A 57,671-nucleotide genomic window follows, 5' to 3' on the forward strand; every position below is an offset into this window, starting at 1 on the left:
CATTTAGCGTAGTGGGACTAAGGGAGAGAACCAAAAATATCGATGAATTTAATCCTCAAACAGCAAGATTACCTGCGCTTTGGGAGAGATTTCATACGTCACAAATAGCGACGCAAAAGCCTAATTCACTGATTTATGGAGTTTATTCTGATTATGAATCAGATGATAAGGGCTTTTATACTGTGACTTCCGGGATAGAGGTTAATGATTCGAAAACAATAAGTTATGGTGATAGCGTCAATATAAAAAAAGGGAATTATCTTATTTTTAAAAATACAGGTCCAATGCCCAAAACAATCATCGAAACCTGGCAAGCAATTTGGCATTTTTTTGATACGCAAACCAATATCTCCAGAGCATATGAGACAGATTTTGAAGTGTATATGGGGCAAGAACAGTGTGCTATTTATATCGGTGTCAATATGTCTTAACAGTAAAGTTTATTGTGTTCATTTTTCAATTGCGATAAATCATTTTGTCTTAAAAATTGGCGGAGTAATTATAATTGTTGCAGTATTTTCTTTAGGGCAAATTATTTCTTCAAAGCTGGATGTATTAAAAGTCAGGGTTTCAAGATTGGTTTAAAACACAGAAAAAGAAGACCTTTCAGGCGAGATTATTTGGAAATGGATGGCTGACAATTTGGGCGCCTTTAAGAGTAGGAGAAATAACACTCAAGCAATTTTGTGATAAGTTCAATGAACATTTTCATGTGAATATGACATTTAGTGAATTTAGTAAAATTTTTAATTCTATGTGTACTTTGGATAAAGCATCGCTTAGAGCGAGTAGCCAAGTTTAAAGGATTATTAGATGAGCAGGAAGAGGATATAAAATTTGTGCTGGTGGCTGGTGTCGCACACAAATTATGCTCACTTATATTCTTCAAAAGTTAATTCCGGAAACTGCGGTTATTAGTGATGATAAGTGGTCTGAGAGTGAAAAAATTTTATTTGCTCCCTCAATGTCTTCAAAATGTACAGAACATCTTGATACATTTAAGTATGCATTGAAAAAACTTAAAATAGGTGAAGAGGATCATGTTATTTCCTTCTTAAATACCATCAAGGTATATGACCATCCTCATTTCCTCTATATTGATCCGGGTAAAGACTGGAAAAAGTTGCTGAAGCTTTAAAAAATCAAGAATCAAAAAAACTGTTGTTTATGAGGTATAAATAACTCATTATTAAAACAAAATCAGTTAAAAAAAGGATCTCTGCTCCAGCTTTAGTTCACGAAAGGATAAAAAAATGTTGCTTCATGTTTGTTATAAAACATGTTGGTAAGAAAAGAATTAGATATTTTTTGAAATTGCTTTAATGTAGTCAACTCAATTTTACCTTGTAATTTTATAGTAAAAATCATTTGTTTTGCCTTCTCAGACTCTATCCATTTCATAATAAGTGCATAAGCACGATCAGGATAGCATGCTACATCAGATAAAACCCAATCATAGCTTTGTTCCAATTGAACCGGATCTAGAGCAAAAGCACTTTGTTGCAAGGAAGTAACACGCGGTAATTGCTCAATTTTAGGATCTAATAACGCTTTATCCACAGCAGTTACTGATGCGCCTAATGAGTGCATGACATAAGTCCATCCTCCTGGCGAAGCACCTAAATCTAGAGCCTTATCACCTGGTTTGGGATATTTCCCCAAAAGAGTGAGTGCTTCCCAAAGTTTTAAGTAGGCTCTGTTGGGGGGATTTATTTTATCTTCAATAAAATAGCATATTCCTTGAGGCCATTTTTTATGGCGTTTCGCGCTATAAATCAACGTAGTATTATCTAACAGGCTAAAAGCACCTATTGATGGAATTTCAGACTCAAGGGGAAAATGACGTAGGAGCGGAGGAAGCTTTCGCAATTGCTCTTCGATTAATCGTGAACGTCTTATATGAGAAATAGGATGTAAGTACCAGAATTTCCCTGCTTGGCGCAAAATTCTTACTGCTTCCGAAATGGATTGAAATGTTACTATTTGCGGTTCCAACCAAATATCCTGGGCAAAACATACATCCAGTTTTTTATGAGAGGAAAAAACCAAATCATCTGCAACGCATGAAACTTCACCTAACTCTTCAGACAGAACAGAAAGAAACTCGGGTTTAGCGACATAAACAGCAGCAATTTTTTTTTCCATAAGTCGAATGCCTAAAATTTGGTTAAAAAAATGCGATCTTACCACCATGAACTTATAGGAACGAGTCCTATGCAGTTAAAAATACCTAACAAATGGAAAAATATTTAGAATACAATAATATGCTGGTAAAGGATATTTAAGGTTTATTTGTACTATACTGAACTTCGATGCCTAATTTAAGGGAATTAAAAATGGAAAAGAAAACTGTTCTTATTACTGGGGCTCTAGCTGGAATTGGCAAAGCAACGGCTTTTGCTTTTGCTCATGAAGGTGCAAATATTGTAATTTCTGGACGTAAGCAAGAAGTAGGAGAGTCTTTAGCAAAAGACCTTCGAGCCTTTGGGGTAGATGTATTATTCATTCGAGCTGATGTACGTTATGATGATGAAGTAAAGGCGCTTATAGACAGTGCTGTGAAACGTTTTGGCCATTTGGATGTGGCAGTCAATAATGCAGGAACAGAAGGAGTGGCAGCGCCATTTATAGAGCAAACCGTAGAGAGTTATCATTCCACTTTTGAAACGAATGTGCTTGGTGTCTTTCTATGCATTAAGCACGAACTCAAAATCATGATCGAGCAAGAATCTGGATGTATTATTAATCTTTCCTCAATTGCTGGTCAAAGAGGAGTGCCGGGGGCATCAATTTATTGTGCATCAAAACACGCGGTTGAAGGATTTACAAAGGTTGCTGCACTTGAAGCCGCTGCTGCCAATGTTCGTGTCAACGCAGTTGCCCCTGGTCCGATTAGTACGGATATGTTCGAGCGTTTTACTGGCACTGAAGAGAATAAAGCAGCTTTTCTCGAAATGGTGCCTTTAAAACGTGTGGGGCTTCCTGAGGAGGTGGCCCAAACCATTGTTTTTTTGGCTTCAGATAAGGCGTCTTATATTACAGGAAAAGTGGTAGGAGTAGATGGTGGTATGCTTTGTTAAGCAACACTATAAAACTCCTTTAGGATACGTGCTGCAGATAATGCAGTAATGTGTGTATTATCCAGCGTTGGAATCATTTCACTTATATCCATTCCAATAAAAGTGAAATGATGATGCAGTATATGCAGTAAGCAAATGATTTGAGGGCCTCCTGGGTAAGGACTTTCTACTGCTGGTGCACATGTAGGGTTTAATCCATGTCAATAATACAGAAAGTATTGCGCAATTATTTATTAATGAATTTGGTTATGGTGTCCTATCCAAGGAGTTTGCTGCTCCTTATATTGAGTCAGGAGAACTATCCGTTTTTAATGAGAATAAATCGTATCTTAACCCCATCTTGTTAGTATGTCGTCAAATATTTATATGGACAGATTATTTTTCTACCATAGTGCATGCAATAAATTAACTAATTCTCTGTTCATTTTAATTATTTATTATCAACATCCTCTATATAATGGGGCATAGCCTTAAGACCTAAAGCCGCACCAAGTTTCTGTGCAGCAGAAATGAAACTGCGAAAAGCGATTAATTCTGCAATTTCTGCTTCAGAAAAAAAATTTTTTAATCGTGTTATCTCGTTTTTATCGGCCGACTCATGCGTTATTGAAAATAGATTAGCAAATCTTAATGCTTCAATGAGACGTTCATCTTGCGGATCTTGCTCAGGTGGCCCCGCCTTTGGCATACAATAATGACATTGATTATTAAAAGCTAAAGCACGTCTTACTTGCTCTAAAAAATCAGCCTCCAATTTCCCCCATTGATTGAGTATTTCAGGAGTGTGTCCCAAAAGACGCTCAAAAGGAGTTGTCCCATGGCTTGATAATTGGATGAATGACATATTAATTTTACCTTATTAGTTATCTGATATGAAAAGTATATCGATACAGGTAGGACTTTAAAATTCAAATATTATTTAAAATTTAGATAGGATGAACTAAAGCTCTATAAGATATGATGCTGATGAAAAAGACAATGAGTCTTTTTCATCAAACGTTATTTATTCTACATATACAGTACTGGCGGCTGGGCCATCATTACTTTTTGCTTCAACAAAAGAAACCCTTTTTCCAACCTCTAATTTATTAAAATCATAGTCGATGACACTTTTACTGGTAAAACGAAGTCTTCTACCATCAATTGTTTCAATAAAACCATAGTCAGCAATAGGAGCGATTTCGCGAATAAATCCCTCGGGAGGTTGTTCGTGATGTTTTACTTCTCCCCGTTGTTTATGAACGTACTTTTTAAGTTTTCGAGTCATAGCAAGAAATTTATCTCTTATTGCAACATAAACGTCTTCATGAGCATGATTTTCAGCAAGATCTCGATTGACTACCAACTCTGCATTGGGAACCATAAGATCAATACGTACATGAAAAATTTTCCCTTTATTATGATGCCGATGGGTTTCAATGCTTACATTACAATTTATAATTCCATCAAAATACTTCGCTAATTTTTCAGCATGTTTGCGTGCATTATCCTCAATAGCTTGAGAGTGTCTTAGATTATTAAATACTATTTGTATAGGAAAATGTACTGAATTCTTCATTGTTTGCTCCTTATATCATATACATCAATATCATTTTTAAAGCTATGTTCTTTGTCTTGCTTCTTTTTTTTGTTGAAGCTTAACTACATCAACTACATTGACCATTGTTTCAGCCAGAATTTCAATAAAATCATCTAGAGTAATTATGCCTATAAGAGCATTCTCATTATTAACAACTGGCAAACGACGGATTTTTTTTGAATGCATCATTTCAAGCGCGTCAAAAAGGCTGTCATTTTCAAAAATACAGGTAAATGGTTCTGTGAGAATATCTTTGACTAACAACGAGTCAGGCTTAATTCCTGCTGCCATGACTTCAATAACCAAATCACGATCGGTGACTATGCCTATAGGCACCTTTTTATTCTGTTGTTCCTCAAGTAAAATCAAGTCACCAACATGATAGGAGCGCATGAGTTCTGCAGCATTTTTTACTGATTCATTGCCGTTAATTACAACTACATTCCGGTTACAGTATTCGCCAACTCTCATAAAGGTCTCCCAAAATAATAGTTGTATTAGTTTTGCTTCGTAAACAAAGTACTTTACTAAACAGAAAAGCACTTCACATTCACTACGTCGAACTACGAATTGACCGCAGGGAAAACGAAAAATTAAATAATTTATTATCTGTTTTTAGTATAGTATATAAAACCCGAACCCGGGTTGATTCAATTGAATTAGTCTTTGTTTATGCTGATATAGAAGATGCATGCGGTTGATTTTTGAGAATTTTATAATGAAACAAGTAAAGATTAACCAGTAAAAATAATAGTGTTAAGCCCAAAGAAAAAAGCACATTAACTCCTAATAGAATAAGAATTGATAAGGCTAAAACGGATCGTATCAACTCAGGAATTAAGATTTTCTGTTTGCCATTGGCGATTGAGCCAAGTATGTAAAGGGTAAATAGGATAAATACTCCTAAAAACCAAGAACTTGGTGTGCTCGATGTGAATGTAAACGAGAGATAAGCATATAAGGTGATTGCAAGTCCTATGTTTAATAGCATATATAATTTAGGAGATGTACGATTTTTAGAGGTAATAATTCTTTTTGAGATGTTTTGATTTTGGTTTTGTAAATGATAAATTATCCATTCTGGAGGCATAAAAAAAGCTTTAATTATATCCAGTTTATTTTTTAGATTTTTTCCATAATACAATACATCTTTAATCACTTTAATATTGGCATAAAAAGGATTCCATGAATCTAAAGGCTCGGTTACCCCGTATTCTACAGGAGCATTTTCTGGCTCGAAAGTTCCAAAGAGCTTATCCCAAATAATTAAACTTCCTGCATAGTTTTTATCTATATATTGCGGGTTTTTTCCATGATGGACTCTATGATGAGAAGGCGTGTTAAATATTTTTTCAAACCATCCCATGCGGTTAATTGATTCAGTATGGATCCAAAATTGATAAATAGTATTTAACGAGGAAACTATGACAAACATCCAAGTCGGAAAACCGATTAAGGCTAAAGGCAGATAAAAAACCCAGGACGTTAAGGTTTGCCAATACCCCTGTCTTAATGCGACCGATAGATTAAAACATTCACTTTGATGATGAACAGAATGCCCTATCCAAAAAAAAGTACACCGGTGGCTTGCCCGATGATACCAGTAGTAGCAAAAATCAGCGCCAAGCCACAACATAAGCCAAGAGCTAATCGAATGTGGGTCAATAGAAAAAAAAGCAAAGTGCTCGTATAAATAATAATAACCGAATATTATGAGTCCTCTTACAGGCAGAGCGGCAATTTCCTCAAAGATACCGGTAGTAAAATTATTTATAGAATCATTGAATTGATATACATTTGATTTTTTATAATAGGCAATGCTCCATTCAATACCTATTAAAATCAAAAAAATAGGCGCAGCAAATACTATTAAACTAATATCCATATCAATCCTTTAGCTCAGGCTAAATTAAAATAATTTTATTTTTTTCACGTATATTTAGATTGTAAATGCTGGAATTAATATTTACCAACTTTTTAAAGTTTAAACTTGGGCTTAGTATTTTTAGGCGTTTCCTTTGTTCTATATTTTAATTGTTCCATTTTTTAACTCTAACTTGTTACTCTATGTGATTACTTACCCCGTCACACTCGTATGAATTTAAAAAATTGATGTATTCAATTTCATAGCCTATGCAAGCAGGCAAATGAGCAACAGAGCTAATAGTATATTTAATAGGGATTTCTGAGGATACATTATTTAATGCTTGAGGATTAACAAAGCAGTAATCAATCCCAAAATCTCTTGCTCCATAACCGTCATTAATAATGGAATCACCCACCATCAATATCGAATGCTTCTCAATAGAGTGTTTGCGCCTGTTCGTAATTTCCTGCACAGCAATATTAAAAACTTCTATATTGGGTTTAGCTACACCAACATCATCAGAAACAATATAACAATCAAACCAATCATTTAATTGCAGTCGTCGCTGTTTTTTTCCCTGAACTTCGACAAAACCATTAGTAATAATGCCTAAAATATGTCCTTTTTGATGTAAAAACTCAATGGCAGTTTTCACATTAGGTATCCAATGAGCATGGATGCAAAGATTGCTATCATACTCATTTGCAACCTCTTCTGCGGATACAGAGCAAGAAAGCTTTTGATTTAATTGCACAAATCGTAGCAATCTCACCTCACTTGGCATAAGTGTGTTTTCTTTGGCTCCAACTTGATTCCATAGAAGGGTGTTGATTTCCTTATAACTCTGCTCAAAGACAGCATATTGAATTGCGGAGTAAAATTTTTTATAAATATTTTTTAAACCCATTCGCTGGGAATAAGCAAAATCGATTAGCGTATCATCGAGATCAAATAAAATAACTTGATAGGGCATTCATGAATCCTGTCATTCATTTTATATCCAAAAATGTAAATACCAATTCACTATACTATGGCCCCAAAATAAAGAAATTAGTCCACTTATGCATAAAAAAGGACCGAAGGGAATTGTAGTATCTTTGGATTTATTTTGTAAACGTAAATACAATAGGCCAATAATTGTACCACTAATTGAAGCAAGAAGTAGAATTAACGGTAAAAATATCCAACCAAACCAAGCACCAAATGCAGCAAACAATTTAAAATCGCCATTGCCCATACCAATTTTGCCAGTGAATAAATAAAATATTTTAATAAATATCCATAATCCTATATAAGCTCCTGCAGCACTAAGCACTGCTTGAGGTAAGGGAGTAAACAAATATTCAGTATTCGCAATAAGCCCTATCCATAATAAACTTAAGGTTAAGCTGTCAGGTAAAATCTGATGGTCTAAGTCAATGAAAATTAAACAAATTAAAATCCAAATCGCAATCAATGCAAAAATCAATTGTACCGTGAAACCAAAATGCCAAGCCGCATATAATGAGAGAAGCATTGTGACTAATTCAATTAAAGGATAGCGAATGGAAATGGGCGCGTTGCATTGGTAACAGCGTCCACGTAAAAACAAATAACTTAAAATTGGAATATTTTGCCAGGCCTTAACCGTTGTTTTACACGAAGGGCAAAAAGATCGTGGAAAAAATAAATTAATTGATTGTTGATCGTCTTTCTTGATTCCGATCAAATCATTGTATTGTTGCCTCCATTCTATTTCCAACATTATGGGCAAGCGGTAAATAATAACGTTAAGTAAACTGCCCACTGCGAGCGAGAATAGGGCGATCGCAGTATACATAAACCAAATATGATTGGTAATGAGGTCATATATCATTGAATGATCCTGCTGAAAAATGTAGGTATTTATATTGCAGATCCTAGTTTAAAGATAGGTAGATACATTGCAACTACAAGTCCGCCTACCAAGACACCTAAAACAGTCATAATAACAGGCTCTAATAAACTGCTGAGCGAGTCGACAGTATTATCAACATCTTCTTCATAAAAGTCAGCAACCTTACTTAACATTCTCTCTAATGCACCTGACTCCTCACCAATGGCAACCATCTGAACCACCATATTTGGAAATAGTTGGGTATTCTCCATGGCCTTATTTATTTGTTGACCAGTAGATACCTCTTCTCTAATTGTGTCAGTGGCTTTAGCGAAAATAATATTTCCTGTAGCACCTGCTACAGATTTAAGTGCTTCAACAAGAGGCAAGCCAGCTGCAAAAGTAATTGATAGCGTCCTTGAAAAACGAGCAATTGCAGCTTTCTCAACAATGGGACCTATTACAGGTAGTTTCAACACAGTTCTATCTACATTTTGCGCAAACTGAGACGAGTGTTTTAGTGCATAAATAAACGCATAAATACTACTAGCCAAAGCTCCAAAAATTAAATACCAATAGGATTGAAAAAATTTAGACATACTCACAACTGCTTGGGTCATAGCAGGCAAGTCTGCACCAAAACCCTTAAATAAAGCGTCAAATTGAGGGACAACGAAAATAAGTAAGCCAGTCGTGACAAGAAAAGTAACAACCAATACAGCCATAGGATAGGTTAAAGCTTTTTTAATTTTCTTTTTTATCGTTTCTATTTTTTCTTTATAAGTAGCGATTTTATCTAACATGATATCAAGAGAGCCTGATTTTTCGCCAGCTTCCACCAAATTGCAGAATAATTCGTTAAAATGGGCAGGATTTTTCTTCAGTGCCTCAGAAAGTGTTAATCCTGTTTCAACATCACCTTTTATATTTTCAATTAATTCTTTAAGCCGTTTATTGGATTGCCCTTTTGCAACGATATCAAAGGATTGCACTAAAGGTATTCCTGATTCAATCATTGTCGCTAATTGACGACTAAATACCGTAATATCCCCAGACTTTATTTTTTTGCTTTTTAGACTGAAAAGAGGTACGCGTTTCTTGGCAATTTTGTTAACGATAATTCCTTGTCTGCGCAGCTCTACTTTGGCTAACGCAAGACTCCTGGCCTCAATATCTCCATTTATTTTCTGAGCCGCTTTATTAACGCCTGTGTAATGAAAGGCTAAGGTGGTATTGGCATTTTTTTTCATTTTTTCGCGGTTAATCAACGGTTACCCGATTGACTTCCTCTATAGTGGTAATGCCTTGTTTTACTTTTTCAAGTCCCGATTGATAAATAGTAATCATGCCTTCTTCCTGGGCGATTCTTAATATATCCAAAGAATTTCCTCCCGACATGATGATTTGGCCAAGTTTTTTAGTCATAGGCAATACTTCAAACAATCCTATTCTCCCGCGGTATCCATTGGTACACTTGGCGCATCCTCCTGCTTTATATAATTTAATTCCCTCTAAATCAGTTTCTGCAAAGCCTAATTCTAACAAGCCCGGCTTGTTGATGTCATCTCTTAAGACTTTACAATGTTCACATAATTTTCGGGCTAAGCGTTGAGCAATAATAAGCGTTACTGAACTGGCTACATTAAATGTTGCAATTCCCATGTTGACTAAACGGTTTAATGTTTCAGCAGCGCTGTTTGTATGTAACGTTGAGAGTACCAAATGTCCTGTTTGTGCTGCTTTAACTGCTATTTCAGCTGTTTCCAAATCACGTATTTCCCCAACCATTATGATGTCAGGGTCTTGCCGTAAAAATGCCCGTAAAGCGCTGGAAAAAGTCAATCCTGCTTTGGGATTGATATTAACTTGATTGATTCCTGGTACTTTAATTTCAACTGGGTCTTCAGCAGTGGAAATATTTACTTCTTTAGTATTGAGTATATTCAATGCAGTGTACAAGGTTACGGTTTTACCACTTCCTGTTGGTCCAGTGACCAGGATCATGCCTTGGGGACGTTTAATTGCATGTATAAAATGTTCTTTTTGAATAGAACTGAACCCTAAAGCTTCAATACCTAATTTTGCTGAACCAGGATCTAATATCCGCATCACAACCTTTTCGCCTGAGGTAGTAGGGCAGGTGCTGACGCGAAAATCGATGGATCTGGTTTTGGATATTTTCATCTTAAATCCACCATCTTGTGGAATTCGTCTTTCTGAAATATCCAAACTGGACATGATTTTTATTCGAGCCGTAATACGCATAGCTAAACTTCCAGGAGGCGTTGCGATTTCATGTAAAATACCATCTTGTCGATAGCGTATACGGTATTCTTGTTCATAAGGCTCAAAATGAATGTCTGAAGCTCCTTGTTTAATCGCATCAAGAAGTATTTTATTGACGAATTTAACTATAGGGGCATCCTCTGTTATCGAGGTAGCAATACTTGTTTCATGTTCTTCTTCGTTAATAATAATCCCATCAAACTCAGTAACATCTCCAACAAATTCGGATAAACCCTGAGTTTCTTGTACCGTCAGTAAATGATCAATTAATGTGCTGAGTTTATCTGCCTCAACTATAATTGCATGCGTATTAAGCCCTGTATGAAATTGGATTTCTTTTAAAGAAGCGTGTTTGCTTGGGTCTTCTGTTGCAAGATATAAATTGTTTCCACGATAAAATAGAGGAACCATTGAGTGGCGACGAATTAGCTTTTCATTGACCAAACTCATAGGAATGGAGTCGATATCAATACAGTCCAAATCAAGCATGGGAACGCCGAAATTATGAGCTGCTGTAAATGCAATTTGTGTCGCTGATAAAATGTTATTTTTGACAAGGTATTGAACTAAGGATATTTTTTCTGCAGAAGCATTCTTACAGAACTCAGCCGCCTGTGGTTTATCCAAAAGCTTTTCAAGAACAAACAACTGTCCTATTCCATGTAATTTAAATTCGTTGCTTCCTAACATAAGTTCTATCGGCTTTGATTATGATAGTAACTATAGTTAATCTCTTTCATAAAATCACCTGTTTTATGCACCTCGGTGTTCTATCTTGCCCTTTAGCAGAGGAAATTTATGTAGGACAATAGCCTCAAGTTCTTTTATTTAAATTTCCAAGCTATTTAAACTCAAAAAATGGATTGTATGTATATGAAACTCGTTGTATTGTAGTTTAATTCAGGATTAACTATCTAAGGTATTATTTTGTTGATTGAACGGCAATTAAAACAATATCGTGCCCTGAATAAATGGTTTCAATCGCCCTTGGGGCTTTTTGCTGCCCATGAATTTTTAGTTAACCTTGAGCCTGAAAGCGAGTATTTACATGGTGAAACACTGCTGCAATTAGGCAATTGTGGTGATAATATCTGGCTAAAAAAATTTAATTACATCCATAAATGGATTGCATCTCCTTTTTCTTTAGCCAATAAAATTCAAATTAAATGTGCTTTAAACCAGCTTCCACTGGATCGTAACAGTGTGGATTGTATTATAGCGCCCCTCACGCTGGAGCCTTTTTCTAACAGCCTTAGTTTGATTGATGAGATCGATCGCGTTCTTAACCCTATGGGTTTTGTTATTTTATTAAGCATTAATCCTTGGAGCCTTTGGGGCGGAGCGATGAAAATCGGGCTGTTGCATTGTTATAGTGATCAAAAGGTTAAAATGCGTTCTCCATTCAATTTAAATCGAATTTTTTTACAAAGAGGTTATAGACAATATTCTCTAAGTAGTTTTTGTTATATACCTCCGGTAAATAATGCATCATTAATTAAAAAATTTACTTTTCTGGATGAAATAGGCAAGATGCTTTGGCCTTTTCCTTCTGGTTTTTACTGTTATATTGCTCAAAAGTATCAAGTTATAAAACCTAAACTGCAAATTACCCCTGATGAGTCAATAAAAGATTATGAAGTTCCATTACAGCCGGTTATTTTTCAAAGCCATGAGCTGTATTCGTCCGATAAAATAAAAAATGATAGATATTAGGAGTTTCATTATTTTGACCAAGAGAGTAGGATTGTAGACAAGCCCTAAGTCTCTTTGGGTTTTGGTGTCATATCAAATGGATTGAGGCTTTTTATTTCTGTTAATGAGGGAGACTCTATTTCCATAGTAGCTGATGATTGAGTTCGCTCAGTAACTGCTTTATCAAATGTTGCCAAGCTATCCATCAATGCTTTTTGGCTTGAGCTGCCAAATTGTTGTTGAGCAACATCGTTTTTTATTGTGTTGCCTATCGTTTCTTGGCTTCCTTCATAAAGTTGGCCACTCCCAGGAGAAAATACATAGTGGTCTGTAGGTGTAAAAGCAATGTCATTTACAAATGAAGCGCTAATAGGCGTCATTCCACCACAACAAAATTGTTTGCAGTTTATTGCTTCATTTTCATAAAATTGATCTTTCTGTTTCTTACTTATAAAAGAAAGAATAGGAGGGAATTCCATGAGTAAGGCTTCACGTTGTCTTTTAAGCGATTCATTATTTTCTGTATCAAGGCATTTTAACCTAAAATGATCAATTAATGGAGATTTTTGTAGTCCGGGAACCAGATTTTGAAAAAAAATCATGTTACCTAATTGAATAGGATCTTGTTCCTGTTTATTTTGTGACATGATATATTTCCTCATTAACTTAATATACACAGGGTATGAATGTTAGTAACCCCTAATAGTTTAAAGATTAGCAGTTATGGCATAAAATGCGAGTTACAAGGCGATTCACGCCAATTTTAATTTGAATAGATGCCCTTTGTTTTTGTATACTTTGTTCCGCCATAAGAACAGGTTAATTTTATGAATAAAAAAACGATATTCAGAATCACTTTTGCCAATCAAGAAGCAATTTATGAAGTTTATGCACGTTCTGTTAAAGAAAGTGATATGTTTGGATTTCTCGAAGTTGAAGAGCTGGTGTTTGGTGAACAAACTGCCTTGGTTGTCGATCCCTCAGAAGAGCGATTAAAAATTGAGTTTAATGGGGTAAAGCGGACTTTTATTCCAATGCATTCAATTTATCGTATTGATGAAGTTACAAAACAAGGAACAGCTAAAGTAAAAGATAATCCGGGCTATGGAGGTAAAGTTAGTCCTTTTCCTGGAACAGGAAAAATAAAAGATTAAATGAATGCTTTCCAATAACCCACTCCTTTGTCCCAAGGATTTATAATGACGATTCCAAATAAAATTAAAGAAGTTTACGAAAAATCAACTTGCTTGTTTACTACTAACGAAGTTGAAGCCGCTCTTGATCGAATGGCGATTAATATACATAAGGAATTGCAAGATCAAAATCCAGTGCTTGTCTGTGTTATGGTAGGGGGCTTAGTCCTTCTAGGTAATTTACTACCACGCTTGGATTTTCCACTAGAAGTCGACTATGTCCACGCAACGCGTTATCGAGGTGATATAACGGGTGGAGAGATTGCCTGGAAAGTGAAGCCATCAGCTAATTTGAAAGGAAGGACAGTTCTTGTTGTGGATGATATTCTGGATGGCGGTGTTACATTGGCAGCAATTATTGATGCTCTAAAAACTTTAGGAGCAGAAAAGGTATACAGTGCTGTTTTAGTGGATAAATATCGAAAACGTGTTCCTAACGGCTTGCAAAAAGCTGATTTTGTAGGTTTACAAGTAGAAGATCATTATATATTTGGTTATGGAATGGATTACAACGAATATCTAAGAAATGCACCAGGTATTTTTGTAGTGCATCCTGAACACGAATAGTAATTGCTAGAGCCTCAAGCGTAATTAATTGTAGAAATCACTATTAGCCGGGCGAGCCCGACTTTCTCCATGAAATGAATTTGATTTTGAATATCTCTTGATGCATCGGCAATTGGAAAAAAATAGATAATTACAACATCCAAGAAAATAGGAAGTTTAACCGTCATTTGATTTTGATGTGTAAGCAAAGGAGAGCTAAAAATGCGATCTGTAGTTGTTACGGGTGTTTCATCAGGAATAGGATATGCCATAGCAAAGGAATTGCTTACTCATGGTATTCAAGTTTTTGGCAGTGTGCGCAATCAAAAAGATGCGCTGCGTGTTACTTATGAACTCGGTACACTTTTTTCTCCTCTAATTTTTGATATAACCGATCAAGTTGCAGTGAGAAATGCAGCACAAGAAGTAGGTGAAAAATTACAGGGCGAAACGCTATGGGGATTAATCAATAATGCAGGGATTGCTGTTGTTGGTCCACTAATAGATACACCAATTGATGAATTTCGCCGTCAATTTGAGGTGAATGTTATTGGACAAATTCAGGTAACTCAAGCTTTCGTGTCTTTACTTGGCGCAGATAAGAGCCTGAAAGGCTCGCCGGGAAAGATCATCAATATAGGTTCTGTATCGGGTAAAATCTGTAGGCCTTTTTTTGGCCCCTATTCGATTTCAAAACATGGCTTAGAAGCATTTTCAGACACGTTACGAATTGAGTTGATGATTTATGGTATTGATGTAGTGCTTATTGGACCGGGAATGGTTAATACCGAGATTTGGCATAAGAATGAGGATCAATTGAGTGAGGATGAACTGTACAAATCAGTTTATACGAAGTCTCTACTTAAATTTAAAAGTTATATTTATCATAAAGTTGCTCAATCTGCTTTACCAACAAAAAAAGTGGGCGAACTTGCATATCAAATTTTATCTAATCCTCATCCTAAAACACGTTATGTGTTAGTTCCTAACCTTTTCTCCGACTGGATACTACCGAGATTATTGCCTAAACATTTTTTAAATAAGAAAATAGCGAAAGCACTTGGTTTTGACAAAAAATCAAAATAGTTAACCCTTTAATATATTTATCAACCAGTTGATAAATATGATCTAAAAACGCGAATTTATATTTTATTTTTAGTCAAAAATAAAGTATTTCGAAGAGATAAAAATTAGCGTATTGGGTTAAATAATTATATAGTCAGTATTATAGTATTCGTTGCATTTTGTTGAAAAAAACCGACGGACTTTTTGTTTTATTTTTGGTATTATTGCTCACTTAATAATTTAATTTTGGATGTATTTCATGAAGTTGGCTTTTTTTATTAGTAGCGCCGGCGATACGGATTTAGCATTAAGTTCGATTAAAGCGATAGAAACTCATGGTAAACATGAGGTCCTTCTTATCCCGTTAACTAAAACAGCCCAAGACCGTATAGCGAATTTTAATTCGACATTAAAGACTACTAAGATCACATTGCCAGAGCTACTTACCACTGAAAATAAAACTTTTCCGGATGGTTCTTGTAGTAAAGAGCAGCTCGATAAGCTAATGAACTATTTGCAAAAGGAGAGGGTTGAGCAGGTTTATTGCGGCATCCCATCGATCAGCAGTAACATTCCATTTCAAATTGCGGCAGCACTAGAAGATATTCCAGTACTCATGGCTTATGAATTTATGTACAAGCCAGATGTTCATCAATTATGGGAGCATTTATCTACCTTAAAAAACAGATCTAATGTACGATGGGCATTGCCATTAAACCACGCAGTAATTGATTTTGGAGTTGTGGACAAAAGTAAATTGCACATTATTGGGCATCTGAGTATTGATAATGCTTTTGCAGCAAAACCACCAACAGCTGCAAGTGATGAAGAATTGGCAAAAATCTTAAAAGCAAAACAAGATAGGACAGATAAAACAAAAAAAAGCTTGCAAATAACTGAAGGGAAATCTTTTGCTTTTGTAAGCAGTACTACTCAGCCTGTTGCTATTGATAGTACTTTTTTAAATTGTCTACTCGACGTGCTTCCCAAACATCCCAATATTAATGTTCGTCTTGGCCTTCATCCCGGTATTGAAAATCTTGATGTTTATTTAACTGAACTGCTCGCAGTTTATAAAAAACATCATAATGAATGTAAAAGTCAATTTAAAATTATTTTAACAGATAGTTTATTCTCAAAGCTTAAAAAACCAGAGTTAACAGTCAATAATCCTGAGTTTGAACAAGTATTTATATGCGCCAATGTGAGTGGTAATGAGGCCGCTGAGGCTGCTGATCGTGTCGCACAGGCTGTACCAGGTGCGTTATTAAACCAAGGAGTATTGGAAGGAAAACCCTCTTATACTCATTTTGGCAAACCTTATCTCCCAGAAAAATATTTTTCGAGCACTATAGCCTCTTTTTTTGCAGAGAAGCGTCAGAAAGCTCGCAGTAAAGAGGAGCTGGGTTTGGATAAGAGGACGGCACCAGAGCGTTGCGCAGAAGTTCTTTTAAGGGGAAAATAATTGCTTTTGCCCCTTTGTTAAATTGTATCTCAAAAAGTTGATCCATTAATGATGGTCTTAATTAAAGGTTGATCCTCTTCCTAGTTGCCACTAAATAACCTGCCAATATGAAAAAAACTTGATAATCAGCTTGGATTACCTTTGCTCAAGAGTGTCTTGGTTAGGTTATTAATGATAGGAATAAGTTTTTTCTTCATCCTTATTCAAATTTGTTGCATCTGTTGGAGAAGCAAAGAACATTTGTTGCATGAGAAGAGGTAGATCAAGCGTCCTCTTCTCTAACCCCTTTTTTGCCATGCTTCTCACATCGGCAGATGCAGCATGTGTACTAATAAATTCCAATTGGCTTAACATTAGTTTTTGCCTTTTCTCATCGTATTTATCCCAGTTATTGAATTTTTCTGTCAAATTGGCAGCTAAAGTAGGATTAATTTTTTCTAATTTCAGAATTGCATCGACGATTAATTGATAACCTTTTCCTGATATAGAATGGAATCCGTAAGGATTTTTAATGAATGTTCCCAATAAAGCATTCACTTTATTGGGATTAGACAAATCAAAGGCAGGATGTAGCATTAATTGTTTTACCAAGTTCACTACATGTTCTGAATGGGCTGCTGCCTGAACATTAAACCAATAATTAATAGCACTTGGATCGTTTTGCCAGAGGTCATAAAAGGATGCTAATAGTTTGTCCGATTGACTGCAGTTATTACTTAGCAGTAGGTTGAGTGCTGAGATACAATCAGTCATATTTTTACCTAATGAATTATTGAATTGCTCAATCAATTGTTGTTCTGTTTTTTCGGACTGTACCGCAGCCAAATAAGCATGGCAAACTTGTCTTAAACGTCGTGCTCCCGCAGATAAGATATCAAACGATTTAAAAGGCGAATGCTGAGATACAGGTATGATATCCAGATTTTTTTGCATACGGACTATATCTTCTTTTAATTCTTTTGCTAGCTGACTTTGAATCAATTGACGTGCTTCTGCTATTTTTTCAAAATCCTGATTTTGCATGCTGGAAAATAAGACTTCTTCAGAAGGTATGGCCATGAGTTCGGCAAGTAACCAATAGTTTAAAGAACTATTTTTCTCATTGATTATGCTTCGGTAAGCGTTAAAAAACTCAGGAGTAAATAGAATGGTCTTACCAGAACAATAATTTTTGACCATTTGGGAGATCAGTTTATTTGCTGCTTCGCAACGATTATATATATTACTATCGTGTTGCATAAGCAGCAATAACTGTTCTGTACTGTATGTAAACTCAAGATGTACAGGAGCAGAAAAGCTACGTAATAAAGAAGGGGTTGGGCGTGAATCAATATTATCAAAATGAAACTCCGTATCAGATTGCTCAACCATTATCATGGTATCGCCTTGCATCTCCTTCCCTTTATTATTGAGTAACCCCACAACAATTGGTATTGGTCTTCCTTTTCCATCTTTAGTGTTAAATTTTAGAGTATAGCGTTTTGCTTCTGCATCATATTCGTCAGTAACTGTTATTTGTGGAATACCTGATTCAGTAAACCAATGTAGAAAGGAGCTCATATCTTTCTTTGTTGATTTACTTAATGATGCCAATACATCTTCTAGTGTTATTGCGCCGCCATCATTATCTTTTAGAAATTGGTTCATTCCTCTATAGAAAGTTTCTTCACCAAGGAAAAGCATCATCATACGAAAAATATCAGCACTTTTCTCATAAGCCGCAGGTGTATAAAGGCTTCTAACATTGGCATAGGTATCTTGTCGTGGAGCACGTTCATCCAGGTTTTTACCATCCAATATCCGAATTAAATCAGTGCCAAATAAACGTTCACGAAACATTGCAGCTCTAAATGTGGTTAATCCTTCTTTAAAGGGTAAGTTAAACCAATCACGAATCGTGACACGATCACCTGACCAATAATGAAAGTATTCATGGGCAACAACTTCTAAAACTCGTAAAAAGTCCGTATCAGTCCGGGTTTCATGAGTAGCAAATAAGTTTGCGGTGTTGAATAAATTTAAGCCTGTCGGCTCAGAAGCGCCCGAGGCATACTTATCAACTCCGGCTACCATATGCTGTGGTAACTCACATTCTAAGTCAAAAATTTCCTCCTCCCAACGCATTGCTTCTTTTAAAACTTCTTTAGCGAAATCACATTTTGTTGTAGCTGCAGGAGGGACATAAAATTCAATTGGTAATTCACGTTCTGAACGTGTTTTGAAATAAGTTACTGATTTTTGTAGTTTTCCTGCAACTAATGCAAATAGATAACTGGGCTTAGGCACTTTATCTACCCAGATTACAGAATGAAGTCCTTCCTCTAGATCGTTATGCTCAATAAGTGAACCATTGGAAAGTAATACAGGGTAATCTTCTTTTTTAGCAATAATTGTTGTTTTGTAGGTCGCTAAACTATCGGGACGATCATGGCAGTAGAGAACGCGGCGAAGTCCTTCGGTTTCAGCTTTCACCAGAATAGTTCCTTCTGTTTCATATAAACCAAATAAATCGGTATTTTCACCCAAACGTGTTGTTGTTTCGAGAGTAAATGCTCGATCCTGAGGAACATTTTTGATAATTAAAGAATCTTTTGTCAGTTCATATTCTTCGTGGGTTAGCTTTTTTCCATCAAGTAAAACGGCTTCTAAGATCATATTTTCACCATCCAATTCCAAATCAGTGGAATAAGACTTGGAGTTTGGATTGGGTTTGATAGTTAATAAAGCTTTTGATTGAACGGGTTTTTTAGAAAGATCTATTTCCAAATCAATGTGCTTTACCTGATAATCGAGAATCTTATAATCACTTAACCTAAATATTCCTGAATGGTTTTTCATGAAAACTCCCTAATTCATGTATGATTAAGAAGCAACAATATAAGATCAAAATGTTTATTTCAACTGAAATAATGATCTAAATGGTAAGCATCGTCTCGTGATCATGTTCTTCTTGGAGTTCATCCATATCTTTTTTATCGCCTTTGATGACGCTTGGATAGTGATGTGGCGACTTAGATTGAATAAACGGATTATTTTCTGCATCCCAAGAGGGAAAAGCCATCATGTCATTAAAATAGCAAAGCGCGTATTCTGCAATTTCCAGTGGAAATTCTATTTTTTCAATAACTTTATTGATTTCTTTGGCAATTTCTGCGTGTAATTGTTCAGAAATTTCTTTGGAGATTGCTCTATTGAAACGTGAATAAGCTAATGTAATATGGAAAACTTTAGGTATTGTTTCTTCGATATTTAAAGATGTGGCTATTTTCTTAATTTGTGCTTCTTGTTCTTTGGGCAAAGATAAAGAGAGAGAAATGGTTCTACCAATGCTGACTTCCATTTTTTCAATTGAAGGATAAAGAGCGTTTTTCTGTAGCGTTTGCTTGATCCTTTTATAGTGAGGCAAGTTATTAATAATAAATTGATTCCATGAACTTCCTATTTGTTGTTCTGTTTCCAAGCTCATTGTAGTCATATGATAACTTTGGGCGGGAAGTGGTAAAAAATAATGTAGGATAAGTGGGTTACTGACTAAGAACTTATAAATGGTTTCACAAAATTCCTTTTGCTTAGGATAGCAGGCCGATACTACTGTCACTCCTGGAAATGGCGCGTATTCACCATGTTCATTAACTTTGCTTAATTGTCTATGGCGCGTCTTTTCATTTCTTAATGTAAACATTTTTATAAGCCAAGAGCAGAAATGAAACAGAGAATATCATATGAATTAATCATGATGCAAAAAGAAAGATTATATTTAATCTATAATGACTATATGTAATGAAAATTAGGCTATTTGTCTTTCGCTAATTCAAGATGCCCAAGAGAAGAGAGTTATTATGAAAGAGAAAAAAACAGAACCTTTTGAAGAATTAGAGAAGAAAAGACTTGATGCACTTCAAGCATTAAAAATTATGGATACGCTTCCTGAAGAGAGTTACGAACGCTTGGTACGCCTTGCGATTGATTTATTTAATATTCCAATTTGTTATATCGCCTTTCTTGATGAAGAAAGACAATGGTTTAAAGCGCGGTATGGTTTAAAAGCAAAGCAGACACCTAGATGTATTTCTTTTTGTAATGTGACAATAAAAAAAAGTGAACCACTAATTGTTAACGATGCGCTTAACGATGAACGATTTGCAAATAGTCCTCTAGTAAAACAGGATCCATTTATTCGATTTTATGCCGGCATTCCTTTGACTGATCCCTTGGGTTATAACGTAGGTACCTTTTGTTTGGCGGATACCTCTCCAAAAGAGTTTGATTCAAAACAACTAAACCTCTTATTAAATCTAGCTCACATTGCCAAAGATGAGTTAACTTTACGCAAGACGAATCTTTTATTGCAAAAGATAAAAAAACAACTCGAGGTACGTAATAAGTTAATTCGCAAAGTATTTAGTTTTTATATGTCTGATGAAGTAGTGAATACAATTCTTGAATCACCTCATCATCAAAAACTGGGTGGGCATAAAAATAAAATTACCATTCTGTTTAGTGACTTAAGAAACTTTACCCCCTTATCTGAATCGATTCCTGGTGAAACTCTTGTTTCGCTTTTAAACAGCTATTTTAGTAAAATGGTTCCTGTTATCGAAAAGCATCACGGTATTGTTGATGCATATATTGGCGATGCAATTATGGTTATTTTTGGTGCACCATACTCCTCTGGAGATGATTCACTCCGTGCTGTCGCTTGTGCTTTAGAAATGCAACGGGTGCTAAAAAAACTGAATCAAACCAATAGCAAGATTAATTTACCACATATAGAGATGGGGGTAGGAATTAATACAGGCTTTGCTGTGGTTGGAAATATTGGCTCCAAAAAGCGCATGCAGTATAGTGCTATAGGTTCGTCAGTTAATTTATCATCGCGAATTCAAGATTTAAGTCTTGGTGGACAGATACTGATTTCTGAATCCACTTATAAGGAAGTTGCAAAAGACATCGAGATTAATGGGCATCTTCGGGTAAAGGTTAAAGGAGTTCAGTCACCAATTACTATTTATGATGTGGCACGATTAAAGTCGAACAATAAAAAGGAGCTTTAATAAGTTTTTTCCAGATAAAACGCTGAATGACTCTTCAATTTAGATCTGGATGCCGTGGCAAGTCGCGGCATCTAGGCTGGTGAATTAAATTTTAGGCCCGTTACTGTTTATTTCATCCGATAAGCCATTCGGAGTAATGCCCCAGGGCTTTGTTTTTGAACAGTTGACAGGCAATCCACCCTTATTCAAAGTTTCACTAACAAATGAAGTGCAATTATGTACTTCATGATTATCTGTTTTTTTCTCAGCTACCCTTCGATGCAGTTCAACATCAATGGGGTCTTGAGTGATAAATGCAGGACTGTCTTTAAAGAGTCCAACGAGATTCACATTTGGAAATAGCTGATAACCCATTTTACCTGTTTTTACTTTTTTATGAGCTTGCTCAATATGCTTACTCATTTCGGAAGTGCCCAGATTTTTATAGTGATAAATATGATCGGGCGGTAAGGGGCTTGCATCTTTAAGTTTTATCTTTATTGGTTCACCTAGCTCAGTAACAGAAGCATGCTCTGAAGCACCTAATGTTTCCATATCTTCAGATAAATTTGTAGCAATGTGTGTGGGTAAAGGTAATACTGATGTTAATCCTGTGGATGGAATTTTATCAGGATGAATACTTGCATACTCTCCTGGATCTTCGTTTTTCATTTTTGGTTTGGATCCACCTACTTGTATTGCCGCGTGCCCCACTTTATCTGCAGTCATATCCCAAATAAATACCCAAGTATCTTTTGCAGTTTCAGTGGATTTTTTTTCTTGTGAATCAGAGGGATCAATGCTAGGAGTTGAATTTGGCGAGGTAGGAGTAATTCCGTTATTTTTTTTAGATTTTAAAAATGAAAACATAACAATCCTTTTTTAGACTTAGAGAAATTGCTTATATAGCGTATAGATTATAACAAGCTATTAAATTTTTAATCAAATAGTGAGGGTTGTGTACGTCATATTTATTTAAGCTATTAAATACAACGTACACCCGTGTGATTATTATAATTTAATCTCAAATTTCTTCGCAAAGTCCACTTTTTCTACTTTTTTGAAACCATGTTTTTCTAGCTCTGAAGTAAAAAATGTTGGTATATTGGGATTTTTAAAATCAACAAAACCGCTTTTTTGCACTACATGTGTCACTGAACTTGCGCAGTTATCTACACGTACTTTTTTTTCAATTTTTGGATGATCATCATCAAATACATGGATACCACAAAAATCTTCAGGTGGAAGCGATCCACTTGTTTGTAAATGTTTTTCTGTAACTAACTGTGCGCCCTTACATCCATTAGCCAAGCTATTTAGGCCTTTTGCTATCGGATTTGATTTGCCAAAAACAGAGTAGGCACGTTGGCCGCTCTCTACTTGCTGATGAAATTCTTTTTGTCCTTTTTTTGCATTTTTAAACTGTTCTTTAGATACAGAAGCAACTAAAACATGGTCCGCTTCTTGTATATCTTGTATATGATCTGGTGCTAATTGTCCTTTAACCGGTATAGAGCCCAAAGTTAATCCATTGACAACACTTCCAAGCGGACCAGGAAAAAAACTTGTGTGAGAAATTGTAGTTGAATCGCCTTTTTTCTTAATCAGTAGGGTTGATACATGTCCAGGACCATTTTCTTGACCCGTATCTTTTACACAAACACCAATTTGATATTCCACTTCTTTTTTAGACTGCATCTTATAACCTCATATTTTTAGACAACATACGAGGTATCCATACCTTGTTTATCAAAGTCACTTTGATACATATTATAAAGATCAAATATTAACAAAATATTAATCTAGTATAAAATTTAAACAAAATCAGGTGTGGATTGAATTCTAATGTCCATCGATTTTGGTATGATTAACTAATTATTTAAAAACTTGAATTAGGAGGAATAAATGTATTCTGAAACACTATCAAATAAAGAAATCACTAAAGCCAGTTATGAAGCAACAGCGGAAGTGTTTGCGCATAATGTAGCGGAGCTTGCTCCTCTTGCATCCATAGAAAAATTTATTGAATTACTGCCACCACATCCACACATTATTGATATAGGCTGTGGCTCTGGAAGAGACGCGGTTCTTTTTACCAGTAAAGGAGCACGTGTTTTGGGAATTGATTTTTGCGAGGGCTTACTTGAGATTGCCAAGCGTACTGCACCTGGTGCAGAGTTCCATTTAATGGATATTGAATCAATTACCTTACCCGCACTTTCTTTTGATGGGGCATGGGCAGCGTGCTCATTAGGATTTTAAGAAATTTTTATCACTCTATGAGGAAGATGAATTAAAAAAAGTACTCAGTGATGCAGGTTTTAATATACTTGAATTTACACCTGTTTTGAAAAAGCATGCATATCAGTCACATGATGCCTTTAGAATCTTTTGTCAAAAAGTTTAATCTTTTAATCCATATTGTCCTTTTTTAAGGTATAATAAGAGTGGTTACAATTATAGGAACATTAAGGGTAATTATGGGAAAATTATCCTGATGCTCGACATAAGAGTAGCGTTTAATTCATCCTACTTTTATCTAAATAAAGTTTTTTGTAGATGGTTCTCCTTTCATTTTTGCTTTTGCATCCATGCTGCTTAAAACTTTAATGTGTCTTACTTTGTTCAAGCATTTTATTAGTAAATGCAATTGCCAAAGCTGAAATGAGTAAGGTCAAATGAATAAGTACTTGCCACATCACGGAGAAGTTACTGAGTTTATTTGGATCAATAAACGTTCTTAGCAGATGAATTGATGAGATACCAATTAATGAAAGAGCAAGCTTTACTTTCATAGCGCCAGCGTCAAGATGATCAAGCCATTCAGGTTGATCTGGGTGCGAGTCCAGGGCCAGCGGGGAAATAAAGGTTTCATATCCGCCCATAACTACCATAATCAGAAGATTTGCAATCATAACCACATCAATCAGATCGAGTACACCTAACATGATGAGTGTATCATTGATTCTGTTGAGATGAATCACTAAATCATACAGCTCATGAATAAAACGATAAACATAAACAGCCAGTATTAAAATAAGACCAAAATAAAGAGGAAGCTGTAGCCATCTTCCCATAAAAATTAATCTGCTAATGCCTTTTTTTACATTATTCATGAAATACACCATTTAAATATTAAAAATTCTTGTGCTAAATCTAAAACAGATCTATTTATAAATGCAATTAAATCCGCTGTATTTTTTGTTGCTTTTGTCAACTTTTGAGCATTTATTCCGATTTTTATGGCAATAGGAGCTGGATCTCGAGATAAAAGGAGTTTTTATAATAGGGATGTGCAATGAACCCCTGGTTGCGAGCAACCAGGCATTCTTAACTGATACTAAAAAGTATTATGGTGTTTCAGTGACTGTAATTTCCGAAGAAACACCTTGTGCTTTCGTATTTGGATTGTACATAGCTTCTGCATAAGCAGGTGGAACAATGTATTTTCCTATGTTGACCGCTTTGATTTTATAAACTATTTCTTTGGCAGCAGATTCAACTCCACCAAAGAAATTGACTCTATCTTCGCGAACATCGACAAAATCCATTGTATTGTTTTTTACAGAGTCGTTTACTACTTCAAAACCACCAGGTAAAAGATCTTCAATCGCAATATTGGATAAATAATCTCTACCTAATGCACGAATTTGAATATGCACTTCAATTTCACTGCCTAAGGTTGTTGAATTAATCACATTTCCTTTTGCATCCTTATATTCTCGGAAGATTTCTAGACCTTGCTTTAATGGAGCTTTTGCAATAGTTCGATTAAAACCTGATTGCATGAGCTGATAGAAAAATGTCTTTTTATCAGGATTGTTAAAGCGTATTTTTTGGACATCAGGATTAATATCAATTTTTTGATAGTTTGGATTAGTAGAAGAGACATTGACTTCCTTACTATTGGCCATGATTTTTGTCATTGACAAAGCTGATGCGGATTCATTGGACAGATTCGAATGGTATGCTCCTAAAGCCAAGCTGGTAAATCCAGATAAAACGGTGTTGATCTCATTATCATTGATTGCCTGAATTAAGCGCTTGAGCAGTTCATCACCTACTTGTGGTAACAAGTTAGGAAAATGCTTGGCTACAAGGTATAAGTATTGTGCATCAGCAATCGCACTACTATAAAAATCAGTAACATAAGCCTGATTATTTTGCGGTTTGTACAAACCAATTAATTGATTTGCTTCATCATGACTTTGCAGTAATTGATAGGAAGCAGCGATATAAGCTGTGGTAATGTCTGTTTGCCAGGCTTTTGTTTTATCTTTTTCCAGATACAATTGTAGGTTAGCCAGATAATTGGTTGTCACTACTTCATTGCGGGTTAAAATATAAATGGCATAAGCTTGAATTCTTGCTGCATCCATATCGGTTACATTTTGACCAGCTAAGGTTTTAAGATAGTTAATACCATTAAAGAAGAGATCGCTAGGAACATTAAATCCTTGGTTTTTCGCTTCGGTCAGGAAATGCATTGCATAAACCGAGGCAAAATCATTCCCTTGATTATCACTTAGTCCTGGCCAATAACTAAATCCTCCATTAGACATCTGGCGTTGGCTTAGCATTTGAATTGCAGCATTTACTTTTTCATTAACTTGTTTTGTTTCTTCACCAAAACCAGCTTGATTGTTCATTGCCAGCAAGGGGAGGGCTTTACTTGTTAATTGTTCGGTACAACCATAAGGATAGTTATCCAGATAACGCTGTAAGCCAAATACGAGGATCATCGGGCTAGTAGAAACAGTTGCATTCACTTTACGATATTCTGGATAAAATGTTTGCATAATATCTAAAGTTTTTTGAGCTTCTGCTGATTTGCCGCTATTGATGTAGGTACTTAGCGGTGTAGCGGGTCTGACACTGAGTGTTGCACTCATTGTGCTGGCTTTATCACCTAAACTGGCTTTAAAGTTTAACTGGGCTGCTCCTAAAAGTGATTTAGCCCTTAATTTAAAATGAACGGTTTGTTCGTGGCCTTCGGCAATTTCCAGAGTTTGAGTTGGTGAGCCGATGATTTCAATTTCAGGAGAAGCTGTCAAATGTACATTAATCAGTGCATCCTCCCCAGAGTCTTTAATGTTATTGGCAACAGATGCAGATATTTCAAATTCATCTCCCGGTGCAACAAATGTTGGAACATTAGGATTAATAATGAAATCGCCGCGAATTTTAGCAGAGGTTTCATGCGAACCTACTGAATCAGGTGATACCGCTACCGCCATGACACGTAATGTTCCATTAAAGTAATCAGGAACTTGATATACTAATTGACGATTGTTTGAGTCTGTATCAATAATCCCAGACCAATAAGCGACAGGTAATTCAGTTTTTCGTTTAAAAGGATTAAGACGGCTTGCCATGCCTTCCTCGCCGTTATCTCCTCCAACTGCAGAAAGTTCCCGGTCTTGAATAAATTTCGGCATAATTTGATCTACAGTTTGCTGGGTCAAAACTTCAAGAGCATGCTTTTGGAAGAAGAACGATAAAGGATCTGGAGTCTCATAGCGCGCAACTTGTAGAATCCCTTCATCAACTGCAAAGACAATAATTTTACCTGGCTTATCCGTATGATAATCTATAGTGAACGGTTCGCCAGGACGTGAAACTGCTGCAGTTTGCAGATCAATTTTTATGTTATGGTTCTCATGGTTGACGGTAAATGGGACAACACTATAACTGAGAGGACTGATGAAGATTTCCGGAGAGTTCCAATCGCGAATAAAGGCAACATTGATGTATCCATCCCCTTGAAAATCAGCTGGTATATGAATGGCTTGCACCGAATTAGCTGTGTCTGTTTTAAACCATTGCGCAGCATACACTTTATCACGTTCTATTGTAATTAAGCCTGAGCCTGTATAGGGTGCAGTAATTTGTATTTCGATATCCTCGTTAGCTTGGTATTCAGTTTTATTGAGTTTAACCGATAATTCAGCATTCTTAGCTAAAGGTTGTTGGCTTGCACCTACGACACTGAATTTTAACTGATTCAGTATTGTATTATCTTTTCCAAGGATGCTTAATGAAAAATCACCAATTTGATCTGTGGGTAAAGCGTAATCAGTTCCTTGTTCTGAAATACTCAATGGGGTGGTACTGACTATTGTAGATTGAATAACGGATTGATATTGATAAGTCCCATCAGCTTTTTTAACTAAAGTTGTGACTGGATGTAATGAAACCAGCTGGATCTTTAAATCATTTATTTTTTCTTTATTCAATTCAGGATTAATAGCAATGTAATTAACACTTCTGGCACTGTTTTGTTTAATAAAGGATAAATCACCATCGGGTTTGTATCCTACAAAATAGGGTAGAGGGCTAATCAAGGTTTTGGTTTGAGTTGTTACACTACGACCGCCTTCAGATTCAAAGCCTTCAGCAAAAAATGTTAATTGATAAGTTGCCTTTTCAAAACGGTCAAGATTTAAATCAAATTCTGCTTCACCTTTATCATTCGTTTTAGCATCATTTAGGGTTTCAGTGAACACTTTAGGTGGTTTTTTGGGATCCAACAAAGGATCAGCAAAAACATAGTCAGGATATTTATCAAATTCAACTTTTTGAGGTACTAACAGGATCTTAGCACTAACTTTTCGCTCGGCAGCAGGAGCTCCATATAAATTCCAAAGATTTACCTCACCTTTTAATCCTGTAGGTGAAGTCCAGCCAGCAGATGGCTTTGGAGACAAACTACTCGTGATTCGCATTCTATCTGGTAAAAACTCCGAAACGCGAATGGTCGTAGAGCCTAGTAGGTTTTGAGGGTATCCATCTTTTACTAAATACAAATTAATCATGTACTGGCCAGTAGGTGAGTTGGCGCTCGTTGAGAAATCAAGATCCATATAGCCTAGATCATTGAGGGTAATTTTTTCGTCTTTAATTGTTGTCCCTCTTGAATCAACCACAGTCACTTGTAGTGGTAATCCTCCTGGTTGCGGCTGAGCATAAGCTTGTTTGACTATCATACCGACATGAACGGCATCGCCTGGCCTGTAAATCCCTCTATCGGAGAAAAGATATGCGCTTAAGCTATGTAATTCTTGATTAGTAGTATAAAGACCCCCGATATCAAACTTAGAGAAATTTAACTGGCGATTAACATTATTGAAAGGAATAAATGATACGTCATTATTCAATTGGGCCAAATACACCGTAGGCTCTCTATCATCAACAAAGTCTTTTAAAGGTGGGAAACTAACACGCCCTTGAGCATCACTGGTACGTGATAAAATTGGCAATCCATTTTTACCTAAAACAGTTACTGTTGCATTGGCAACTGGAGCTCCTTGAGTTATAGAGTTAACAAATACGTCATGGCTGCCGTCTTGATTATCTTTTACTAACAAAGCTAGATCAGTAATCAATATCATACGGCTTGCTTTTACATCCAAGGCAGTTTTATTCGTGACATCCCAACCAGTCGCTTGTAATAAAAATAACCCTTGCGGACCTAGAGTATTCGTATTCATCGTCAGATACTTGCTAAAATCAAGCGCAGTATATTGTTGCTTTGCCAAATCCGAAATATCAAACTCTTGAATCTCTGAAGATATTTGGCTGATATTTTGTTGATTAAATGTAGGGTTAATAAAATAAGGATTATTAAAATCGCCCTGGGTTTGGGTTATTAATTGGTTGATGTTTTCAGGTAACACACGCGCGAAATCGAACTTCACTGCCGGAACGCCTCGAACTAGTACAGAAAGTTTTTTCTCTCCACTTAAAGCAAGCAGTGAGCCTTTATGTAAGAAACTGATCTCTCTAGGTATCACAGGAACAGGAATCACCGCGGCAAATTCATTTCCCAAAGTAAAATTGCCAAAGCCTTGCATTCCCTTATCAATTTTAATGTATATATATCGAGGAGTATCTGCTTTAAATTTAAAGCTGTGCAACATGGAATAATTTTGTTCGGTGGGAATTACCTCTTTGGTCAAAGGTGTGGCTAAAGAAAGGACTGCTTGTGTCACTTCTCCTGGATTTTGCCATTGATAATTTTCTTTGGCAGCTTCAGCAACAGTTGCTGGACGATCTTTAGGCAGTAAATAAACATGTACTGACTTGTTAAATTCATTCTCATTTATCCCCAGTGAGGTTTCGACTGTAAGGACTTGCTCAGGTCTATCTTTATCATTGCGAACAATGGATGCCGAAGCAGAAATCACTTTAAGAAAATCCTGAGCACTAGGGATCAATAGGTTTTGTGATAATTCATGTTGTAAACAGCTAGAATCAGTAGATGAAGTGGTGTTTTTTTCCAAGGTTAAACGCAGATAACGGGCTACATCACTTATTTTTATTGTTTCAGAATGCAGGTAAGCGACGCGTTTATTTTTATCGTAAGTAAAAGTAATGGGAAGTTTTTCACCTGCAGAACCCGATTTTGTTTGATATGTTAACGATGTGTTTTTTTCCAAGCTTTTAGGATTAACTGGATAATTAAACTCTATTGTGGCTACGGCGTTTCTTATTTCAGCATGGAGTGGATCTTGATACAATTTAAATTCAGTGATCTTGCCAATGAAGGGATGAGTAGAAAAAGAATAGATATTGCTTTCCATATTTGCATTAGAAGCAAAGAAATCAGGAGCAAAATGAATTGTAAATTTTTGTCCCGCAGGCCAATCTTCTGAAGGGGTAAAGACTAATTGACTGTCGGAATTCCACATCCATGTCCCAGGCATTTTAGGGGTCATTTCTATGCCTTCAGTTACGGTTTTTCCCACTTGATTCAATGGTGCAACTGATTGATTGATAAAGCCGTTATTTTTTATCCCAAAATCAATAATTAAATTGTTAGGAACTAATTGCTCTTCAGTATTCGGTGTGACATCTGGAACTGTAATTTGAGCAGTGGTATAAATTGGTTTTGGTAAGTTTTTATACCAATAGAAAGAATAGCCTGCTGCAATTAAAATGAGAACAATGACAAGACCACTTCCCCAAAACATTTTAGGAGATGATTTTGATTTAGTGCATAAGTAATTCACCCATGGCGGACTACGCCAATTTAATTTGCCAAATACAGATGAAAATGCATTGAGTAATAGAGAGAGCGGATTTTTATTCATCATTTATCTCAAGTGGTGAATGGGGGGAAATTTTTTGCATATATTTTATTCTATTTAGTGCATAATAGCGACTATGAATAAAATATTTAAAAAATTAAGCATAATCCTTATTACGCTCCTTGTCAGCGCTTATTTTATATTATTTTTTTTACCCAAACCTATATTATTAGAGGGCACAAGCTTTTCTAAAGCGGTTTACGATGAGCATCACAAACTATTAAGATTAACGTTAAGCAAGGACGAGAAATATCGACTATTTACTCCTCTATCGCAGATATCTAATCAGCTTATCGAAGCAACTTTATTACAAGAAGATCAATATTTTTATTGGCATTATGGCATCAATCCTTGGGCAACACTAAAAGCCGTATGGCAAACTTATGGTGCACAATCACGTAGAATAGGTGCCTCAACAATCACCATGCAAGTTGCCCGGATGCGCTATGGTATGAATTCAAAAACAATATCAGGCAAATTATTGCAAATTATTCGAGCCATACAAATTGAAATGCACTACAGCAAAAAAGAGATTTTGGAGGCCTATTTAAATTTGGCCCCTTATGGCGGTAACGTTGAAGGAGTAGGGGCTGCAAGTTTGGTTTATTTTGGCACACCTGTAAATAAAATTACTCTGCCCCAATCCCTGACGTTAAGCATTATTCCGCAAAATCCAGGTAAAAGAACGCCTAATAATAAGGAATTAAAAAAAATTAGGGAGCACTTATTAGGACGGTGGTTAGATAAACATCCAGAAGACTTTAATAAAAAGGGTATGTTTGCTTTACCTTTAGTCATGCAAAATACGCATATGCTCCCTTTTAAGGCACCTCATTTTACAAATGAAATTTTGTATGATTCAAAAACGAAACAGCAAAGCATTGATACGACGCTGGATTATCGTACCCAAATGATCATCGAACGGATTACGCATCATTATCTCGCCAGAAAAAAAGGCATAGGAGTGAATAATGCAGCTGTTTTACTCATAGATACTCGAGATATGGGTATTAAAGGAATGTTGGGGTCGGCCGATTTTTTCAATCAAAATATTAGTGGACAAATTAATGGGACAGAAACGAAACGCTCGCCCGGATCGACGTTGAAACCATTTATCTATGGATTGGCGTTAGATCAAGGGTTAATTCACCCTGATACTGTTTTAAAAGATGTTCCGCATAGTTTTAATGGCTATAATCCGGAGAATTTTGATTATGATTTTATGGGTCCCATTAAAGCCAGGGATGCACTAGTTTTGAGCCGAAATATTCCCGCAATTTATCTTGCCAGCCAGTTAACTAATCCCACATTACATCAATTATTGGAAAAAGCGCAAATCAGCCAATTACGATCTGAGTCATATTATGGATTATCATTGAGTTTGGGTGGTGTGGAATTAACTATGAAGGAACTTGTTAGTCTATACGCTATGTTAGCTAATGATGGAATTTGGTATCCAATTCGAATATTTAAAAATGAAATAAAAGCAAAAGGCATTCGTTTGCTTAGTCCTGAAGCAAGCTATCTTGTATTAGATATGTTAAAAAGTACTCCTCGCATGGATGATGTTTCTAGAGAGGGGGCTCGTTTGCCAGTCGCCTGGAAAACTGGAACTTCTTCGGGTTATCGTGATGCGTGGACTGTGGGGGTTTTTGGTCCTTATGTGTTATCAGTATGGATAGGAAATTTTGATAATAAAGCGAATCCCGCATTTATTGGCAAAGACATTGCTGCTCCTTTATTCTTTGAATTGGTTGATGCATTAAAACATGAACGAGGCCCTATTCATGCTTTAGAAAAACACCCTGAGCAAATGAATCTGAAAAAAGTAGAAATATGTAAAGCTTCTGGAATGTTGCCTACACGCTATTGCAAGGATACGGAGTGGAGCTGGTTTATTCCAGGGAAATCCCCAATAACTACTGATACAATTTATCGGGAGGTTGCTATTAATAGTAAAACAGGGTTACAAACCTGTCATATTAATGAATATACACGTTTTGAAGTTTTCGAGTTTTGGCCCTCTGATTTATTGAGCATTTTTAAGAAGGCCGGCATACAAAGACATACTCCACCATTTTATGAGCCTGATTGTACCTTATCTGGCAATCCTGGTATTAATCCACATATTACTTCACCGCAAAATGGCATCAGCTATATTATTCGTGTTCATTCGCAACAAAATAATACCATTCCTCTTACTGCTGTAACTGATGCTGGTGTTGCGCATGTATACTGGTTTATTAATGAAACATTTATTGCAAAAACTAAAGCTGGAGAGTCTTATTTATGGAAAGCAAAGCCAGGAAAATTTGTAGTTAGAATTGTAGATGATCATGGTCAATCCGATGCACGGGATATTAATGTCCAATTGGATAGTTGATTAAGATAAAATTGTGACTGATAGATAAATAAAAGATCTATATTATTAATATCTACGTCCTGCGGCTTGTCCGCAGGCTCCAGTGATTTCGTGTGATTCCTGGATTCCGCAGTCGAGCTGCGGAACGTAGGTGAGAGCTGGAGCAATTTATCTTACTTTAGTTGATGATTACAAAAATTGGGATGATTATTGCACCTCAAGAGCGAGGATTATGGTGTATGTTGACGTTAGGAAGCATGCTTTTATGCATCACCAGTTTTTTAGTTGTTGGCATTTTTACAGAAAATCAGTCTCAAAAAAGTTTTCATTATAGCCCTGGTCTTATGAAGCGTGCTGAAGCATTTTCTTTTTTTATTGCTATGATGATATGGCCCGCCATTATTCGTCTTGTGCAATTTTATAATCAGCAATATGATAGGTTAGCCTATATAGCTAACCTTTTTATCCATGCGCTACCACGTTTCTCCAAAAGGGCGAATTTCTACTTCAAATGACCAAGCAGATGGGGCTTGTTGTGTTAACCAATATACTGTATCCGCAACATCGTCTGGTTTAACAAAAAAACTATCCGGTTTATTTGGCATATATTCTCTGGTCTTAGGCAAATCAACAATACCATCAATAATAACCAGAGCAACATGAATTCCCAAAGGCCCTAAGTATTTGGCCATTGATTCGCCAAGGATCCGTTGTGCTGCTTTAGCTGGTGCAAATGCTGCAGTTTTAATGGCCCCACGTTTTGACGCAGTTGCACCAATGATAACCAATTTTCCCTGGCCATTTTGTTTCATGCTGGGGATGACACATTGACTCACAAGCATTAACCCTAATGCATTAACGCGCCAACTCGCTTCAAAATCTTTGGGCTCAATTTCTTCTATATTGCCCCATAAACCTGAGCCTGCATTGTAGACGATGACATCGATTGCTCCTAAATCCTTTTGAATCTGAGTAAAAGTTTTTTGTACGGACTCGCTATCACATACATCACATTCGTAAGCGTACGCATTTCCCAGTTTATCTGCGAGCTTATGAGTAAAATTTTTGGAGCGTGCTAATAAAGCCAAATGATAACCTTCTTTGGAAAAACGAGACGCAAAAGCAGCGCCGTTTCCCGGTCCAACTCCGACAACAACGCATACTTTTCTTGTCACATTTATCTCCCTAAAAATTCCTGGTAGTTTTGTTTATAGTAAATAGTATTTACATGTGTAAATATTTTGTACATAATTAATTCTTTTTTTTCAAATCTAAAATGAAACGATTTTTTAAATCTACTAAACAGCGTATTTCTTTTGATGAGTATATACAAAATACTTTGATAACAGCAAAACGAATTATCGAGATTTCGCCAGGGAAACAACGTTACACTAGTGCCCAATTTGAAATGGCATTGATTGGTTTTGCTGATCTTAAAACTTTAAAACAAGAAATGGATGAGGATATTGAGGTAGTATTTCCTAAATCATTAGAGCGTGATTGGCTGGTTGGCTTTGACTGGCTGGATCTTGCTGTACATTATGGTGATGAGGATGCGATTGAATATTTTAAGAATAATATGAAAAATGAGGTTTTTTCGACTGTTTATAAAAAATATAAAGAAGATTGCCGCCCAGATTGTGCTTTACAATATCATGAAAATATAAGTAAAACTCATTCTCTGGTGTAATGATCAGGGTTTATTAAGAAAGAAAAAACCTCTGGTGATAACTGGAAAATCAAACTCATAGATATTTAATTTCTGAAGATTAAGATCTGTAACTCGAGGATTTTATTAAAATTATCCTCGAGTTACACTGTTTTTCGTCTTGGTTACAATTATTATTTAATAGGTAGTGCTGGTGTTATCGGTACCATTATTAGTACTGGTACCACTATCAGTACCAGTGCCGGTATTGGTATTGGTGCCGTTATTCATGTTATTGTCGGTTCCAGTATTTGTTCCAGTACCCGTTCCGGTATTTGTTCCAGTACCCGTTCCGGTATTTGTCCCAGTACCCGTTCCGGTATTTGTCCCAGTACCCGTTCCGGTATTTGTCCCAGTACCCGTTCCGGTATTTGTCCCAGTACCCGTTCCGGTATTTGTCCCAGTACCCGTTCCGGTATTTGTCCCAGTACCCGTTCCGGTATTTGTCCCAGTACCCGTTCCGGTATTTGTCCCAGTACCCGTTCCGGTATTTGTCCCAGTACCCGTTCCGGTATTTGTCCCAGTACTTGCCCCTGTACCATCGCCTGAAGATAAGACAATAGTACTTATAGGGCTCAAGGCATAGACTGAAGAAAAAGCCGCCGTTAATAATAAAATTGATATTATTTTTTTCATGATTTTCTCCTGAAAAATTAAAAAATCATTTACAACAAGCCAATAAGCAACATCAAGACAACAGGAAAACTAAGAAATGACTTGATAATTTAATTTATCTCCATATTTAAGGGCTATTACATAGAGATAGTCAAAAAAACAACATATGCAAGCTTGAGTAGCTGTTTAAGTAATTATCTATTTGAATTTTCTAGATATTTTTTTTTAAATATTCACCATTACAATTTCTGATATTTCCCAGTATTAAAAACTAAGTAGGCTTCGCCATTCTCAGATAGAACCTTAGCGAAAGGAAAGATATTTTGAATAACTGAACTATTGAGGTTACTACCTAACCATTCGATTGAGTAAACTTCCGCTGAATCAAAGCCAGAGTGTGTATTCTTTAAGTTCAGAGTGAATGCCCGAGTAAATGAGGCTGGAAGTTTATGAATTAATTGAATTGCCTCAGGGATAGTGAGTTTATTGCAATTAAAAATGAGCTTAATATGTGCAATGGTATTTGTATTGGTTGGAATAAAAACAACGACACTTTCTTGATCAAGTTGTTTTGCTAAAATTGAAGCGATGAGAAAGGTTTTTGAGAGAGATAGTTTCTGTAATGGCGAAACAAAAAAAATTTCTGCATTTTCCGCCGTAAACTGTTGTGTCTCTTGCAGAGTATATGTTCCGAGCATACTTTTAAATTCGCCCAACTCCATATGCTGCTGTTGTAGTATGCGAATAGCATTTTTTTTCAGTTCATATTGCTCTTTACCAGTTAAGCGTTGATAAGCCTTTTCAATATCAAGAATTTGGTTGTTGTTTGAGTAGTAAAATTGAATACTATTTGATTTGGTATAACCTAATGTGCAATAGAGAAAAAAATATGATAAAACAAAAAAATACCATAACTTTCTTATCCACATAGAAATATTCCCTGGCTTTGCAGTAATAAGAAATATTAGACCATTTTGGTTACCCAAATTGAAAAATTGATAACCATAGTGAGTGTATACAGTGTAAAAAATCTTAGCTTATCACTGGTAAAGTACTCTCACTTGCAAGATCAAGTACTGGATCAATGAATATTTCTATGGAATCACTGAATTCTTCTTTAAATTCTTCAGATTCTATGTAAGCGGCGAGTTCCTCTTTAAATGCAATTAAAGCAATTTCCAGCTCTTTAGGATCCCATTTAATTGCATATTGATTTGTTGGTACGGTCTTAGATTTTGCAATTAGATCAAACATTAATCCTGGTATGGGGCCTCGTAAAGGAACACCAGGGATAAATTCATGTTCTGGATCGCCTCTACCCCAAAGATGCAGATGAAGCATACCTGGTTCTTCTTCATTTCCTATAATAATTTCCCGGGTTCTCTCGTCAAAATACTGGGAATTATTGCCAAGTTGAGCAAATTGTGGAATAAGGCCCATATTTTTATAAACTTGCTCCATCATTGCAGTAACTGCATTTAATCCTCTTTCTTCGGCAACTGTATATGGACGATTCAACGCAGAAGAAATGTCTGAATTACTATTATTCAGGTATCTTATTATAGTTCTATATCCTCTGCAGTCGGTAGGATTCAAGATGACGGAGTAATTGTACTTTCCTTTTACTTTTACGTGAGCAATAGATGTTCCTGCTCTCGTATAATCAATTGCCCAGTGATCTTTGGGATAGTCATATTTAAAAAATTTAATTGAATTTAAATAACTGGTAGAGGTTTTTTTGCCCATGATGCTTATTTTTTCATGCATACTATATTCCTTTAGATTAAAAAAATTAATGTTGGTAGTAGGTATTTGTGAAGAAAAAACAGATAAGAAAATTTGCAGAAATGGTATTAATAAAATAATTTTGCTTATTAGTTGAGATATTAACACCATTTTTTTATCCTACTTTAATATTACTTACAGAAGATGAGGCTTCTGTGGCGGTTGTCGATCTTTGATGGTTGACGCTTTCTTCCCTGGAAGGTTCCATTTGTAGAAAGAATCGAGCTAACTCAAGTTTTACATGATGTTTACTTGCTAAAACTTGGGCATAAATTGACGTATCATTCATAGCATATTCAAGAAAGGCGCCAACATCCGGATCAATGCTGAAGTATTTCATCAAATCGAGAGTCACATTATTTTTTTTAAAAATTTCTTGAACTTTTTGATCATGTAAAATATCCATAACTTCAAGCATCCCATGATAACCGCGTTTTGCATATACAGCCACCAATTGTATCAAAAAAAGATTAATATCTTGACTTAAATTGGGATCTTTTTGATTTTCTTGCATATAACGATTAAGCATAAACACTATATTGCAAGTATGTCCGGAAATTGAGCCCACATATGCGGACCGAAAACGCTTGTTAGACCAAAACCATTGTGTAGAGCTTGTTTCTTTTTTAGGTGAAACTTCACTGGAATCTACAAGCATGTTACGCATGGGATCACGTTGTGCATCAAAGAAGGTAGGAGAAATTGAACGCATTACACCTCCTGCGGAGTTCCAGACGTCCTCTCCAACTTTATCTGCTGAAGTTTCAAATTTTCTTTCTAAAATACCCGTTTTTTTATCTTTTGGTATCCGATCTCTTGTATTATAAGCCGGACAAGATTTCATGAAATGTTCTAATTGTTCTGTATTGTATTTTTCTTTATCCTTATATCCGTTAGCAAAAATACAAATTTTTCTTTCCATTTCTAGAGGAGAACTTACAAGACCTTCTGGCCCAAGGAAGAAATTTAATATTTTATTTGCTGCATTAAGCGTTTGTAACCTTAACTTACTGTCATCGAATAGACCTTCTAAAGGTTTACCTATGAGAGTTAAAGTCTCTTCTGAATGAGTTAATCCATTTATATATTGTGCAAGACGCGTTTCAAAAAAACGTCGTGTATCATTATTTTTATGATCCAGTTCTTTAACTGATTGACATATAGAGCGAACATATTGCTCATAGCCGACAGGGAAACCATCTGGTAAAGTAAGTTCTTGAAAATGTTTTTCAATCGACTTCAAACATTCTTCATAGTCAATAAATAAATAGTCAGCAGCTAATTTTTGGAGGAATTCTTTTGATGCGAGTTTATTTGATTTTAAATAGCCAATGGTTATAACAATAAAAATGGATTGATCGACGTTTTTTGTAATAATGTTTAAATATTGTTGATGCGTTATTTTGGCAGGTATGTAACTTTGATCACCAATAAAAGGCCTAAAACCAGGTAGCAAAGAATCAAATGATAAATCAGTAAGCTGTGAAAGTACTGGCATTTTCACTTGGGGTTCAGTTTGACCTAGTAATTTTGGTAACAACTCCTTTTTTGTACGCATGCTTAAACAAATACCTGATCTGTCTTTTGATGATTCTGGTATGGATTGAAACACATTTAATAGGAGAGAAATTAAAGGTTTTGCTTCTTCTTTGGCAAGCTCTACTTGAACATAACCTAAGATTGAAGAGTTCAAAATAGCGAGAGGATCTCGTTTGTGTAAATCTAAAAGCTTTGTATAGTGATCAAAGTTTGATAATTCATATAGATCTAGCTCTATCATAAGCTCTTTAAAAAGAGCTATGTTTTTGGTCAAAATCGCCTTCAAAAACATTGCCCTTAAATGCTGTTTTTGATCTTTATTATTGCCATTAATTTTATCGGTTATAAGAGAAAAAAGCACTTTAATTGGCTCTCTCTTTGACAAAGGCTGCAATGTATTTCCTGCTGATGCCATTTGAATCATAGGAGTTGACGAGCTACTTAAGTTTGGTTTTTTAAAAAAAATATCGTGCTCGTCATTTATTCCTTTTTCTATTTTGATATGTGGTTTTGCAACGAGCTCTCTTGTCTCAATAGAAGATTTTTCAACAAGTGTTCTCGCTTCAATAGAAGATTTTTCAACAAGTGTTCTCGCTTCAATAGAGGATTTTTCAACAAGCGCTCTTGCCTCAATAGAGGATTTTTCAACAAGCGCTCTTGCCTCAATAGAGGATTTTTCAACAAGCGCTCTTGCCTCAACAGAAGATTTTTCAACAAGTGTTCTTGCCTCAACAGAAGATTTTTCAACAAGTGTTCTTGCCTCAATAGAGGATTTTTCAACAAGTGTTCTTGCCTCAACAGAAGATTTTTCAATAAACACCGTTGTTTTTTCAGCTGTTTGCTGTATCACTGGAGGAGTGCTATAAGGTACTTTCACTAATTCAGTAACATCTGATGTAGTTTCCTGAGGGGTTTTATTTAATAATGAAAGAATATCTTGATAGCTTCGCATGTACGCACATCACCCATGACAATTTTTTCGCGTACTATACATCGAAAAGATTAAGAGAAAATTAAGCACTCAGGATGTAAAACATCTTGATTGATAATAAAGTGTTCATTTGCTATTCTTTTATAATAAATTCAAGCTGAAAAAAGATATAAGTAGTTTATTGACAGAGCAACCAAGTCTTTGTACTCTTTTTGCTTTATTTGAGATTATTTATTACTTGGTTGGGGTGAAAATGGGTGATGTCGCTGAGGTTCGGTATGTAAAAAGCAATAATGTTGAGCCCGAGTTTCTTCATCTTGTTGACTCAGTTTATAATAACGCCTACCAACAAGTAGATGAGACCCTTACACGATGTCCGCATTTTATTAATAGAGTCATTACTCCAATAAATCAATCTCTTTTATCCTCAATACTTTCTAAAAAAACAATTGATTACACGATGTTAAATATTCTTGTCAAATATAATGTTTCATTTACCTATCCTATTAATATTATGGGAGATACGCCTCTTGAACATGCGTGTAAAATGAGAGAATTATCTTTGTTCGATTATTTGGTAAGCCACGGTATATCAATTTCGGAATCAGCAGCTCACAAGTTGTTATATAAAGCTAAAGATATCAAAACGATTAACTGTAAAGAAATTTTACAGCTTTACTCTATGGTTATGAAAATGGGAGGAATGCCGATAGTTGCTGAAATGAAAGATAGTGAGGGGCATACTTTTAAAGCTAAGGCGCAGCAGGTCTATCTAACAAATAAATCGCAGGGCATTTTGCGATACGACTTGTGGCGTTTACTGTGTCTGGCTGAAGAATCTTGTGCTGCGCGAATTGAAATGAATGAGGGAAGTAAAACTTTAGAGAATGAACTTTCACGCATTGTCGAGCGTTTCCATGAAAAAGAAAAATCAGATATTTCTTTAGGAGACTCAATAGTGTCTCTATTTAACGCGGGGGGAAGACATGTAGAGTCTTCTGGTTACTCGGTTCTTGAGACTCAAAAAAATAAGCCCCCTATTTAAAAATAAATTATATCTTCCTGATCTCCAATTGGAAGAGAATGGAGATAATTTGAATGAAAAATTAATCGTATTGTATTTTGAGCATCATAGATTCTAAGGTTAAGCCAGGTCCAAAAGCACAGCTAAAAATATGTTTTGCCTTATCCAGATTATTTAACTTATCCCAAATATTTTTTAAAACAAATAAAATCGTTGCTGAGGACATATTCCCATAATTTCTTAATACATTGTAAGAATGTTGATTGTCCTGAGCGGTAATCTTTAATGCTTTTTCACACGCTTGCAGAATTTTAATACCCCCTGGGTGAATTGCGTAAAAATCTATATCATTAAAAGAATAATTAGATTGCTTTAACAGTTTTTCTGTAAATATTAAAATGCCAGATTCAATTGCTTCAGACACGTATGCGCTTAGTATGATGTCAAATCCATAGTCCGTAATAGTCCATGCCATCTCCTGGCTAGTTTGTGGAACCAGATCACAATAAAAGGACTCTATATTAAAACATTTGGGTAAATTCGTTTTCCCCTGAATCAATGCTGCTGCAGCTCCATCAGCAAAAATAGCATTCGAAATTATATTCTCTATATTGAAGGTATCTTGAAAATGTATTGTACAAAGCTCAACGCATACTAAAAGTACATTGGAGTTAGGCTCTGTTTGGCAGAATGCATCGGCTACTTTTAAGCCATTAAATGCTCCATAACAGCCCATAAAATTAATCGCCGTACGTTTTACAGATGGGGACAAATTAAGTTTTTGGACAATTTCAATATCAATTCCAGGAGCATACATGCCTGTACAACTGACCGTAATTAAATGAGTAATATTTTTCCTGTCAAACTCAATGCTATTTAAGCAATTTTCGATGGAAGTTATGGCTAAGTTAAGGGCATTATCTTTATATAAATTCATTCTTTGGGACGTAGATGGAAAACTTTCTTTTGGAGTATTAGGGAAAAATTCAAATTCTCCTGGTTGTTTACAATAGTCTGTTAATACACTATATCGGGTTTCAATTCCTGAAGATTTATAAATTTTTTTCAATACTTTTTTTTGTAGTGCATCAAGATGAAATCCTATGGAAATAAGATCCGCAATCTCATCTTGTGTTCGCATAAATGGAGGTGTTGCTATACCAATTGCAGTAATTTTTGATTGCATTTTTTCCCTTTTTTAAATATCTCCTTCAATATAAACAAATTTATTACCGCTTACGAGTTTATTTAGAGCTGTAAATCATTTATTGCAATGTTTAAGTATACAATGCAAAATAAAAATTTCTCATTATTAAAAATGAAATGGCCCAATTTAAAGTACGATCAAAAGAAAAGGAAATCATTGATCTAGGTCAGGATTTTTATACACCACAAGAATACTCTCACTCTTTAAAAAAATTATTTAAAATTAATAGATTGATGGGTATTTTTAAACGTACGGTCAATGTGCTTCAACAATTCCCCTCTGACTCAGTATTGACGGATGTAGGATGCGGTGGCGGCTTATTCTTACTAAATCTTAGTAAATATTACCCTAAAATGCGCATGCTGGGGTTAGATATTTCTACAGAAGCGATTAAACTTGCAGAAAAAGAAGTACTGGAATGGCAGCTAAAAAATGGAAATACCTTAGTCGAGTTTCAGTTGCAACTGCAGCCAGAGCTCGAAATCAAAGAAAATATAGATATCATTTTACTCAATTTGGTCTGCCATCATCTGGATGATGAAGAATTGGTTTCTCTCTTAATCAAAGCCCATGAAACAACGCATAAGGCAATGATAATCAATGATCTGCATCGCAATTTTATTGCTTATTGGCTTTATAAAATGATCAGTCCTTTATTTCGCAACCGACTTATAACCCATGATGGTTTACTATCAATTCAAAAGAGTTTTACCAGAAAAGAATTGGAATTTTTATTGCAACAAGCACGTATTAAAAATTATCAAATCAAATGGCGCTTCCCATTTTGGTGGAGTATTCTTATTTTAAAATAGTATGGATTAAACCCTATGACTCTGGATGCGCTTGTCATTGGAGGAGGGCCTTCTGGCGTAACTACTGCATTATTACTTGCTGACGCAGGTTGGTCAGTTGGGCTGGTCGAAAAGAAAAAATTTCCTCGTAGAAAGGTCTGTGGTGAATTTATATCTGTTACAAGTTTATCCCTTTTGCAAAAACTTGGGATGGAAGAGTTCTATTTGATAAATGGGGGACCGGAGATACAAAAAGTCGGCTTATACGCCGCAGATGTTATATTATCTGCAAATATGCCTCCATCTAAAACATCAAAAAATTTATGGGGAAGGGCACTAGCAAGAGAGTATCTTGATACAGAATTGATGAATAAAGCCAAATTAAAAGGAGTACAGGTTTGGCAACCTTGTGAAACACTGTCATTACATCGATCTAAAGATGGATTATTTATCTGTTCTGTAAAAGAAAATAATAAAACAACAGAAATCATGACTTCTCTAGTTGTTGTTGCAAATGGCTCATGGGAAAAAAGAATTGGGCAATCTGAAGATAAAATACATCGGCCGTCCGATCTGTTGGCATTTAAAGCACATTTTAAAAATTCCAATTTACCTATAAATCTGATGCCTTTACTGGCTTTTCCTGGCGGCTACGGAGGAATGGTTCATAGTACGAAGCAAAAAGTCACACTTTCATCTTGTATTCGCCGTGATGTGTTGCATGATTTACGCTTGAAAAACCCAGGTATACAAGCAGGGGAAACAGTTTATGAATACTTATTAGAGCAATGCCGTGGGGTTAGGGAAGTACTTTGTTGTGCCGATCGTGAGGGGAACTGGTTGGCAGCAGGACCAATTAAACCTGGCATTCGTAACTGTTATCAGGATGGTATTTTTTTCGTTGGTAATAGTGCAGGTGAAGCTCATCCTATTGTAGCTGAAGGAATTAGTATGGCCATGCAATCAGCATGGTTACTTGCACACTGTTTAATTCAATTTAAATTGAACTACCTTAAGGAAAAGAATCATTTTGATGATGCAGGTGCATATTACACGAAGCAGTGGCGTAAATCTTTTAGCGGCCGTATCCATGCTGCATCATTTTTTGCACAATTAGCCATGATGAAACCTTGGACTAGACTTTTGTTGTTACCTATAATCAAACAATTTCCTAATATTTTAACCTTAGGTGCGCGGTTCAGTGGTAAAATACAGCACGTCGTGCCAACAAATGAAAATTAAAGTGGGGCGCACAATTTTTTAATTTTAGATTGGGAATTAAATATTAGAATGAGTTGTATCGATATAAATATTGAAACATTAATATTGGTTACCATTTGGGAGCAGCCTTGTGTTTTTCAAGGTTGTTTCAAAATTTCCGCGCTTCACTCTCAGCGTGAACAGTATTTTCTTTTTCGCAACGAAGTAAGTAATTCGCAACAAACGGACTTTATTAAGCATGAATTTTGTCCTGATAATTATCGATTTACTCATTTTTACAATCAAGAACAGAAGATCGAGCTGGATGAGGAAAACGAGTCCCAGGTATTTGCTTTATACATATTAAACTATGCACTTTATGTCACTGTAAAAGAAATGCTGAGCAAAAATCACCAAAGGCAGCACTTTCTTTCGGTAGATGATGCATTTTTGGACTCTCTCATTGGCAAGATAAAACCCATTTTAAATAAAGAGCCGCAGTGGAATGACTCAATGAAGGAAATAGGTTTTGCTGTGGCTATGGACTTTTGTCCAAAAGAAGAAATGGGCAAAACTGCAGTACATACACTTTTATCTGGATTTATGAGTCATGGATTGTGTGATAGGGAAGGGCACTGATCATACTTCGAGAATCGCGCCCCATAGTTTTAAAACTATAGAGCGATCAATAACGAAAACTACAATCTGTTATACTTTTTTACATTTTAAATCCTTCATGTATCACTTCTTCAGCATCGCTTATTTCGGATGATAAGCCATTTGGAGTAATCCCCCAGGGTTTTGCCTTTGACTGTCTGATAGGCAGTCCACCTTCATTTAAAACTTCACTAACAAGAGTGGTGCAATTATAAACCTCAGTATTCGATTTTTTCCCTTGAGATGCTCTGCGGTGCATTTCGATATCTACAGGATCATGAGAAATAAAAGCGGAACTGTCTTTAAAAAATCCTAAGACATTCACGTTAGGAAATAATTGATAACCCACTTCTCCATTTTCTACTTTTTTCTGAGTTTTCTGAATGTGTTTACTCATTTCAGTAGTATTTAAATCTTTAAAATGATAAACCTCGTCAGGGGGTAAAGGTTTTTCTTGCTCGCTTATTATCTTTGACGGATTATCCATATCTATAAAACTTGTATTTTTAGAAGCACCCAAGGTTTCCATATCTTCTGATAAATTAGTGGCTAAATATGCTGGTAAAGGTAAAATGGAGGTTATACCTGTTGATGGGATCCCCTCAGGATGAATACTTGCATACTCGCCAGGATCTTCATCTTTCATCTTTGGCTGAGATCCACCTACTTGTATGGCAGCGTGTCCTACTTTGTCTGCAGTCATATTCCAAATAAATACCCAGGTATCTTTGGAATGTTCAGAAACCTTGGGTTCATGAGCAGAAGATTCAACACTATTAGGAATACTTTCTTTATCCTTCTTAAATGATGATTCGGAAGAACTATTCGTACGGTCTTGTTTTTGGGATTTTAGAAATGCAAACATAACAATCCTTATAAATTCAGAGAGATTACCTATACAACAGAGGGATTATAGTCAGGTATTAAAATTTTAATCAAGTGGATATATATTGTACACCATATATTTAAAATATGGTGTACACGTTTAACCTTATATCTTATGTTCTTTCATAAAATTGTCTTTATCTACTTTAGTAAAGCCATGTTTTTCTAGTTCTGGAGTAAAGAAAGTGGGTACTATAGGATTATTAAAATTAAAACCTGCCCTTTTTAAAACATGGGTTACCGAACTGGCACAGTTGTCTACACGCATTTTTGGAACTTCTGGATGGTCATTATCAAACACATGGATACCACACATATCTTCTGGAGGATATGCTCCAGTCTCTTTCTTATGTTTCTCTATGACTAATTGTGCTCCAGCAGCTCCTTGCGTAAGCTTTTTAACACCGTTCGCTATTGGGTTGGCTTTTCCAAAAACGGAGTACATTCGATGTCCTTTTTTCACATCTTCACTAAATTCAGTATGACCTTGTTTTGCTTTCTTAAATTGCTCTTTAGGCACAGATGAAATTAAAACATGATCAGCTTCTTTAACGTCTTGTACATGGTCTGGAGCAAGTTGCCCTAGTACAGGTAATGATCCAAAGGTTATTCCATTGAAGAGACTTCCAAAGGGTCCTGGATAAAAACTCGTAGTATGAATTTGTGTTTGCTCACCTTTTTTCTTAATAAGTAAAGCAGTCACATGCCCTGGACCATTTTCCTGATTGGTTTCTTTTACACAAACACCAATTTGATATTCTGTTTTAGTTTGTTGTTGCGTATCTTTCGAGTACATTTTTACAACCTCATGATTTTTGTCTACGAGGTATCCATACCGAGTTTTAAATTCACTTTGATTTGAGATTATACAGGGCGAATATTAACAAAATATTAACAATTTGATCATTTATTGATCAAATTGTTAGATTTGTTGCATCTTAATATCTTGTGATCATTTAGACAAGCAGAAATGAGACTTGAGAATATAATTACTAAAACAAAAACTAAACTTATGTTTTTTTATTTTAGATAAATATAAATAATGTGTAGCTATATTATTGTGGTTCCAACAATATAACAATGGTTATCGAAACTGCTCTTGAAAAAGTTATTAATGATTATGCTCTAGCAATAAATAATCTGGCCACTTGGACGATTAATTATACTGACGTTGCTTTAAAGCAATTAAAGAAACTAGATAAAACGATTGCCAAAAGAATTCTTACTTACATGGATACCAAAATAGCACCACTTCCAAATCCACGAACGACTGAAAAGGGCTGTCTTTTAACAAAGTAGGTTTATGGCGTTGTCGTATCGGTGATTATAGAGTTATTTGTCAGATTAATGATGAATCAGTCACAATCTTGGTTCTTGAAGTAGGGCATAAGAAAGAAATTTATGAATAAAATTTATCCGTTTGTTATGGGAATAATCTTGTATCTTTTAATTTTCATTGCATTAATATCTTTTGTTTTTACTAACCCCGACTCCTCATATATAGGAATGGTTATAACTTCAATATTTGGCATAATGGGCTCTTGTTGGTTATTTGGAATTGTTTAATTGCTCTTTTAACATTTCTACTTTTTGTTCTTTTTCTTTGATAATTCGTTCCAGAGAGTTAATTTTTTCTTCTAACATCTTATTCATGATGCTTTCGGAAACTTTCTCTGGATTACTGATCTTTTCTCTCTCCAAATATTTCTGTAAAAGATGAGGATATTGCATAAGAAAATCTTGTTTCTCTATATAATTAAAACCGTTATTCTCAACATGAACAAAACGATGAAAAACAAAAGTCTGATTATTTTGATAATCAGACCTTACCTAATTATAGTATGGGCGGATTCAACTCGCTAATGCAACTAGCTTTTTTGGGCAACCCAAACAGTTGCTCCTCCACATTCTGGATCTCTTATTTTATGTATTAATACTTTAAAATTATTATCTATAAGGATCTGTTTATATTCTTCAGTAGAAAGTGATGCGTGATAAAGTTCATGTCCTCCATTATCACTCCAAACCTCTCCGTATTCTGGTCCTGATGTAAAAATGAATAAACCATTTTGCTCTACATAAGAGCCTAGTAATTTCAATGTGCTGCGTTGATCTTCATGAGATAAGTGAAAGAAACTATGCCAAGCAATTACCGTATCAAATTTTTCGTTCAAATCTAAAGTACGCATATCAGCTATCAGCCATTGTTCTTTTGGAAATCGTTGTTTGCACAGTTCAATCATTTTTTTACTGGCATCTATTCCAGTCACTATATAACCTGCATTAATTAAAAACTTTGCTATAGGCTCTCCTGTGCCACAACCAACATCTAAGATTTTGCTTTTAAGTGGAAGATGGTTTTGAATAAAATTTAAATAAGATTTCTCCATTGTCAGATCTTTAGTGCGAGCATTGTCAAACCAATCAATAATTTCATCATAGACTTGGTAAACATTATCTTTATTTCTCTTTGTCATTTAAACTCCAGCTGCAAATCGTTCGTTAGGTGTGGCATACCCTAAAGTTTTTCGGGGCCTGTTATTAAGTTTATCCATTATCCTAGCAAGTTGGTTATTGCACACAGAGGTAAAACCTGAACCTTTCTTTAAATACTGTCTAATAAGCCCATTAGTGTTCTCATTCAGACCTCTTTCCCAGGATGAATAAGGATGAGCAAAGAAAAAATCAGTATTTAACTGAATAGCAATATCCTCATGTCCTGCAAACTCGCTTCCATTATCCGAGGTAATTGATAAAACTGAATTTGATAATGGTTTTAATGCTTCAATTATGGCTGTGGATACAATAATAGCTTTCTTAGATTCTACTTTTCTTAAAATCGTTAATTTCGAAACTCTTTCGACTATGGAAACTACAGCCTGCTTATGATTTTTACCTATGATTGTATCAATTTCCCAATCCCCAATACGATCTTTATTATTAATAACAGCTGGGCGCTCGTCAATAAATCTACGATTTTTAATTGGACCTGTCCTTTTAGGGCTTCCATATCTTTTACGATATTTCTTATGTTGATGGCGTAGATTTTTATATAAAGCACCGCCCTGTCTTTTATTTTTCAATATAAATTGATAAATCCATTCGTGGCTTAAATTGAAAATTGAGCAACGTTTAGCATAACCACATATCTGCTCTGGACTCCATTCGTCTTGTATTTTTTCGATAACAAAAGCTTTAATTGAATCAGTAAATTTAATACATTTAGGTTTTTCCTTTTTACGTTGCTCAGCAAAAGATTGCGCATAATCCGCTTTATACTCCCAATAACCTAACCGGGTTCGAACAAACGTAATATTACGATTTAACTCACGAGAAATAGTAGACTTATGTACACCCACTTCATCAGCTATCTTTTGTTGTGAGTATCCCACCTTCCACAATGCTTGTATCTTGCAACGCTTTAAATAATCTAAGTGTTTATACCCCATAATCTCAACTCCTGTACAAAATCAGGAATGGATTTTATACCATCTCAACTGATTGTTTTATATACAAAAGTTGCATTAGCGAGTTGAATCCGCCTCTTCCACAAACGGCAGACGATGCAAATATTACTGCCAAGTATACTCATGGAGTGCTGGAAATATCTATTCCCAAAAAAGAGATTGCTGCTGAGAAAAAAATTGAAATTACTGTGGAAGGTTGATCACCCCTTTCTTTCCTAATAAAGAATAAATTATTTACTCTATTATAAATACCGGGAACAAAAAATGAATATGATTGATAATGCCATTCACGCTTTATCCATAAAATCCTACAGCGAATATGAATTACGTCAAGAATTAGAAATGCGCTATGGCGCCTTACTTGATTTAGAAAATGCCATTAATCAAACTATGGACTATTTAAAGTCTCATCAAATCATTAATGATAGGCATCTTGCTCGCCACTTGGCGCAGCATTATGCCCATAAGGGCGATCGTTTTATTGAAAATATCTTAAAGCAACGAAAAATAAAATCCGAATATATTAATGAAGCGTTACGTTCAATACCTGAAGAGAGAACTAGAGCTTGGGAGGAATCACACAAAAAATTAATTAATAATTATAAAAATGAGATTTCAGAACAGGAAAAAATCAATATCATAAGTCGTTTCCTATCTGGACGTCAATTCAGTACCCACGTGATTAATGAAACGCTTAGTCGATTAAATAAAGTTGATTTTATTAAACTAAAACCTCTACCCAATTGGTATCAAAATAATATGGCCAGTTAATTCACCGTTGGTTCTCTATTTCATAGGGTAAGCAAAACATCCGTTGCATTTCATAAACTGTGCTCACCCTATTTCCGCACTGGCTAGCTCTCTGTAAATAACAGAGAGCCGATTCATAAAAATAAGCTTATTTTTTGAGCAGGGAGTTTTTATAAATTTCTCAACGAGCAATCTAACTAAGCTATAATTTATAATAGGATTTTTCTTAAAAGATGATCTTTCGAGATGAAATTGTGAAATGGATTTATTGAGCACTATCTTGATGGAGAATGAAGTATGAATCAACAATATACCGCACGAATTTATTCCAATGAGAAAATAATACAACATAAGTCTGGCGATGATATTGAGAAACTATATATTTGGATGTTAGCCGAAGTTAATGGTACACCCGGCGACATTAGAGGTGAAATAATTGACAATGCGACGACAAAGGTAGTTCGATATTTTAAGAAAGCACCCGTAGAATAATGAACAAATGCCTATAGAGGCTCGCTTGTTTTTCAAAATCTGAAACTCTTATTATTATTCTTTATGCGTTTGGGTATCGTGATATAGGGATAATTCCTAAATTTACAAGAGTAATTTTTACTAAATTTTTTTTAAAACCAGTATTGAAATCTGATTTAATTGTCCCTATAGAATATTCACGATGTATTTTATGAGGAGGATTAATAACAAATCACTTAAAAATAGAATAATTTCATCTCTTATCATTAAATTTAAAAATTTTTTATTTCACTTTTAAAAAATAAATTTAAATTAAGAGGATTTAAGCTATGTCATCAGTTCAAATAACATTTCGTTCTGTTTCATACTCATCGGCAATTGAATGCCACATTGATAAAAATTATAACAAACTCAAGAGAATCTATAGAAAGATAAATCATTGTCGAGTAGTCATAGATAGGGAGCAAAACCATCGACTTAAAGGGAAAATATTTAGTGTAAGCATTAATATGACTATCCTTGGCAAGAAAATCAGCAGTAGAAAGCAAAACCAAAATTTATATATTGCACTACGCAATGGTTTCACAGCAATTGAAAAATTATTAGAAAAACAGTTCAAAAGAAAAATTAAAGCAGTCAAAAAATATCCTCTCGCTTTTAGTGAATATAATATTCACTCAGAACTACAATCATATTGAAAATAAATAAATTTTTCATGTAATGCTGGACATGGGCAAAACCCATATAAATCTCGCGATGAGATGAGAAGATGAGTTTGATGGCACATGTTCAGTTGTATCGCATTCCTATACTGTCCTTTCAATAAGTGCGATAGTCAGTTAAGAATCACTTTATACTTGAATTGAACAACAATTTAATATTTATTTGATTAATTGATAAGTTTTTATTAAAAATATTATCTCTCAGGCATGCATTCGCCTGATTCAAATCATATATTTTCTCAAAATATAGCTGGTATAACCCATAAAATTATCTGGTAATGTCGCTATAACTTGATAACCCAGTTTTTCATAGAAACCTTTTGCTTGGAATTCTGCAGTATCAAGTTGAATCATTTTACAATTGTTTTTTTGTGCAAAAGCATCTAGTTTCACAAATAATTCTCGACCTAGTCCTTTACGGCGATATTTTTTGTGAATCCATACGGTAAATACTCTGCATAACGTACCAAATATATCTCCTTTAATACCACCAAGAATTTCAGAGGTATCGTTTTTTGCATAAATGATAAAAGGTTTTGCTTCATAATTGCCAATGATTGATTCATTAAATTTTTTTAAATTATCATAGATGATTTTAGAAACAGCTCCATTATCCTTAAAATCAGTAATGATAGTTATTGGATCATTCATTTATCTCTCCTATTTGGCGCTAATTCGATATCAGTTCAATCCTTTAATACAAATACTTAACCATATAAACCATATTCCAAATATATCCCTCTGGTTTGAGATTAAATAAAGGTTGAAATCCTTGCTTTTCATAAAAATGGTAGGTTTCAAGATAATTCTCATCTGACTCTTGGGGAGATAATGTTTCGACTGTCATAGTCGATGCTTTTTGTTTTTTGGCATACTGAGATGCTTTATCTATAAGCATTGATCCTATATTTTTGCCTTGCCATTGAGCAAATACTGCCATCCAATAAATCGAACTGGTATTTGGATATGGAAAGTCAAGACTAAGGAGCCCTACATACATTTCTTCAGCTGTTTTAGCAGCAAAATTAATTCGTGAACGGACTCCTTTGATGTAGTGGTCATTGCATTCTAGTAAACCAAAGTACTCAGGTAAATCTTTTGTTATTTGTTCGCATAAAGTTGCAGCGTGTTCGGGCAGTATTTGCTCAATGATTATTTTCATAGAGGATTCTTAGATTGTAGTGATTTAGATAGATAAATAATGATCCTATGAAAATAATTGATATCATTGCAAGTATTACAAGATTCATATTGAGCATGCTACTAATTCTTATGGAGCAAACCGGCTTGCACTAAAAGATAATGGATCAGTGATTAAGTCTTCTGCGGTCATCATTTCCGCGAGCAAACGACCCGTAACCGGCCCAAGGGTCAAACCGTGATGAGCATGCCCGAATGCAAACCAAAGCCCGGCATGTCGAGGAGCTTGGCTAATAATTGGGAGCATATCCGGTGTACAGGGTCTACATCCCATCCAGGGAAATTCATCAAGTCGGGTGGTAATTGGAAACAGCGTGCGTGCAATAGGCTCTACTAAATCAAGTTGTACTGGAGTTTTCTGTGAATCACGTGGTGCAAATTCTGCCCCGGTAGTAAGACGAATTCCGCGAGTCATTGGTGCTAACAGAAAACCATTCTCAACATCGAGTACTGGGTGATTGAGTTGTGCATTTGCTCTTACACCGTAATGCATATGATACCCACGTTTTACTGCTAGCGGGAAGTGATATCCTAGTTGAGAACATAGAATGTCTGACCATGGTCCTAACGCAATCACTGCAGAATCTGCCTTGAGTTGGCCCTGTTCTGTTTTGACGGTCCATTGGTTGGATAAAGTAAATGCGTCTCCGAAAAAAAAGCGACCACCAAGATGTTCAAAATAATTGGCATAGGCAGCAACGAGTGCCCCCGGATCGCTCACAGTTTCAGAGTCTACATATCGAAGAGCTCCTAATAATGATTTATCCAGATCTGGCTCAATTTGACTCAATGAATTCTGGTCAAAAGACTCAAACTGGATGCCATACTCCATTTTACATTTTTCAGCAAATCGTGTTTCAGTATCTTGCTTTTTTACAGTTCGAAATACTTTAAGCCATCCACCTGAGCGAAATAAATTTCTTACTCCTGCGGCTTCGGCTAGAAAATGATGTTCCGTTATGCTGTGTTGAATCAAGTTTGCATAAGAGCGAGCAATCTCTGCATGACGTAATGAATGAGAATTCACCCAGTATTTCCATAAAAAAGGCGCAAGCCTCAGGATTGCCTTCGGGTGATATCTGACATCAGGAGAGCTATTTAAAGCGTATTTAATTAAAGAGAACATATCTCTTGGAAAGGCATAGGGATACACCCCTTCACGCTGAATTAATCCGGCATTACCATATGAGGTCTCACTTCCAGGGGACTTCGCATCGACTAATGCTACTGACCGTCCTCGTTTTTGCAAATGAATTGCAACGGATACTCCAATAATTCCGCCTCCAAGGACAATAGCATCAAATTTCATAAGCATATACTCCGTTTACTCAAAGAATTAGGATCAGCCGCTTATTATTGTGTTTATTAGACGAGCTTACAACCTATTAAATGTAATACAGTGGCATATTTAGTTCTTCGCATGCATTTTTATGAAAGCACTATTCCTAGGTAGGTTAAGTATAAAATTCCATTAAAAAATAACATCTTAATCTTAATTCCATCCACTGAAATATTGAACCTTAGCCATGCTGTAGCAATGTAGGTTACGAGAATACCGGTTAAAACTACTCTAGATGGTGCCCAAGGTGTTAAAAGTATTCCTAATGCAGGAAGTAAAGTGCCCTGAAATACCATTGCACCAGTTATATTGCCAAAACCAAGGGTATCTTGACCTTTTCTTACCCATATCACGCTATTTACTTTTTCTGGTAATTCTGTTGCGATGGGGATGATCAGTAATGATAAAAGCAACACCGGTATGCCAATAGAATTTGCTGCTCCCTGTACTCCATGAATAAATCCCTTTGCGCTAAATACCAATAGGATTAGCCCCAAAATTAATTGGATTAAAATTGTTTTGAGATTGTTTTTTAAACCCAGTTTAGCAATTAATAAAGGTTCACTTGTTATTACTGCATGGCCATTTTCTACTAAAGCTTTAGACGCACTGAACGTAAACATTAAATAAAGAAAATAAAGAAAAACAAGTATAATGCAAAATAAAATACGTAACGAATAATTTGGCTCTAAAGGAAGAAACATTGCTAAAGCAGCAAGAGTGAATGCCATTAAGAAAAAATTCATGTCCCGTTTAAAACCACTAATTTCTGGTGTTATCCATCCATTAAGCCCCCGCTTTTTAATTACTGAAGAAGCCATAATAAAGGTTGATAAAGTGGATAACATTAATGGAGCACCTAAAATTGCCCCTACGCTAATTTCTTCATTAACTTGTCGATCAGCGGTTCCGGCAATTATTGCCAAGATGGGTACCGTAGTTTCTGGAAGCGCAGTAGATATAGCTGCGAATATTGAACCCGTGACACCAGTTGAAATATCCAACCTTTCACCAAAATGCTCTAACGCATTAGAAAATAATTGCGCTGAGATTAAGATTAGGACCAACATACCTAAGAGTTCAAACCACATATACATATTTGTCCCTCATAACTACAGCCTCGAAATGATTATCCATAATAGGGCCAAAAGATTTTTTCCAAATATAAAGTAAATTGCTAAAAAATTAGTGCTCTCTATAATTTAAAACGACTAAAATGCAGGGTCCTCCAGCTATGACATTGATTTTATGGTGTTTGCAGTTCTGAATGGCTGAGTTACTCTCTGCGCCAGGTTGCATCCAAATATTTTTAATTCCTTTTTTAATCGCTTCTTCAACGATTTTTTCAGTAATAACAGGCGGGGTTATAATAGAAATACTTTCAACCTCATTTGGCAATTGACTTACTGAATGTACTACCGGAATCCCTTCAATTGAATTTTCTTTAGGGTTTACAGGATAAGCTTTTTTACCATTCTCTAGATAACATCGTAAAACTTTGTTTCCATATTTTTCTCGATTCGAAGAGGCACCAATCACAGCGAAGGCTTTTGACTGGAAAAACAGTTCAATTTGATTATTTATCATGCTATTTTTGTTTATGCAATTTGCTATCTATTTAGTTTAGCAATGAATGTTGATTCATGATATTTTTTTGGCTTATTTTTTAATATGAGTAACTCGATAATCATAATATTTTACCAATCTCAATATCTCGTGGATCACTTCCATGATGATCAGGATCATCAAAGGGTATATTGACGTACTGATGATGAATATAAAAATTTAAAGCGTCTGGCGAGGATTGGATATGTAGCTGATAAACTCCAGTCTCCTTTAGCCACTTTTCAATGATATTCAAAAAATAGCCACCTAAACCTTTATTGCGACATTCCTCATCAATAACAATAATTCTAAGTGCTGCTCTTTGATTTGGCCATAATTGAATGTGGGCATAGCCAACTCGCTTCGTTCCTTGATAAAGAATAAAATGGATGTGGTCTTTATGATCGAACGTCCATGTATAGGGATCTGAAATGGGTACTTTATCAAAAAAATATTTTTGACGAAAAGTACGAGCCGATTGCCATTCACGGCGTGTTAATGCTTTGACAATGCGAAGTTGGGTAAAGCCAGTTTGAGCATCAATATTGGAAATAAACTCTTCTTTCCCTAGACAATAGGCGTTAATATCATTAGGAAACTGTTTTGCCAAAGCCATTTTCAGGGTGGCATAAGCATCACGATCATTGGGATGTGTTCTCATCCAATCACGGAAATATAAATGCCGTTCAATTTCTGAGTTTCCCTTTTCAAAAACATGTACATTATGAGTTCTTTTAGTTGCACCTTTTTGAAAATAACGACGAAAAGGAATACCATACTCGCCCATTGTTACATATCCAATTTTTTCCATAGATTCTGATGCTTTATCCACCAGTAAAATATTTTCAACAACAGGAAGAATATCGATAATAGGTTTCGCGCTTAATTCTGGCACCGAAGTAGATCCAATATGATAAATTTCAATGCAATTAGATCCCAGTGCCTGCTTTATTTGGTGAGCCTCAGCTGCAAACAGTTCAGGCCATGAGGGATTATAACGAATAACTTCAACTGTTCTTTTCATGATTTTGCTTTCTACTAATAATCAAAATGGAAAACCACACATTAGAAATTTACTATGCTCAAATAAGTAAAAATGGTTCTTTTCATCACATGATATTTTACCACAGTATTATTTACGTTTAAGGGCCTCCTTTTTTATTTATCTAAATCCATATTCTCGATAGTTATCATCAAAATCAAGTTCTCTAGTGTGGCTGCCACATAGCTTTTTTTTCAGATCAAAAAACTTATACGAGCCGTTTGCATTAGTTATAGGATTTATTGGTTCTAGAAGTTTTTGAATGGAACTTTTTATATCATCAAGAAAAAGCTCGTTTCGATAGGTGTTATTTAACAAATTGCCATCTTCGACTAATAATTGTATTGTTGCTTCGACCTGTTGCTTGGTTTTGTTTCTACAGTCAACGTAATACTCTTTGTAGTATTTAATATCACGAAAAATTGGTACCTGTTGCCCACGATGCTCAAAATTGCGTTCAGAAATGATTTCGCTCTTAACAGTGTCAGTATCAAGTGCCGGAAGACTTTCAGTAGAACTTATATCAAGGACTTTAATGCTACTGATTGAATACAGGGGGTAATTCGTTTGACAGTGATCTTGAAAATAGATACGAATATACATGTTAATTTCTCCTTAGATTTCTGACATTTCAGGAGATTTTGAATGCCATTACAGTTAAAGTGGGCTGCATGGTAACATGACATTAAAATAATTTTAAGGCAAGGGTAACATGTCACAATAAAACTAGCAGGATCTAAAAGCTCCATTTTTATTAAATAGAGCTATTATCTATTACTAAATTTTTCTGCAGATACCATATCTTCTAAAAAGATAGCTAATTTAGAATATTCTGGCTGTTTTGCAAGTAGTCTCATTTCTTCAAGATCAAATGATTTGCTCTTTATGCCCGTTTCAATGATGCTCGTGCATCCAGTTTTTATCAAATGCAATAAGATCGCCGCAGGCGTATCTACATCACTACGTTTATAAGTAGCAGGTAATTTAGAATTAGTACGATGCATTAAATTTTCTACTTCTTCATCTTTAGCAAATTTATCGAGCTCATTTGTAGCATAAAAAATACATTCTGCGGGTATACTCCCTACGGCCATAACTTCCATTTCACATATTTTTGAAGTAGTTGTTGACTCAGAAATCATGTCAGCTGTTTCTCGGATAAATGCAGGTATGCTAATTTTTTTATTAGGATTTACAGAAGAGTAAAGATAGTTACTTATATTATTCGCACCGTTTTGGGCAAACTCAAGTGCTTTTGCAATACTTATTGTTCCACCAAATCCGCCAAATTTTGTATTAAATGCTATATAAGATTTTAAATTATCTTTAGGAAAATCTTCTCTACCACTAAAACCGTCTTTAGTCACATCTTTAGGAGATTCGCCATGGATTCGATGCCATGCTACGCTTGTGGCTGGTACATCAATTTCTGTTAATAATTGGTAGTCGCTATAAGGAACACTGCTAGGAGTACTATAAGTCGATTTTTGTCCTAATCCAAAAAATGAAATTTTTCTAAACATAATTTTAAACTCACTACCTTTTTTAACCTCCTGGAAGAAATTCCGAATAAGAACATATTTTACATGAGCTTTATTAAGAATTAATTAAATAACAAACA

The 57,671-nt window shown here is 35.4% G+C and carries 56 protein-coding genes and 1 pseudogene (1 of these 57 running past the window's edge); 22 read left to right on the plus strand and 35 right to left on the minus strand.

Annotation, left to right across the window (positions count from 1 at the left end):
- Nucleotides 1-431, plus strand: partial view of a GyrI-like domain-containing protein gene (locus DY223_RS08230; protein ID WP_058459946.1) — the 3' portion only. 55 nt of this gene lie to the left of the window's left edge; the window shows 431 of its 486 coding nt (coding positions 56-486); its start codon lies beyond the left edge, outside the window; it ends in the stop codon at nt 429-431.
- 437 nt (nt 432-868) lie between these two features.
- Entirely contained in the window at nt 869-1,138 is a 270-nt protein-coding gene (locus DY223_RS08235) for a hypothetical protein (RefSeq protein ID WP_058459945.1), read from the plus strand.
- Nucleotides 1,139-1,230: 92 nt separating this feature from the next.
- Here DY223_RS08235 and DY223_RS08240 read toward each other — a convergent pair whose 3' ends face one another.
- Nucleotides 1,231-2,145, minus strand: a complete 915-nt coding sequence (locus DY223_RS08240; RefSeq protein ID WP_058459998.1) for an SAM-dependent methyltransferase — start codon at nt 2,143-2,145, stop codon at nt 1,231-1,233.
- 191 nt (nt 2,146-2,336) lie between these two features.
- Here DY223_RS08240 and DY223_RS08245 point away from each other — a divergent pair, with 191 nt between their 5' ends.
- The gene (locus DY223_RS08245) at nt 2,337-3,080 is read left to right on the plus strand and encodes an SDR family NAD(P)-dependent oxidoreductase (RefSeq protein ID WP_058459997.1); all 744 of its coding nucleotides are present in this window, start codon (nt 2,337-2,339) and stop codon (nt 3,078-3,080) included.
- Here DY223_RS08245 and DY223_RS08250 read toward each other — a convergent pair.
- The 9 genes and pseudogenes from DY223_RS08250 to pilB form a co-directional block, all read right to left on the minus strand.
- A pseudogene (locus DY223_RS08250) lies at nt 3,077-3,262 on the minus strand (arginase family protein); the annotation flags it as partial. The gene DY223_RS08245 and the pseudogene DY223_RS08250 sit on opposite strands and share 4 nt — an antisense overlap.
- Before the next feature lie 248 nt (nt 3,263-3,510).
- Nucleotides 3,511-3,924: a carboxymuconolactone decarboxylase family protein gene (locus DY223_RS08260; protein ID WP_058459944.1), complete on the minus strand. Its 414-nt coding sequence runs from the start codon at nt 3,922-3,924 to the stop codon at nt 3,511-3,513.
- Between the two features lie 159 nt (nt 3,925-4,083).
- Nucleotides 4,084-4,638 carry an HPF/RaiA family ribosome-associated protein gene (locus tag DY223_RS08265; RefSeq protein ID WP_058459943.1) on the minus strand — a complete coding sequence of 185 codons (555 nt, stop codon included), beginning with the start codon at nt 4,636-4,638 and terminating at the stop codon, nt 4,084-4,086.
- Nucleotides 4,639-4,680: 42 nt separating this feature from the next.
- Nucleotides 4,681-5,130, minus strand: coding sequence for a CBS domain-containing protein (locus DY223_RS08270; protein ID WP_058459942.1), 450 nt, complete (start codon nt 5,128-5,130; stop codon nt 4,681-4,683).
- 199 nt (nt 5,131-5,329) lie between these two features.
- Nucleotides 5,330-6,544 carry a sterol desaturase family protein gene (locus DY223_RS08275; protein ID WP_058459941.1) on the minus strand — a complete coding sequence of 405 codons (1,215 nt, stop codon included), beginning with the start codon at nt 6,542-6,544 and terminating at the stop codon, nt 5,330-5,332.
- 175 nt (nt 6,545-6,719) lie between these two features.
- Complete coding sequence (locus DY223_RS08280; protein ID WP_058459940.1) at nt 6,720-7,499, minus strand: HAD family hydrolase; 780 nt, start codon at nt 7,497-7,499, stop codon at nt 6,720-6,722.
- A 21-nt stretch (nt 7,500-7,520) separates the two neighbouring features.
- Complete coding sequence (locus DY223_RS08285; protein WP_058459939.1) at nt 7,521-8,381, minus strand: prepilin peptidase; 861 nt, start codon at nt 8,379-8,381, stop codon at nt 7,521-7,523.
- A 29-nt stretch (nt 8,382-8,410) separates the two neighbouring features.
- Nucleotides 8,411-9,631: a type II secretion system F family protein gene (locus DY223_RS08290; protein WP_058459938.1), complete on the minus strand. Its 1,221-nt coding sequence runs from the start codon at nt 9,629-9,631 to the stop codon at nt 8,411-8,413.
- Between the two features lie 10 nt (nt 9,632-9,641).
- Nucleotides 9,642-11,357 carry a type IV-A pilus assembly ATPase PilB gene (pilB, locus tag DY223_RS08295; protein ID WP_058459937.1) on the minus strand — a complete coding sequence of 572 codons (1,716 nt, stop codon included), beginning with the start codon at nt 11,355-11,357 and terminating at the stop codon, nt 9,642-9,644.
- Nucleotides 11,358-11,594: 237 nt separating this feature from the next.
- On the opposite strand from pilB, the gene DY223_RS08300 reads away from it, so the two are divergent.
- Nucleotides 11,595-12,380 (plus strand): methyltransferase domain-containing protein, encoded by a 786-nt coding sequence (locus DY223_RS08300; RefSeq protein WP_058459936.1) that lies wholly within the window; start codon nt 11,595-11,597, stop codon nt 12,378-12,380.
- A gap of 44 nt (nt 12,381-12,424) precedes the next feature.
- Here the strand turns inward: DY223_RS08300 and DY223_RS08305 are convergent, their stop codons facing one another.
- Nucleotides 12,425-13,006 (minus strand): hypothetical protein, encoded by a 582-nt coding sequence (locus tag DY223_RS08305; protein ID WP_058459935.1) that lies wholly within the window; start codon nt 13,004-13,006, stop codon nt 12,425-12,427.
- 180 nt (nt 13,007-13,186) lie between these two features.
- Between DY223_RS08305 and DY223_RS08310 the strand changes: the two genes are divergently transcribed.
- The 4 genes from DY223_RS08310 to DY223_RS08325 all read left to right on the plus strand — a co-directional run bounded on the left by DY223_RS08310 (nt 13,187) and on the right by DY223_RS08325 (nt 16,628).
- Nucleotides 13,187-13,513 (plus strand): DUF1820 family protein, encoded by a 327-nt coding sequence (locus DY223_RS08310; protein WP_058459934.1) that lies wholly within the window; start codon nt 13,187-13,189, stop codon nt 13,511-13,513.
- Between the two features lie 45 nt (nt 13,514-13,558).
- The gene (locus tag DY223_RS08315; protein ID WP_058459933.1) at nt 13,559-14,119 is read left to right on the plus strand and encodes a hypoxanthine-guanine phosphoribosyltransferase; all 561 of its coding nucleotides are present in this window, start codon (nt 13,559-13,561) and stop codon (nt 14,117-14,119) included.
- A 201-nt stretch (nt 14,120-14,320) separates the two neighbouring features.
- Entirely contained in the window at nt 14,321-15,184 is an 864-nt protein-coding gene (locus DY223_RS08320) for an SDR family oxidoreductase (protein ID WP_058459932.1), read from the plus strand.
- 238 nt (nt 15,185-15,422) lie between these two features.
- The gene (locus DY223_RS08325; protein ID WP_058459931.1) at nt 15,423-16,628 is read left to right on the plus strand and encodes a hypothetical protein; all 1,206 of its coding nucleotides are present in this window, start codon (nt 15,423-15,425) and stop codon (nt 16,626-16,628) included.
- A 168-nt stretch (nt 16,629-16,796) separates the two neighbouring features.
- On the opposite strand, the gene pepN is transcribed toward DY223_RS08325, so the two are convergent.
- Both pepN and DY223_RS08335 read right to left on the minus strand, forming a co-directional pair.
- On the minus strand, nt 16,797-19,466 hold the full coding sequence (pepN, locus tag DY223_RS08330) for an aminopeptidase N (RefSeq protein WP_058459930.1): 2,670 nt from the start codon (nt 19,464-19,466) through the stop codon (nt 16,797-16,799).
- A 76-nt stretch (nt 19,467-19,542) separates the two neighbouring features.
- A complete protein-coding gene (locus tag DY223_RS08335) occupies nt 19,543-20,310 on the minus strand; it encodes a DUF1868 domain-containing protein (protein WP_058459929.1) in 768 nt (255 codons plus the stop codon).
- Between the two features lie 157 nt (nt 20,311-20,467).
- Here DY223_RS08335 and DY223_RS08340 point away from each other — a divergent pair, with 157 nt between their 5' ends.
- Nucleotides 20,468-21,682 (plus strand): adenylate/guanylate cyclase domain-containing protein, encoded by a 1,215-nt coding sequence (locus DY223_RS08340; protein WP_058459928.1) that lies wholly within the window; start codon nt 20,468-20,470, stop codon nt 21,680-21,682.
- An 84-nt stretch (nt 21,683-21,766) separates the two neighbouring features.
- Here DY223_RS08340 and DY223_RS08345 read toward each other — a convergent pair whose 3' ends face one another.
- Together DY223_RS08345 and DY223_RS08350 are read right to left on the minus strand one after the other, a co-directional pair.
- The gene (locus tag DY223_RS08345) at nt 21,767-22,531 is read right to left on the minus strand and encodes a hypothetical protein (RefSeq protein WP_058459927.1); all 765 of its coding nucleotides are present in this window, start codon (nt 22,529-22,531) and stop codon (nt 21,767-21,769) included.
- A gap of 141 nt (nt 22,532-22,672) precedes the next feature.
- The gene (locus DY223_RS08350; RefSeq protein ID WP_058459926.1) at nt 22,673-23,359 is read right to left on the minus strand and encodes a hypothetical protein; all 687 of its coding nucleotides are present in this window, start codon (nt 23,357-23,359) and stop codon (nt 22,673-22,675) included.
- 207 nt (nt 23,360-23,566) lie between these two features.
- Here DY223_RS08350 and DY223_RS08355 point away from each other — a divergent pair, with 207 nt between their 5' ends.
- Nucleotides 23,567-23,923, plus strand: coding sequence for a class I SAM-dependent DNA methyltransferase (locus tag DY223_RS08355; protein WP_058459925.1), 357 nt, complete (start codon nt 23,567-23,569; stop codon nt 23,921-23,923).
- A gap of 344 nt (nt 23,924-24,267) precedes the next feature.
- Here the strand turns inward: DY223_RS08355 and DY223_RS08360 are convergent, their stop codons facing one another.
- Nucleotides 24,268-24,777, minus strand: coding sequence for a TIGR00645 family protein (locus tag DY223_RS08360; protein ID WP_058459924.1), 510 nt, complete (start codon nt 24,775-24,777; stop codon nt 24,268-24,270).
- Nucleotides 24,778-25,011: 234 nt separating this feature from the next.
- A complete protein-coding gene (locus DY223_RS08365; RefSeq protein ID WP_058459923.1) occupies nt 25,012-30,753 on the minus strand; it encodes an alpha-2-macroglobulin in 5,742 nt (1,913 codons plus the stop codon).
- Nucleotides 30,754-30,826: 73 nt separating this feature from the next.
- On the opposite strand from DY223_RS08365, the gene pbpC reads away from it, so the two are divergent.
- A complete protein-coding gene (gene pbpC / locus DY223_RS08370) occupies nt 30,827-33,133 on the plus strand; it encodes a penicillin-binding protein 1C (RefSeq protein WP_058459922.1) in 2,307 nt (768 codons plus the stop codon).
- A 452-nt stretch (nt 33,134-33,585) separates the two neighbouring features.
- Here the strand turns inward: pbpC and DY223_RS08380 are convergent, their stop codons facing one another.
- Entirely contained in the window at nt 33,586-34,287 is a 702-nt protein-coding gene (locus tag DY223_RS08380; protein ID WP_058459920.1) for an SDR family NAD(P)-dependent oxidoreductase, read from the minus strand.
- Between the two features lie 101 nt (nt 34,288-34,388).
- Between DY223_RS08380 and DY223_RS08385 the strand changes: the two genes are divergently transcribed.
- Nucleotides 34,389-34,802, plus strand: a complete 414-nt coding sequence (locus tag DY223_RS08385; protein WP_058459919.1) for a hypothetical protein — start codon at nt 34,389-34,391, stop codon at nt 34,800-34,802.
- Between the two features lie 156 nt (nt 34,803-34,958).
- Here DY223_RS08385 and DY223_RS08390 read toward each other — a convergent pair whose 3' ends face one another.
- From DY223_RS08390 to ceg14, 4 genes are all read right to left on the minus strand, one after another.
- The gene (locus DY223_RS08390; RefSeq protein WP_259293196.1) at nt 34,959-35,456 is read right to left on the minus strand and encodes a hypothetical protein; all 498 of its coding nucleotides are present in this window, start codon (nt 35,454-35,456) and stop codon (nt 34,959-34,961) included.
- A 218-nt stretch (nt 35,457-35,674) separates the two neighbouring features.
- Nucleotides 35,675-36,364: an SNF7 family protein gene (locus DY223_RS08395; protein ID WP_058459917.1), complete on the minus strand. Its 690-nt coding sequence runs from the start codon at nt 36,362-36,364 to the stop codon at nt 35,675-35,677.
- A 103-nt stretch (nt 36,365-36,467) separates the two neighbouring features.
- The gene (locus DY223_RS08400; RefSeq protein ID WP_131744480.1) at nt 36,468-37,202 is read right to left on the minus strand and encodes a hypothetical protein; all 735 of its coding nucleotides are present in this window, start codon (nt 37,200-37,202) and stop codon (nt 36,468-36,470) included.
- Between the two features lie 133 nt (nt 37,203-37,335).
- Nucleotides 37,336-39,579: a Dot/Icm T4SS effector Ceg14/sidL gene (gene ceg14 / locus DY223_RS08405; RefSeq protein ID WP_131744479.1), complete on the minus strand. Its 2,244-nt coding sequence runs from the start codon at nt 39,577-39,579 to the stop codon at nt 37,336-37,338.
- 364 nt (nt 39,580-39,943) lie between these two features.
- Here ceg14 and ankJ point away from each other — a divergent pair, with 364 nt between their 5' ends.
- Nucleotides 39,944-40,735 (plus strand): Dot/Icm T4SS effector AnkJ/LegA11, encoded by a 792-nt coding sequence (gene ankJ, locus DY223_RS08410; protein WP_160116282.1) that lies wholly within the window; start codon nt 39,944-39,946, stop codon nt 40,733-40,735.
- Between the two features lie 61 nt (nt 40,736-40,796).
- Here the strand turns inward: ankJ and DY223_RS08415 are convergent, their stop codons facing one another.
- Nucleotides 40,797-41,900 carry a type III polyketide synthase gene (locus DY223_RS08415; RefSeq protein ID WP_058459913.1) on the minus strand — a complete coding sequence of 368 codons (1,104 nt, stop codon included), beginning with the start codon at nt 41,898-41,900 and terminating at the stop codon, nt 40,797-40,799.
- 137 nt (nt 41,901-42,037) lie between these two features.
- On the opposite strand from DY223_RS08415, the gene DY223_RS08420 reads away from it, so the two are divergent.
- From DY223_RS08420 to DY223_RS08430, 3 genes are read left to right on the plus strand one after another with little or no spacing between them, the layout of a single operon-like run.
- Nucleotides 42,038-42,733, plus strand: coding sequence for a methyltransferase domain-containing protein (locus DY223_RS08420; RefSeq protein ID WP_058459912.1), 696 nt, complete (start codon nt 42,038-42,040; stop codon nt 42,731-42,733).
- 15 nt (nt 42,734-42,748) lie between these two features.
- Nucleotides 42,749-43,954: an NAD(P)/FAD-dependent oxidoreductase gene (locus DY223_RS08425; protein WP_058459911.1), complete on the plus strand. Its 1,206-nt coding sequence runs from the start codon at nt 42,749-42,751 to the stop codon at nt 43,952-43,954.
- Nucleotides 43,955-44,002: 48 nt separating this feature from the next.
- Nucleotides 44,003-44,551 carry a hypothetical protein gene (locus tag DY223_RS08430; protein ID WP_058459910.1) on the plus strand — a complete coding sequence of 183 codons (549 nt, stop codon included), beginning with the start codon at nt 44,003-44,005 and terminating at the stop codon, nt 44,549-44,551.
- 79 nt (nt 44,552-44,630) lie between these two features.
- On the opposite strand, the gene DY223_RS08435 is transcribed toward DY223_RS08430, so the two are convergent.
- Complete coding sequence (locus DY223_RS08435) at nt 44,631-45,434, minus strand: hypothetical protein (RefSeq protein ID WP_058459909.1); 804 nt, start codon at nt 45,432-45,434, stop codon at nt 44,631-44,633.
- Between the two features lie 126 nt (nt 45,435-45,560).
- Complete coding sequence (locus DY223_RS08440; protein ID WP_058459908.1) at nt 45,561-46,250, minus strand: hypothetical protein; 690 nt, start codon at nt 46,248-46,250, stop codon at nt 45,561-45,563.
- 284 nt (nt 46,251-46,534) lie between these two features.
- Here DY223_RS08440 and DY223_RS08445 point away from each other — a divergent pair, with 284 nt between their 5' ends.
- Entirely contained in the window at nt 46,535-46,753 is a 219-nt protein-coding gene (locus tag DY223_RS08445) for a type II toxin-antitoxin system RelE family toxin (protein WP_235810535.1), read from the plus strand.
- 44 nt (nt 46,754-46,797) lie between these two features.
- Nucleotides 46,798-46,863, plus strand: coding sequence for a type II toxin-antitoxin system RelE family toxin (locus DY223_RS19810; protein WP_235810540.1), 66 nt, complete (start codon nt 46,798-46,800; stop codon nt 46,861-46,863).
- Nucleotides 46,864-47,322: 459 nt separating this feature from the next.
- Here DY223_RS19810 and DY223_RS08455 read toward each other — a convergent pair whose 3' ends face one another.
- Together DY223_RS08455 and DY223_RS08460 are read right to left on the minus strand one after the other, a co-directional pair.
- The gene (locus DY223_RS08455; protein WP_058459904.1) at nt 47,323-47,931 is read right to left on the minus strand and encodes a class I SAM-dependent DNA methyltransferase; all 609 of its coding nucleotides are present in this window, start codon (nt 47,929-47,931) and stop codon (nt 47,323-47,325) included.
- Complete coding sequence (locus tag DY223_RS08460; RefSeq protein ID WP_058459903.1) at nt 47,932-48,903, minus strand: IS30 family transposase; 972 nt, start codon at nt 48,901-48,903, stop codon at nt 47,932-47,934. It lies immediately after the preceding gene.
- A gap of 83 nt (nt 48,904-48,986) precedes the next feature.
- On the opposite strand from DY223_RS08460, the gene DY223_RS08465 reads away from it, so the two are divergent.
- The 4 genes from DY223_RS08465 to DY223_RS08480 all read left to right on the plus strand — a co-directional run bounded on the left by DY223_RS08465 (nt 48,987) and on the right by DY223_RS08480 (nt 50,840).
- Nucleotides 48,987-49,121: an Hsp20/alpha crystallin family protein gene (locus tag DY223_RS08465; RefSeq protein WP_259293197.1), complete on the plus strand. Its 135-nt coding sequence runs from the start codon at nt 48,987-48,989 to the stop codon at nt 49,119-49,121.
- Nucleotides 49,122-49,185: 64 nt separating this feature from the next.
- Nucleotides 49,186-49,692, plus strand: coding sequence for a regulatory protein RecX (locus tag DY223_RS08470; RefSeq protein ID WP_058459896.1), 507 nt, complete (start codon nt 49,186-49,188; stop codon nt 49,690-49,692).
- Nucleotides 49,693-49,968: 276 nt separating this feature from the next.
- Nucleotides 49,969-50,163 carry a hypothetical protein gene (locus DY223_RS08475; RefSeq protein WP_058459895.1) on the plus strand — a complete coding sequence of 65 codons (195 nt, stop codon included), beginning with the start codon at nt 49,969-49,971 and terminating at the stop codon, nt 50,161-50,163.
- Between the two features lie 308 nt (nt 50,164-50,471).
- A complete protein-coding gene (locus tag DY223_RS08480; protein WP_058459894.1) occupies nt 50,472-50,840 on the plus strand; it encodes an HPF/RaiA family ribosome-associated protein in 369 nt (122 codons plus the stop codon).
- Between the two features lie 246 nt (nt 50,841-51,086).
- Here the strand turns inward: DY223_RS08480 and DY223_RS08485 are convergent, their stop codons facing one another.
- From DY223_RS08485 to DY223_RS08520, 8 genes are all read right to left on the minus strand, one after another.
- Complete coding sequence (locus DY223_RS08485) at nt 51,087-51,515, minus strand: GNAT family N-acetyltransferase (RefSeq protein ID WP_058459893.1); 429 nt, start codon at nt 51,513-51,515, stop codon at nt 51,087-51,089.
- Nucleotides 51,516-51,558: 43 nt separating this feature from the next.
- Nucleotides 51,559-52,026: a GNAT family N-acetyltransferase gene (locus DY223_RS08490; RefSeq protein WP_058459892.1), complete on the minus strand. Its 468-nt coding sequence runs from the start codon at nt 52,024-52,026 to the stop codon at nt 51,559-51,561.
- Nucleotides 52,027-52,134: 108 nt separating this feature from the next.
- A complete protein-coding gene (locus DY223_RS08495; RefSeq protein ID WP_058459891.1) occupies nt 52,135-53,373 on the minus strand; it encodes an NAD(P)/FAD-dependent oxidoreductase in 1,239 nt (412 codons plus the stop codon).
- 119 nt (nt 53,374-53,492) lie between these two features.
- A complete protein-coding gene (locus tag DY223_RS08500; RefSeq protein WP_082642468.1) occupies nt 53,493-54,494 on the minus strand; it encodes a sodium:calcium antiporter in 1,002 nt (333 codons plus the stop codon).
- Nucleotides 54,495-54,588: 94 nt separating this feature from the next.
- Nucleotides 54,589-54,990 carry a CoA-binding protein gene (locus DY223_RS08505; protein WP_058459889.1) on the minus strand — a complete coding sequence of 134 codons (402 nt, stop codon included), beginning with the start codon at nt 54,988-54,990 and terminating at the stop codon, nt 54,589-54,591.
- Nucleotides 54,991-55,090: 100 nt separating this feature from the next.
- On the minus strand, nt 55,091-56,032 hold the full coding sequence (locus DY223_RS08510) for a bifunctional GrpB family protein/GNAT family N-acetyltransferase (RefSeq protein ID WP_058459888.1): 942 nt from the start codon (nt 56,030-56,032) through the stop codon (nt 55,091-55,093).
- A gap of 138 nt (nt 56,033-56,170) precedes the next feature.
- Entirely contained in the window at nt 56,171-56,653 is a 483-nt protein-coding gene (locus DY223_RS08515) for a hypothetical protein (protein WP_058459887.1), read from the minus strand.
- A gap of 164 nt (nt 56,654-56,817) precedes the next feature.
- Nucleotides 56,818-57,573, minus strand: coding sequence for a hypothetical protein (locus DY223_RS08520; protein WP_058459886.1), 756 nt, complete (start codon nt 57,571-57,573; stop codon nt 56,818-56,820).
- Nucleotides 57,574-57,671: the final 98 nt, after the last annotated feature.

This window comes from Legionella bozemanae (assembly GCF_900450575.1).
Taxonomy (GTDB): Bacteria; Pseudomonadota; Gammaproteobacteria; order Legionellales; family Legionellaceae; genus Legionella; species Legionella bozemanae.

What these genes read in the sequence shown, in the direction of transcription:
- DY223_RS08445 (WP_235810535.1), top strand. Translation starts at nt 46,535, where the DNA reads ATGGTTATCGAAACTGCTCTTGAAAAAGTTATTAATGATTATGCTCTA.
- pbpC (WP_058459922.1), top strand. Translation starts at nt 30,827, where the DNA reads ATGAATAAAATATTTAAAAAATTAAGCATAATCCTTATTACGCTCCTT.
- DY223_RS08505 (WP_058459889.1), bottom strand. Translation starts at nt 54,990, where the DNA reads ATGATAAATAATCAAATTGAACTGTTTTTCCAGTCAAAAGCCTTCGCT.
- DY223_RS08425 (WP_058459911.1), top strand. Translation starts at nt 42,749, where the DNA reads ATGACTCTGGATGCGCTTGTCATTGGAGGAGGGCCTTCTGGCGTAACT.
- DY223_RS08365 (WP_058459923.1), bottom strand. Translation starts at nt 30,753, where the DNA reads ATGAATAAAAATCCGCTCTCTCTATTACTCAATGCATTTTCATCTGTA.
- DY223_RS08435 (WP_058459909.1), bottom strand. Translation starts at nt 45,434, where the DNA reads ATGTTTGCATTTCTAAAATCCCAAAAACAAGACCGTACGAATAGTTCT.
- DY223_RS08265 (WP_058459943.1), bottom strand. Translation starts at nt 4,638, where the DNA reads ATGAAGAATTCAGTACATTTTCCTATACAAATAGTATTTAATAATCTA.
- DY223_RS08510 (WP_058459888.1), bottom strand. Translation starts at nt 56,032, where the DNA reads ATGAAAAGAACAGTTGAAGTTATTCGTTATAATCCCTCATGGCCTGAA.
- DY223_RS08460 (WP_058459903.1), bottom strand. Translation starts at nt 48,903, where the DNA reads ATGGGGTATAAACACTTAGATTATTTAAAGCGTTGCAAGATACAAGCA.
- DY223_RS08325 (WP_058459931.1), top strand. Translation starts at nt 15,423, where the DNA reads ATGAAGTTGGCTTTTTTTATTAGTAGCGCCGGCGATACGGATTTAGCA.
- DY223_RS08485 (WP_058459893.1), bottom strand. Translation starts at nt 51,515, where the DNA reads ATGAATGATCCAATAACTATCATTACTGATTTTAAGGATAATGGAGCT.
- ankJ (WP_160116282.1), top strand. Translation starts at nt 39,944, where the DNA reads ATGGGTGATGTCGCTGAGGTTCGGTATGTAAAAAGCAATAATGTTGAG.
- DY223_RS08520 (WP_058459886.1), bottom strand. Translation starts at nt 57,573, where the DNA reads ATGTTTAGAAAAATTTCATTTTTTGGATTAGGACAAAAATCGACTTAT.
- DY223_RS08310 (WP_058459934.1), top strand. Translation starts at nt 13,187, where the DNA reads ATGAATAAAAAAACGATATTCAGAATCACTTTTGCCAATCAAGAAGCA.
- DY223_RS08245 (WP_058459997.1), top strand. Translation starts at nt 2,337, where the DNA reads ATGGAAAAGAAAACTGTTCTTATTACTGGGGCTCTAGCTGGAATTGGC.
- pepN (WP_058459930.1), bottom strand. Translation starts at nt 19,466, where the DNA reads ATGAAAAACCATTCAGGAATATTTAGGTTAAGTGATTATAAGATTCTC.
- DY223_RS08385 (WP_058459919.1), top strand. Translation starts at nt 34,389, where the DNA reads ATGAAACGATTTTTTAAATCTACTAAACAGCGTATTTCTTTTGATGAG.
- DY223_RS08455 (WP_058459904.1), bottom strand. Translation starts at nt 47,931, where the DNA reads ATGACAAAGAGAAATAAAGATAATGTTTACCAAGTCTATGATGAAATT.
- DY223_RS08515 (WP_058459887.1), bottom strand. Translation starts at nt 56,653, where the DNA reads ATGTATATTCGTATCTATTTTCAAGATCACTGTCAAACGAATTACCCC.
- DY223_RS08350 (WP_058459926.1), bottom strand. Translation starts at nt 23,359, where the DNA reads ATGCAGTCTAAAAAAGAAGTGGAATATCAAATTGGTGTTTGTGTAAAA.
- DY223_RS08495 (WP_058459891.1), bottom strand. Translation starts at nt 53,373, where the DNA reads ATGAAATTTGATGCTATTGTCCTTGGAGGCGGAATTATTGGAGTATCC.
- DY223_RS08270 (WP_058459942.1), bottom strand. Translation starts at nt 5,130, where the DNA reads ATGAGAGTTGGCGAATACTGTAACCGGAATGTAGTTGTAATTAACGGC.
- DY223_RS08240 (WP_058459998.1), bottom strand. Translation starts at nt 2,145, where the DNA reads ATGGAAAAAAAAATTGCTGCTGTTTATGTCGCTAAACCCGAGTTTCTT.
- DY223_RS08430 (WP_058459910.1), top strand. Translation starts at nt 44,003, where the DNA reads ATGAGTTGTATCGATATAAATATTGAAACATTAATATTGGTTACCATT.
- DY223_RS08400 (WP_131744480.1), bottom strand. Translation starts at nt 37,202, where the DNA reads ATGCATGAAAAAATAAGCATCATGGGCAAAAAAACCTCTACCAGTTAT.
- DY223_RS08360 (WP_058459924.1), bottom strand. Translation starts at nt 24,777, where the DNA reads ATGAATAATGTAAAAAAAGGCATTAGCAGATTAATTTTTATGGGAAGA.
- DY223_RS08260 (WP_058459944.1), bottom strand. Translation starts at nt 3,924, where the DNA reads ATGTCATTCATCCAATTATCAAGCCATGGGACAACTCCTTTTGAGCGT.
- DY223_RS08490 (WP_058459892.1), bottom strand. Translation starts at nt 52,026, where the DNA reads ATGAAAATAATCATTGAGCAAATACTGCCCGAACACGCTGCAACTTTA.
- DY223_RS08390 (WP_259293196.1), bottom strand. Translation starts at nt 35,456, where the DNA reads ATGAAAAAAATAATATCAATTTTATTATTAACGGCGGCTTTTTCTTCA.
- DY223_RS08315 (WP_058459933.1), top strand. Translation starts at nt 13,559, where the DNA reads ATGACGATTCCAAATAAAATTAAAGAAGTTTACGAAAAATCAACTTGC.
- DY223_RS08500 (WP_082642468.1), bottom strand. Translation starts at nt 54,494, where the DNA reads ATGTGGTTTGAACTCTTAGGTATGTTGGTCCTAATCTTAATCTCAGCG.
- DY223_RS08235 (WP_058459945.1), top strand. Translation starts at nt 869, where the DNA reads ATGCTCACTTATATTCTTCAAAAGTTAATTCCGGAAACTGCGGTTATT.
- DY223_RS08320 (WP_058459932.1), top strand. Translation starts at nt 14,321, where the DNA reads ATGCGATCTGTAGTTGTTACGGGTGTTTCATCAGGAATAGGATATGCC.
- DY223_RS08340 (WP_058459928.1), top strand. Translation starts at nt 20,468, where the DNA reads ATGAAAGAGAAAAAAACAGAACCTTTTGAAGAATTAGAGAAGAAAAGA.
- DY223_RS08305 (WP_058459935.1), bottom strand. Translation starts at nt 13,006, where the DNA reads ATGTCACAAAATAAACAGGAACAAGATCCTATTCAATTAGGTAACATG.
- DY223_RS08280 (WP_058459940.1), bottom strand. Translation starts at nt 7,499, where the DNA reads ATGCCCTATCAAGTTATTTTATTTGATCTCGATGATACGCTAATCGAT.
- DY223_RS08480 (WP_058459894.1), top strand. Translation starts at nt 50,472, where the DNA reads ATGTCATCAGTTCAAATAACATTTCGTTCTGTTTCATACTCATCGGCA.
- DY223_RS08470 (WP_058459896.1), top strand. Translation starts at nt 49,186, where the DNA reads ATGAATATGATTGATAATGCCATTCACGCTTTATCCATAAAATCCTAC.
- DY223_RS08345 (WP_058459927.1), bottom strand. Translation starts at nt 22,531, where the DNA reads ATGTTTTCATTTTTAAAATCTAAAAAAAATAACGGAATTACTCCTACC.
- DY223_RS08335 (WP_058459929.1), bottom strand. Translation starts at nt 20,310, where the DNA reads ATGTTTACATTAAGAAATGAAAAGACGCGCCATAGACAATTAAGCAAA.
- DY223_RS08440 (WP_058459908.1), bottom strand. Translation starts at nt 46,250, where the DNA reads ATGTACTCGAAAGATACGCAACAACAAACTAAAACAGAATATCAAATT.
- DY223_RS08285 (WP_058459939.1), bottom strand. Translation starts at nt 8,381, where the DNA reads ATGATATATGACCTCATTACCAATCATATTTGGTTTATGTATACTGCG.
- DY223_RS08420 (WP_058459912.1), top strand. Translation starts at nt 42,038, where the DNA reads ATGGCCCAATTTAAAGTACGATCAAAAGAAAAGGAAATCATTGATCTA.
- DY223_RS08395 (WP_058459917.1), bottom strand. Translation starts at nt 36,364, where the DNA reads ATGTGGATAAGAAAGTTATGGTATTTTTTTGTTTTATCATATTTTTTT.
- DY223_RS08355 (WP_058459925.1), top strand. Translation starts at nt 23,567, where the DNA reads ATGTATTCTGAAACACTATCAAATAAAGAAATCACTAAAGCCAGTTAT.
- DY223_RS08290 (WP_058459938.1), bottom strand. Translation starts at nt 9,631, where the DNA reads ATGAAAAAAAATGCCAATACCACCTTAGCCTTTCATTACACAGGCGTT.
- DY223_RS08475 (WP_058459895.1), top strand. Translation starts at nt 49,969, where the DNA reads ATGAATCAACAATATACCGCACGAATTTATTCCAATGAGAAAATAATA.
- pilB (WP_058459937.1), bottom strand. Translation starts at nt 11,357, where the DNA reads ATGTTAGGAAGCAACGAATTTAAATTACATGGAATAGGACAGTTGTTT.
- DY223_RS08275 (WP_058459941.1), bottom strand. Translation starts at nt 6,544, where the DNA reads ATGGATATTAGTTTAATAGTATTTGCTGCGCCTATTTTTTTGATTTTA.
- DY223_RS08415 (WP_058459913.1), bottom strand. Translation starts at nt 41,900, where the DNA reads ATGCAATCAAAAATTACTGCAATTGGTATAGCAACACCTCCATTTATG.